The organism is Micromonospora andamanensis, from assembly GCF_016863495.1.
Taxonomy (GTDB): Bacteria; Actinomycetota; Actinomycetes; order Mycobacteriales; family Micromonosporaceae; genus Micromonospora; species Micromonospora andamanensis.
Window position 1 is genome coordinate 55,558 of the sequence record NZ_BOOZ01000018.1, and the last position, 57,671, is coordinate 113,228.

Annotated in this window: 49 protein-coding genes and 2 pseudogenes (2 of these 51 only partly in view); 8 read left to right on the forward strand and 43 right to left on the reverse strand. The window is 71.8% G+C overall.

Annotation, left to right across the window (positions count from 1 at the left end; translation table 11 throughout):
- From aroC to Van01_RS17160, 14 genes are all read right to left on the reverse strand, one after another.
- Window positions 1–964 carry the 5' portion of a chorismate synthase gene (gene aroC, locus Van01_RS17095; RefSeq protein WP_204008160.1) on the reverse strand. Its footprint begins 215 nt before the window's first position, so only the first 964 of its 1,179 coding nucleotides appear in the window; the start codon lies at window positions 962–964; the stop codon falls past the left edge of the window.
- Window positions 965–1,086: 122 nt separating this feature from the next.
- A complete protein-coding gene (locus Van01_RS17100) occupies window positions 1,087–2,007 on the reverse strand; it encodes a glycosyltransferase family 2 protein (RefSeq protein WP_204008162.1) in 921 nt (306 codons plus the stop codon).
- Window positions 2,004–2,579, reverse strand: a complete 576-nt coding sequence (locus tag Van01_RS17105) for a glycosyltransferase (protein ID WP_204008315.1) — start codon at window positions 2,577–2,579, stop codon at window positions 2,004–2,006. The genes Van01_RS17100 and Van01_RS17105 overlap by 4 nt, the downstream gene beginning before the upstream one ends.
- 119 nt (window positions 2,580–2,698) lie before the next feature.
- A complete protein-coding gene (locus tag Van01_RS17110) occupies window positions 2,699–3,181 on the reverse strand; it encodes a glycosyltransferase family protein (RefSeq protein ID WP_204008164.1) in 483 nt (160 codons plus the stop codon).
- Window positions 3,182–3,213: 32 nt separating this feature from the next.
- Window positions 3,214–4,464 (reverse strand): hypothetical protein, encoded by a 1,251-nt coding sequence (locus tag Van01_RS17115; RefSeq protein WP_204008166.1) that lies wholly within the window; start codon window positions 4,462–4,464, stop codon window positions 3,214–3,216.
- Window positions 4,461–5,363: a sulfotransferase domain-containing protein gene (locus Van01_RS17120; RefSeq protein ID WP_204008168.1), complete on the reverse strand. Its 903-nt coding sequence runs from the start codon at window positions 5,361–5,363 to the stop codon at window positions 4,461–4,463. The genes Van01_RS17115 and Van01_RS17120 overlap by 4 nt, the downstream gene beginning before the upstream one ends.
- A 7-nt stretch (window positions 5,364–5,370) precedes the next feature.
- Complete coding sequence (locus tag Van01_RS17125) at window positions 5,371–6,957, reverse strand: lipopolysaccharide biosynthesis protein (protein WP_204008170.1); 1,587 nt, start codon at window positions 6,955–6,957, stop codon at window positions 5,371–5,373.
- Complete coding sequence (locus Van01_RS17130; RefSeq protein ID WP_239099130.1) at window positions 6,954–8,189, reverse strand: O-antigen ligase family protein; 1,236 nt, start codon at window positions 8,187–8,189, stop codon at window positions 6,954–6,956. The genes Van01_RS17125 and Van01_RS17130 overlap by 4 nt, the downstream gene beginning before the upstream one ends.
- A 114-nt stretch (window positions 8,190–8,303) precedes the next feature.
- Complete coding sequence (locus tag Van01_RS17135) at window positions 8,304–9,911, reverse strand: lipopolysaccharide biosynthesis protein (RefSeq protein ID WP_204008174.1); 1,608 nt, start codon at window positions 9,909–9,911, stop codon at window positions 8,304–8,306.
- Window positions 9,904–10,446, reverse strand: a complete 543-nt coding sequence (locus Van01_RS17140; protein ID WP_204008176.1) for an acyltransferase — start codon at window positions 10,444–10,446, stop codon at window positions 9,904–9,906. Before Van01_RS17140 ends, Van01_RS17135 begins: the two co-directional genes overlap by 8 nt.
- Before the next feature lie 93 nt (window positions 10,447–10,539).
- Entirely contained in the window at window positions 10,540–12,540 is a 2,001-nt protein-coding gene (locus Van01_RS17145) for a hypothetical protein (RefSeq protein WP_373306268.1), read from the reverse strand.
- 179 nt (window positions 12,541–12,719) lie between these two features.
- Window positions 12,720–14,432, reverse strand: coding sequence for a glycosyl hydrolase (locus tag Van01_RS17150; protein WP_204008181.1), 1,713 nt, complete (start codon window positions 14,430–14,432; stop codon window positions 12,720–12,722).
- Window positions 14,433–14,724: 292 nt separating this feature from the next.
- Entirely contained in the window at window positions 14,725–14,919 is a 195-nt protein-coding gene (locus Van01_RS17155; RefSeq protein WP_204008318.1) for a DUF397 domain-containing protein, read from the reverse strand.
- A complete protein-coding gene (locus Van01_RS17160) occupies window positions 14,916–15,734 on the reverse strand; it encodes a helix-turn-helix domain-containing protein (protein WP_204008183.1) in 819 nt (272 codons plus the stop codon). Before Van01_RS17160 ends, Van01_RS17155 begins: the two co-directional genes overlap by 4 nt.
- Before the next feature lie 465 nt (window positions 15,735–16,199).
- Between Van01_RS17160 and Van01_RS17165 the strand changes: the two genes are divergently transcribed.
- Entirely contained in the window at window positions 16,200–16,538 is a 339-nt protein-coding gene (locus tag Van01_RS17165; protein ID WP_239099125.1) for a hypothetical protein, read from the forward strand.
- Window positions 16,539–16,846: 308 nt separating this feature from the next.
- On the opposite strand, the pseudogene Van01_RS33790 reads toward Van01_RS17165, so the two are convergent.
- Window positions 16,847–17,116 (reverse strand): annotated as a pseudogene (locus Van01_RS33790) (shikimate dehydrogenase); the annotation flags it as partial.
- Between the two features lie 153 nt (window positions 17,117–17,269).
- Window positions 17,270–17,782 (reverse strand): annotated as a pseudogene (locus Van01_RS33795) (shikimate dehydrogenase family protein); the annotation flags it as partial.
- A 117-nt stretch (window positions 17,783–17,899) separates the two neighbouring features.
- On the opposite strand from Van01_RS33795, the gene Van01_RS17175 reads away from it, so the two are divergent.
- Window positions 17,900–19,165 carry an endo-1,4-beta-xylanase gene (locus Van01_RS17175; protein WP_204008188.1) on the forward strand — a complete coding sequence of 422 codons (1,266 nt, stop codon included), beginning with the start codon at window positions 17,900–17,902 and terminating at the stop codon, window positions 19,163–19,165.
- A 29-nt stretch (window positions 19,166–19,194) separates the two neighbouring features.
- On the opposite strand, the gene mltG is transcribed toward Van01_RS17175, so the two are convergent.
- The 8 genes from mltG to Van01_RS17215 all read right to left on the reverse strand — a co-directional run bounded on the left by mltG (window position 19,195) and on the right by Van01_RS17215 (window position 29,517).
- Window positions 19,195–20,391 carry an endolytic transglycosylase MltG gene (gene mltG, locus Van01_RS17180; RefSeq protein ID WP_204008191.1) on the reverse strand — a complete coding sequence of 399 codons (1,197 nt, stop codon included), beginning with the start codon at window positions 20,389–20,391 and terminating at the stop codon, window positions 19,195–19,197.
- Window positions 20,388–20,849: a Holliday junction resolvase RuvX gene (gene ruvX / locus Van01_RS17185; protein WP_204008194.1), complete on the reverse strand. Its 462-nt coding sequence runs from the start codon at window positions 20,847–20,849 to the stop codon at window positions 20,388–20,390. Before ruvX ends, mltG begins: the two co-directional genes overlap by 4 nt.
- A gap of 73 nt (window positions 20,850–20,922) precedes the next feature.
- The gene (gene alaS / locus Van01_RS17190) at window positions 20,923–23,601 is read right to left on the reverse strand and encodes an alanine--tRNA ligase (RefSeq protein ID WP_204008196.1); all 2,679 of its coding nucleotides are present in this window, start codon (window positions 23,599–23,601) and stop codon (window positions 20,923–20,925) included.
- Window positions 23,598–23,903, reverse strand: a complete 306-nt coding sequence (locus tag Van01_RS17195; protein ID WP_204008198.1) for a hypothetical protein — start codon at window positions 23,901–23,903, stop codon at window positions 23,598–23,600. Before Van01_RS17195 ends, alaS begins: the two co-directional genes overlap by 4 nt.
- Window positions 23,904–23,929: 26 nt before the next feature.
- On the reverse strand, window positions 23,930–24,391 hold the full coding sequence (locus Van01_RS17200; RefSeq protein ID WP_099846515.1) for a DUF948 domain-containing protein: 462 nt from the start codon (window positions 24,389–24,391) through the stop codon (window positions 23,930–23,932).
- 138 nt (window positions 24,392–24,529) lie between these two features.
- On the reverse strand, window positions 24,530–25,189 hold the full coding sequence (locus Van01_RS17205) for a hypothetical protein (protein ID WP_204008323.1): 660 nt from the start codon (window positions 25,187–25,189) through the stop codon (window positions 24,530–24,532).
- 2,516 nt (window positions 25,190–27,705) lie between these two features.
- On the reverse strand, window positions 27,706–29,232 hold the full coding sequence (locus Van01_RS17210) for a replication-associated recombination protein A (protein WP_204008200.1): 1,527 nt from the start codon (window positions 29,230–29,232) through the stop codon (window positions 27,706–27,708).
- Between the two features lie 75 nt (window positions 29,233–29,307).
- Window positions 29,308–29,517 (reverse strand): hypothetical protein, encoded by a 210-nt coding sequence (locus tag Van01_RS17215; RefSeq protein WP_093404409.1) that lies wholly within the window; start codon window positions 29,515–29,517, stop codon window positions 29,308–29,310.
- A gap of 159 nt (window positions 29,518–29,676) precedes the next feature.
- Here Van01_RS17215 and Van01_RS17220 point away from each other — a divergent pair, with 159 nt between their 5' ends.
- Complete coding sequence (locus Van01_RS17220; protein ID WP_204008202.1) at window positions 29,677–30,411, forward strand: GNAT family N-acetyltransferase; 735 nt, start codon at window positions 29,677–29,679, stop codon at window positions 30,409–30,411.
- On the opposite strand, the gene Van01_RS17225 is transcribed toward Van01_RS17220, so the two are convergent.
- The 6 genes from Van01_RS17225 to Van01_RS17250 form a co-directional block, all read right to left on the reverse strand.
- Window positions 30,369–31,706: an MFS transporter gene (locus tag Van01_RS17225; RefSeq protein ID WP_204008205.1), complete on the reverse strand. Its 1,338-nt coding sequence runs from the start codon at window positions 31,704–31,706 to the stop codon at window positions 30,369–30,371. The genes Van01_RS17220 and Van01_RS17225 overlap by 43 nt on opposite strands.
- The gene (locus Van01_RS17230; RefSeq protein WP_204008207.1) at window positions 31,703–32,290 is read right to left on the reverse strand and encodes an ArsR/SmtB family transcription factor; all 588 of its coding nucleotides are present in this window, start codon (window positions 32,288–32,290) and stop codon (window positions 31,703–31,705) included. The genes Van01_RS17225 and Van01_RS17230 overlap by 4 nt, the downstream gene beginning before the upstream one ends.
- A gap of 86 nt (window positions 32,291–32,376) precedes the next feature.
- A complete protein-coding gene (locus Van01_RS17235; RefSeq protein ID WP_204008331.1) occupies window positions 32,377–33,189 on the reverse strand; it encodes an SDR family oxidoreductase in 813 nt (270 codons plus the stop codon).
- A gap of 116 nt (window positions 33,190–33,305) precedes the next feature.
- Complete coding sequence (gene aspS / locus Van01_RS17240) at window positions 33,306–35,114, reverse strand: aspartate--tRNA ligase (RefSeq protein ID WP_204008209.1); 1,809 nt, start codon at window positions 35,112–35,114, stop codon at window positions 33,306–33,308.
- A 125-nt stretch (window positions 35,115–35,239) separates the two neighbouring features.
- The gene (locus tag Van01_RS17245; protein WP_204008211.1) at window positions 35,240–35,911 is read right to left on the reverse strand and encodes a hypothetical protein; all 672 of its coding nucleotides are present in this window, start codon (window positions 35,909–35,911) and stop codon (window positions 35,240–35,242) included.
- A 103-nt stretch (window positions 35,912–36,014) separates the two neighbouring features.
- Window positions 36,015–37,067: a S1 family peptidase gene (locus Van01_RS17250; protein WP_204008213.1), complete on the reverse strand. Its 1,053-nt coding sequence runs from the start codon at window positions 37,065–37,067 to the stop codon at window positions 36,015–36,017.
- A 246-nt stretch (window positions 37,068–37,313) separates the two neighbouring features.
- Here Van01_RS17250 and Van01_RS17255 point away from each other — a divergent pair, with 246 nt between their 5' ends.
- Window positions 37,314–38,144, forward strand: coding sequence for an SGNH/GDSL hydrolase family protein (locus Van01_RS17255; protein WP_204008215.1), 831 nt, complete (start codon window positions 37,314–37,316; stop codon window positions 38,142–38,144).
- A 150-nt stretch (window positions 38,145–38,294) separates the two neighbouring features.
- Here the strand turns inward: Van01_RS17255 and hisS are convergent, their stop codons facing one another.
- Both hisS and Van01_RS17265 read right to left on the reverse strand, forming a co-directional pair.
- Window positions 38,295–39,623 (reverse strand): histidine--tRNA ligase, encoded by a 1,329-nt coding sequence (hisS, locus tag Van01_RS17260; RefSeq protein WP_204008217.1) that lies wholly within the window; start codon window positions 39,621–39,623, stop codon window positions 38,295–38,297.
- 89 nt (window positions 39,624–39,712) lie between these two features.
- Window positions 39,713–40,432 carry an MBL fold metallo-hydrolase gene (locus Van01_RS17265; protein ID WP_099846523.1) on the reverse strand — a complete coding sequence of 240 codons (720 nt, stop codon included), beginning with the start codon at window positions 40,430–40,432 and terminating at the stop codon, window positions 39,713–39,715.
- Between the two features lie 247 nt (window positions 40,433–40,679).
- Here Van01_RS17265 and Van01_RS17270 point away from each other — a divergent pair, with 247 nt between their 5' ends.
- Both Van01_RS17270 and Van01_RS17275 read left to right on the forward strand, forming a co-directional pair.
- The gene (locus tag Van01_RS17270) at window positions 40,680–41,597 is read left to right on the forward strand and encodes a peptidylprolyl isomerase (RefSeq protein ID WP_204008219.1); all 918 of its coding nucleotides are present in this window, start codon (window positions 40,680–40,682) and stop codon (window positions 41,595–41,597) included.
- A 65-nt stretch (window positions 41,598–41,662) separates the two neighbouring features.
- Window positions 41,663–42,496, forward strand: a complete 834-nt coding sequence (locus Van01_RS17275) for a peptidylprolyl isomerase (protein WP_204008221.1) — start codon at window positions 41,663–41,665, stop codon at window positions 42,494–42,496.
- 178 nt (window positions 42,497–42,674) lie between these two features.
- On the opposite strand, the gene Van01_RS17280 is transcribed toward Van01_RS17275, so the two are convergent.
- From Van01_RS17280 to ruvC, 8 genes are all read right to left on the reverse strand, one after another.
- The gene (locus Van01_RS17280) at window positions 42,675–45,113 is read right to left on the reverse strand and encodes a RelA/SpoT family protein (protein WP_204008333.1); all 2,439 of its coding nucleotides are present in this window, start codon (window positions 45,111–45,113) and stop codon (window positions 42,675–42,677) included.
- 196 nt (window positions 45,114–45,309) lie between these two features.
- Window positions 45,310–45,876: an adenine phosphoribosyltransferase gene (locus Van01_RS17285; RefSeq protein ID WP_204008223.1), complete on the reverse strand. Its 567-nt coding sequence runs from the start codon at window positions 45,874–45,876 to the stop codon at window positions 45,310–45,312.
- A gap of 106 nt (window positions 45,877–45,982) precedes the next feature.
- On the reverse strand, window positions 45,983–47,179 hold the full coding sequence (gene secF, locus Van01_RS17290; RefSeq protein ID WP_204008225.1) for a protein translocase subunit SecF: 1,197 nt from the start codon (window positions 47,177–47,179) through the stop codon (window positions 45,983–45,985).
- Between the two features lies 1 nt (window position 47,180).
- Window positions 47,181–49,076 (reverse strand): protein translocase subunit SecD, encoded by a 1,896-nt coding sequence (secD, locus tag Van01_RS17295; RefSeq protein WP_204008227.1) that lies wholly within the window; start codon window positions 49,074–49,076, stop codon window positions 47,181–47,183.
- 286 nt (window positions 49,077–49,362) lie between these two features.
- Window positions 49,363–49,701 carry a preprotein translocase subunit YajC gene (gene yajC / locus Van01_RS17300; RefSeq protein WP_199172167.1) on the reverse strand — a complete coding sequence of 113 codons (339 nt, stop codon included), beginning with the start codon at window positions 49,699–49,701 and terminating at the stop codon, window positions 49,363–49,365.
- A 138-nt stretch (window positions 49,702–49,839) separates the two neighbouring features.
- A complete protein-coding gene (gene ruvB / locus Van01_RS17305) occupies window positions 49,840–50,910 on the reverse strand; it encodes a Holliday junction branch migration DNA helicase RuvB (RefSeq protein WP_204008229.1) in 1,071 nt (356 codons plus the stop codon).
- Window positions 50,911–50,965: 55 nt separating this feature from the next.
- Window positions 50,966–51,568 (reverse strand): Holliday junction branch migration protein RuvA, encoded by a 603-nt coding sequence (gene ruvA, locus Van01_RS17310; RefSeq protein ID WP_204008231.1) that lies wholly within the window; start codon window positions 51,566–51,568, stop codon window positions 50,966–50,968.
- Window positions 51,565–52,092 carry a crossover junction endodeoxyribonuclease RuvC gene (ruvC, locus tag Van01_RS17315; RefSeq protein WP_204008233.1) on the reverse strand — a complete coding sequence of 176 codons (528 nt, stop codon included), beginning with the start codon at window positions 52,090–52,092 and terminating at the stop codon, window positions 51,565–51,567. The genes ruvA and ruvC overlap by 4 nt, the downstream gene beginning before the upstream one ends.
- A gap of 190 nt (window positions 52,093–52,282) precedes the next feature.
- Here ruvC and Van01_RS17320 point away from each other — a divergent pair, with 190 nt between their 5' ends.
- Together Van01_RS17320 and Van01_RS17325 are read left to right on the forward strand one after the other, a co-directional pair.
- Window positions 52,283–53,065 carry a 3-hydroxybutyrate dehydrogenase gene (locus tag Van01_RS17320; protein ID WP_204008235.1) on the forward strand — a complete coding sequence of 261 codons (783 nt, stop codon included), beginning with the start codon at window positions 52,283–52,285 and terminating at the stop codon, window positions 53,063–53,065.
- Between the two features lie 17 nt (window positions 53,066–53,082).
- Complete coding sequence (locus Van01_RS17325; protein WP_204008237.1) at window positions 53,083–54,999, forward strand: helix-turn-helix domain-containing protein; 1,917 nt, start codon at window positions 53,083–53,085, stop codon at window positions 54,997–54,999.
- A gap of 24 nt (window positions 55,000–55,023) precedes the next feature.
- Here Van01_RS17325 and Van01_RS17330 read toward each other — a convergent pair whose 3' ends face one another.
- The 3 genes from Van01_RS17330 to Van01_RS17340 form a co-directional block, all read right to left on the reverse strand.
- Entirely contained in the window at window positions 55,024–55,737 is a 714-nt protein-coding gene (locus Van01_RS17330) for a DedA family protein (protein WP_204008239.1), read from the reverse strand.
- 90 nt (window positions 55,738–55,827) lie between these two features.
- Complete coding sequence (locus Van01_RS17335; protein ID WP_204008241.1) at window positions 55,828–56,433, reverse strand: TetR/AcrR family transcriptional regulator; 606 nt, start codon at window positions 56,431–56,433, stop codon at window positions 55,828–55,830.
- A gap of 4 nt (window positions 56,434–56,437) precedes the next feature.
- Window positions 56,438–57,671, reverse strand: the 3' portion of a protein-coding gene (locus Van01_RS17340) for an MFS transporter (RefSeq protein ID WP_204008243.1). It continues 344 nt past the right edge of the window; the window shows 1,234 of its 1,578 coding nt (coding positions 345–1,578); the start codon falls outside the window, past its right edge; the stop codon is at window positions 56,438–56,440.

Below are 57,671 nucleotides of genomic sequence, written 5' to 3' on the forward strand. Positions count from 1 at the left end.
GGTTCAACGAGGAGATCGGCTTCATCGCCGCCTTCACCCGCAGCGGCTCGCCTGTGGTGATGCCGCCCTCCAGGCCACCGGCCCGGTCGGTGACCCGACGGACGCCGGTGGCGGTCGGCATGATCTCGTCGTGCGCCTCGGAGCCCCGGGACCGGGCCTGCTGCCAGCCGTCGCCGATCTCCACGCCCTTGATCGCCTGAATCGACATCAACGCGGTGGCCAGCCGGGCGTCGAGCTTGCGGTCCCACTGCACGTGGCTGCCCAGACCCGGCGGTACGCCGTACGCCAGCACCTCGACCACCCCACCGAGGGTGTCGGCGGCCTTCTTCGCGGCGTCGACCTCGGCGACCATCCGGGCGCTGGCCTCCGGGTCCAGGCAGCGCAGCGGGTCGGCGTCGATGCGCTCGGCGTCCTCCGGGCGGGGCCGCAGCCCCGGTTTGACGGCGACCGGGCCCAGCTCCACCACGTGCGAGACGATCTCGATGCCAAGGGCCTGCTTCACCAGCGCCTTGGCCACCGTGCCGACGGCGACCCGGGCGGCGGTCTCCCGCGCGCTGGCCCGCTCCAGGATCGGCCGGGCATCGGTGTGGCCGTACTTCTGCATGCCGGCCAGGTCGGCGTGGCCCGGCCGGGGACGGGTCAGCGGCGCGTTGCGGGCCTGCCGGGCCAACTCGTCGGGGTCGACCGGGTCGGCGGCCATCACGGTGCGCCACTTGGGCCACTCGGAGTTGCCGACCCGGACGGCGACCGGGCTGCCCAGCGTCACCCCGTGCCGCAGGCCGCCGATGATCTCGATCTCGTCCTGCTCGAAGGCCATCCGGGCCCCCCGGCCGTAGCCGAGCCGGCGGCGGGCCAACTCCCCGGCGATCTCGGTGGAGGTCACCTCGACACCGGCCGGCACCCCCTCCAGCAACGCGACGAGAGCGGGCCCGTGTGATTCCCCTGCGGTCAACCAGCGCAACACAGCCATGAGTCTGTCACGCCCGGTGTACGCCACCCCGCGCCGCCCGCCGCGTCCCGCCCTACGGACGCGCCGCCCGGCCCGGACCCGAGCGCACGCGCGGCCCGGGCCCGAGCGGGCGATGGTCAGATGCCCCGGCCGCGCCGGTGCAGGGTGCGCAGCACCGTGTCGGCGCGGACCACCCGCCCGGCAACCGCCAGGGCCAGGTACGCCCGGGGTTCGCGTGGGTTGCGCCGGATGGTCCGCCGGGCCCAGCGCACCGCGCCCCGGGAGTCACCCGACGCGGCGTGGGCGAAGGCGATCTGCCCGGTGACCCGGGCCTGCCCGGCCGGCTGGCTGGCGAACTCGGGATAGCGGTCCAGCAGCCACTGCAACGCCTCGGAGATGGTGTCCCACCGCTGGGCGAAGTACGACCGCTTGTGCCAGCGCACCAGCACGTACGGGGTGCGCAGGTTGACAAGTGGGGCGCTACGGGCGGCCCGGAGCAGGAACTCGTAGTCCTCGGCGTAGCTGCCCGGGATCTCCTCGTCGACGAGCCCGAACCCGTCGCGCAGCGCCGCCGCCCGGATCACGAATGTCGACGGGTGCAGCTCGGTCATCCGGTCACGCAGCAGCTCGGACAGGCTGATCGAGTCGCGGTCCAGCACCCGCTCGACGGTGTGCCCGTCGTAGCTGACCCGGATGCCGCAGCTGACGAATTCGGCACCGGGCACCGCGTTCAGGGCGTCGACCTGGGCGCTCAGCTTGCCGGGCAGCCACTCGTCGTCGTCGTCGCAGAAGGCGATCAGCTCACCGGTGGCGGCCAGGGTGCCCGTGTTGCGGGCGCCGGCAAGGCCCGGGGTGCGGACGTTGGTGACCACCCGCACCTGCCGGTCCGGGGTGGCCAGGTCGGTGAGCGTCGGGTCCGGTTCGGACTGGTCGTACACCACGACCACCTCGACCGGCGCCGGATAGTCCTGCGCGACGATGGCCCGTACCGCGGCCCGCAGCAGCTCCGGCCGGTTGCGGGTGGGCACGACGGCGCTCACGCTCGGGTACGGGGTCACGGCTTCCGCCTTCCGTTCGGGCCGGGTCCGCGCCACGGCCGCCACCACTGTCGGTGGTGCCGCTGCGCGGCGGCGGCCACCAGGTCCTCGACGATCACTCCCACCCGCCGCACCGCGGCACGCCGCCCGTCGGCCGCACCGGCGTCCACCGCCACGGTGAACCGGGCGCGGTCCGCCAGACCGGCGGTCAGGCTGTCCAGCAGCTCCTGCCGGGACTCGCAGAGCGCCACCAGGCCGGCCGCGCCGAGCCGGCGGGCGAACAACAGCTGATGGTCGTCGACGTGCTCACCACGGGTCGGGTCGCGGGGCACCACGATAGGCAGGTGCCCATGCCGGCGGGCCTCCAGGATGGTGGCCGGCCCACCGTGGCAGACGACCAGGTCGGCGCGGGCCATCGCGGCCTGCAGGTCGGCGTGGCCGAGGAACGGCACCGCGTCGGGCAGGTCGTCGGCGCGGGTGTGCCCGTGCTGCACGGTCAGCACGACCTCACCGCCGACCGTGCCGTGCCACTGGGTCAGCCAGCTCACCAACCTGTCGAACGGATGCTTGTCGGTGCCGACGGCCACCAGCACCCGCGGCCGGCCGTCGGGGCGCGGCTCGCGCGGCTCCGGTACGCGTACCGTCGGCTCCTCGGGGGCCGGGCGGGGCCGCACCGGCGTGGCCCGGTGCCCGTCGCCGGGCGCGTCGCCGCTCACAGCAGCGTCCCCACGACTGTGGCCTCCGGGTACTGGCGGCGCTGCTCCTCCCACTGCACGAGCATCGCCGACAGGAACGGGCGGCACAGCCGGGCGGTGAGCGTCGGCGTGTCGATCCGGTCGTAGACCTCGATGTAGACGGTCGGGATGCGGCGCAGCCGGGCGAGCACCACGAACGGCACCGCCACGCCCGCGCCGGTGGTGACCACCGCGGCGACCCGCCGCCCACGCAGCACCCGGGCGGCCAACCACGCGTTGCGTAGCAGGTTGCCCAGGTGGCGGGTGGTGGGATGGTACGCCGGGACGACGTCCTCCCCGGCGAGCAGCGACAGCGCCTCCGGCGTGTCGAAGGTGACCCAGCATCGTCGCCAGGTTTCGTACCAGGGCCGCAGCGCCAGCAACTGCGCCAGGTGCCCTCCGCTCGAACCGACGAGCAGCAGCACCGGCTGCTGGTCGGCTCCCTCGATGGTGTTGTCCACGCGACTCCCCACAAGTCCGCTTGACGTGTCGGTCAGCTGTGTCGTTTCTCGATGGTGTCCAACAGGGCGGGATGCAGCGCCGGGTTCCAGCCGGCACCGGCGTCCGCCAGCCGCCAGGTCCGCAGCCACATCTCCAGCAGGTAGGCATCGGCCACCAGCCGCTGCCGTGCCCGGTCCAGTCCCAGCGCGTCGCCGTGCCGGTCCAGCCACGCGTCGACCTGCCGCGCCGCCTCGGCGGCCGGTTCACCGCGCAGCACGAGCGCGCGTTGGAACGCGTCGTGGGCCAGGTCGAACCCGACGGGCACCTCCGGCCCGCTGTGCTCCCAGTCCCAGGCGATCAGGTCCCCGCCGTGCCGGCCGAGGTTCCACGGCACCCAGTCGCCGTGCCAGTGGCCGAACTCGACGGCGACGTCGCCGTGCCGGCGGGCCAGGCCCGCGACGGCCGCCGACGCACGCTCACCGACGGTGTCGGCGGCGCACCGCGCCTGCTCGGTCAACCGGGTCAGGAACGGTGAGCCGGCCAGCGGCCGGACCGACGCCTGTGGACCGCCCCGCCGGGCCACCGCGAGCAGCGCCGCGAGGTCGGGCGGTGTGTCGACGGGAACGCCACGGATCCGGGCCGGCAGCGGCTCGACCACCGCCACCGTCTGCCCGGCCCACGCGAACGTGGTGAGCAGCCGGGTGGTGCCGGGGTGTCCGGCCGTCCCGGCCAGCCCGGCCACCTCCCGCAGCGCCGCGGCTTCGGCGGCGACAAGCGCCCGGGTCGCCCCGTTCCAGCCGATCTTCGCATAGCCGCGCGGCTCACCTCGGCCGTTGAACAGTTGCAGCGTCGGCTTGTGGTTCGGGTCCGGTGGGCGTACCCCGCAGGCCGCGTGCACGGGGGCGCCGAGTTCGGCACCGACCCGCTCGGCGAGCAGCACCTCCGCCGGGTCCAGCCCGACCGGCACCGCCACGGTGAGCACCGGAAAGGGGGCCCGGTCCACCGCGCCGACCCGGGCCGCCACGCCGAGCACCGCCCGCACCGCCCGCAGTTTCGCCGGCCGCAGGGCGTTGTACGACAGCAGTGCCGCCGCGGCGACCCGGGGGCAGCCCAGCGGCAGCAGGAACCGCGCCCGGGCCACCGACGGCACCACCGCGTACCGGGCCACCACTGTGTGCCCGCCCGGCGGGTCGGCGTTCACGGTCACCGCGACCCGGGAGTCGGAGAAGACCGCCCGGGTGACCCAGCCCAGCCCGTCGTCGCGGCATCGAGGGTCGTCCGCGGTGGTCGCCGAGGCGGTCACGCGACCCGGTCCGGCCAGTCGAGCCGCAACCCCAGCCGCTGCCGCAACGCCTCGTTGTGCGGGCGGTAGTAGGCCGTCAGCTCGGCGCGCAGCGCCGGCTCCAGCGGTGCGGAGCGCCTGTCGTTGTAGACCTTGAAGTCGGACAGATCGAACGTGGGCAGACCGAGGAAGTCCAGGGTGCGCTGGTAGGTCGCCCGCGCGTCGGCGTACAGCTCCTCGCTGGGCAGGAAGAGGATCTGGCTGCGGTCGAAGCGCTCCAGCCACGGTTGCAGGTGCTCCAGGTACCGGCCCCGCGCCCGGTAGGTGTACCAGTCGTAGGGCTCGCTGAAGTAGTCCGGCTCGGCGATCAGCCGTTCCCGCTCCCCCGCCGTACGCTCCGCCTCGGCGGCCAGCGCGGCGGCGAAGTCGAGCGGCTCCACACCGTTGGTCCGCCGCTCCTTCCAGTGCGAGTAGGCCCGCTCCACCGGGTCGCGCAGCAGCACGATCAGCCGTACCGAGGGCATCAGCGCGGAGACCCGTTCGGCGGCCAGCGGATGGAACATGTACAGCGGGGCGGCCTCACCGACGCGGACCGGGCCGCCGTGGCGGTTCTCCAGCGCCTCCCGCTGCCGCAGGGTCGGGAAGTGCGAGCGGTACCACGCCTCGCCACGGCTCCAGTGCTCCTCGAAGTAGTGCGAGGACTTCGTGTTCCAGGCGGGGAAGAGCCGGGGCACCAGCGGATGCTGGATCAGGTAGTTCCACAGTGAGGTGGTGCCGCCGCGCTTGGTGCCGATGATGAGGAAGTCCGGCAACGGCCGGCGGTCGCTGGTGCATACCCCGTAGTCGACGAGGCTTTCCCGTACCCGGTTCGTCACCTGGGTCGGCACCAACTGCTTCACCCGGTCGCGAATGGACGACACGACGAACTCACCTGCCCTTCGATGTCCGTGGCGGGTCGCCGGCCGGCGACCCGCCACGGATCTGCACCATGGTCACCCGGATGCCGCGTCGCACCCGGGACAACGTCAACAAGCCGACGCAGACGACGGCGAGTGTCGCCACCGCGAGCACGAGTCCCGCGATGCCGCGTCCGGCCACCGACAGCCCGGCCACCGCCGCCAGCCCGACCCCCGCCACGGTGGCCGCAGCCGAGGCCAGCATCCGGGTGTCCACAAGGGGTTGGCGCACCACCAGCCGGGCGAAGGTGGCCGCGCCGACGTTCTCGGTCACGATGCCGGCGGCCCAGGCCACCGCCGCGCCTGTCGCCCCGTGGTCGGGGATCAACGCCAGTCCACCGCCGACGGTGACCAGCAGCCCGGCCAGTGCCGCGGCCAGGTGCAGCCCGCTGCGCCCGCCCATCAGCAGCAGGCTCTGCACGTTGCCGACCCCGGTGTTGACGAGCATCGCCACGGCGAGCACCGTCATCGCGGCGGCGCCGGTGGTGAACTCCGGGCCGAACAGCGCCAGGAAGGCCGGTGCGAAGACGGCGAGCAGCAGGTACACCGGCCAGGAGAGGACCAGCCCCCAGCTGGTCAGCTGCCGGTGCACCGCTGCGGCGGCGGCCCGCTCGCCCCGGCCGAGCAGCCGCGACAGTTGCGGTGCGACCGCCACCCGCAGCCCCTGCATGGCGAGTTGACCAGCGAGGACGTAACGGCCGACGGCACCGAAGACACCGGCGTCGGCCGGGCTGGCCAGGGCCGAGGTGAGCAGCACGCCGATCCACATGCTGCCCGCGTCGATCGCCGCCGACGCGGCGCGGGGCAGCGCGAACCGCCAGAACGTGGACCAGTCGCCGCGCTGCGGACGCAGTTGGGCGCCGGCGCCCACCCCGAGCGGCCCGGCGACCAGGATCAGGCAGACCAGCAGCGCCAGGGCGGCGGGCACCAGCCAGCCGGTCATCCCCGCCAGCAGCCCGCCACCGGCGAGCAGCGCCGCACCGACGAGCAGCGGCCGGGCGACCGGCAGCAGCAGGAACTGCACCGACACGTAGGCCCGCATCGGGCGTACGCAGCGCACGACGGCCAGCAGCAGGTTCATCGCGACCACCACGGGCACCGCCGCGAAGGTCACCACCAGCAGTGGCCCACCCGCCGGGCCCAGCAGCCGGCCGGCGAGCGGCCCGGCGATCACCGCCCCACCCACCGCCACCAGTACGGCGACAAGCAACGGTGGGATCAGGGCGACCGGCAGCACCCGAGCGGCGTCGCCGGTCGCGCCGGCCCGCCGCCGGGGCAGCGCCCAGATCAGGCCGGTCTCCGCACCGAGGGTGCAGATCGCGGCGGCGACCGTCACCACGCCGATCGCGGCGAAGAACGCGCCCGCTCCGGTGGTGCCGTAGCCGCGGGTGATGACCACCGCGAGCACGAAGCCGAACAGGCCGCTGGTCGCCGCGCCGAGCAGCCCGGCCACTCCGCTGCGGGTGCTGCGGCGGGTCTCGGCCCCGTCGTCGACCGCCGCCGCACCAGGCGTACGCCCCGGTCCCTCCCCCGTGGGAGGGCTGGTGATCGCCGTCATGCCGGCACCACCGTCGCCGGCCGTGCCGGACCGCCCGGCGGGCCCCGGCGTTCCCGTTCGGCGAGGGCCAACGCGAAGGCCACCGCGAAGAAGGCCACCGAGAGGTTCTGGTTGGCCATCCCGTAGAAGGGCACCTGCACCAGGCAGATCACCGGGACCACGGAGAGCCACTGCCCGGCGGCCGATCGGCCCCGGGCGCAGATCAGCGCGGCGGCGACGAACCAGGCCAGGAAGCACAGCAGCGCCGGTACGCCGTGGCTGAACAGCACCATCCACAGCTGCCCCTGGGTGCCGATCGGGGCGTCGGCGGAGACGGTGTCCACCTCCATCGGCGCGCCGTACCCCAGCCAGGGCGAATCACCCACCCGGCGCAGCACCTCGGTGTAGAGGGAGAGCCGGTCGGTGTTGGTGTCGCTGGATTCGACCCGGTTGCCGATCATCTCGGCGACCGGGATGAACAGGCTGGCGACACCGCCGAGCACCACCATCCCGGCGATCGACGCGGCCACCCGGGTGTTGCCGCGCAGCGCCGCGCGCACCCCGAGCACGCCCAGGCCGACGCCAAGGCTGAGGAACATCGCGCGGTTGAGCGTGAGGAACGCCGGGACCAGCGACACCGGCAGCGACGCCAGCACCGCCCAGCGCAGCAGGCCACGCCGCCGCAGCATGGTGTACGCGACCACGCACGGCAACGTCATCGCGTACGCGCTGCCGTAGTTGTTCGTGTACGCGTACGGTGCCGCCGGCCGGTAGATCGGGTTGAGCGACCGGGCGCTGTACTCCGCGGTGTTCAGGTGCACCATGTCGCTGATGAACGGCACCCCGGACACGCCGGACGGCAGCAGCGCCTCGACCGGGGTGGTCAGCTCGAAGCGTGGCATCAGCACGCCGAGCCACCCGAGGGCGACCAGCCCGAACCAGAACGCGCACAGCGGCACCAGCACGGCGGCCTGGTCGGGGCGTTCCCGGGCGACGGTGTAGACGTAGACCGCGACGACGAGCGCGGTGAGGTAGAACGCCAGCCGCAGCACGAAGGTCGGCAGTGAGGTGGGTGACGCCAGCCGGCTCGCGCTGGCCACCGCGATGGCCAGGAACAGCAACCAGATCCCGGTGGCGGGCGGCAGCGGCACCCGGCCGCGGGTGGCCAGCAAGGTGAACAGCAGCGCACCCAGCAGCGGCCAGCCGAGGTAGAAGCCACCGGCCACCCACCAGAGTGGGACGAGCCCGAACATCGCTGCCAGCGGCCACAGCGGCAGTCGGGGCGGCACGGCCGGCGCGGGCGGGGTGACAGCGCCGGCCGGTAGCGGCGGCTCGGTGGTCGCCGGGGCGCGGGTGACCGGCACGCGTCAGCTCCGCCCGCTGCGGCACAGCACGAACCCCAGCGGGTTGACCCCGGCCGCTCGCAGCCGCTCGGCGAGTCGGCGCAGGTCGGCCTGACGGGTGCGGTCGCGTTCGACCACCACCACGGCGGTGCCCTGCCGGGCCACCGCCACACCCCGCTCGTCGGCCTCGGCCGGCGGGGCGTTGTACAGCACGAGGCGCTGGTCGGCGCCCTGCCGCCAGGTGCCGAACCGCACCGTGCCGGCTCCCACCACCACCTGTTCGTCAGCGGTGGCCCGGCCGTTCTCGGTGCGGCCGACGGTCTTGGCGACGCGGGGCAGGGTGAGCGTGGCCTCCGGGTCGGTCGAGGGTCGTGCGCCGACCGGATGGGGGGAGGGACGTCGGGTGATGACCTCGGTGGGACCGTCGTCGGCGTCGACGTCGGTGGGGGCGGTGCGGGGTTTCGGTACGACCGGCCGGGTCGGGTCGATGCCCGCCGGCAGCCGTTCCCGGTCGGCGAGCACCGCGGCCCGCAGCCGGTCGGCCCGGCCGCTGTCGTCGGCGACGAACACCTCCCGGCCGGCGACGGCGAGGGCGACGGCGAGCCCTGCGGTGATCGCGGTGGCGTCCTCCCGGGCGGTCACCACTGCCACCCGGGCGGGCTGGCGCACCCGCTCGGCGACGGCCATCGCGACGTAGCGCACGTCGGCGTCGACCGCCCGGCCGCGCAGCCCGGTGCGGCGCACGGTGCCCAGCAGCGGCAGGCCGGTGCTGTCCCGGGCATCGGCCACGCTGCGGATACGCCTGTCCACCGACTCCCACAGGAAGGCGAGCACCAGCCCGATCACCGTTCCACCGAGCAGCCCACCGGCCAGCAGCAGCGTCGAACTGCCGGCCGTGGTGGCCAGCGCCTGCTCGGCGCTGCGGGTGACCCAGCCCGGGTTGACGTCGACCGCGGCGATCTCGGTGCGGGCGGAGCTGAGCTGGGTGAGCTGGTTGTTGATCCCGGCGAGTTCGGCGACCGCGGCGTCGGCGGCGGAGCTGTCCCGGGCGTTGTTGATCCTGCGTTGCACGGTGTTCCGCTGGGCGATGATCTTCTCGATGCTCTCGTCGTACGACCGCAGCATCTCCTCGCGTTGCTTCTCGTACATGCCGCGCCGGATGTCCAGGTAGCTCTGCGCCGCCAGGTTGGCGCCGGCCACCGCCCGGTCGGCGTCACCGGCCTGGTAGATGAAGCGCAGGATCTGGCCGCCCGCCGGCACCTCGACCTCCAGGGCGTCCCGGACCGTCCGCTGGTCCGAGTCGAACGCGTCGGCGAGCTTCGCCACGACCTCGGTGCCGGTGGCGATCCCGCTCTCCACGTTCATGTTCACCGCCCGGTCGGCGGCGGCGCCGCTGGGCGTGAAGGCGTCGGTGACCACCGGCCGAACCGCCACCACCGCGTTCGCCGTCACCGCGGCCGGTGCCAGCAGCACGTAGCCGAGCGCGGCGAGCAGTCCACAGAGGGCCGCCGCCGTGACCAACCGGATCCGGTGCAGTGGCACCCGCACCATGTCGGTGATCGTGACGCTGCGGGTCGGGGCGGTGGCGGCTTGGCCGTCGCCGGTCCACACGCTGGGTGCGGCATCAGTCATGGAACTTCTTCGCTATCTGTTGTGGATTGCCGATCACCACGACCCCCGGTGGCACATCGGCGCGGACCACTGTCGCGGCACCCACGACGCTGTCCCGGCCGATCCGCACACCCTTCATGACCAGGGCGTGCGCGCCGATCCACACGTTGTCCTCGACGGTTATCGGCGCTCGGGTGGCCGCTGTGGGCGGATCGTGACGGCGGTCGGGGGCCAGGTTGTGGAAGTCGTTGTCGAGCAGTTCGCAGTCCGACAGCAGGCACCGGTCACCGATGGTCACCGAGGTCCAGGTGCCGATCCAGGTCGCGTTGAGCAGGCAGTTCGCGCCGACGCGTACCTCACCGGGCCCGGCGAAGCGGACCAGCTTGTTCACCCGGGTGTGCTCGCCGATGCTGACCCGTACGCCGCGTCGCAGCCGGATCCGGCCCCGGATCTCCACCCCCTCGCCCAGGTGCAGGCGCGGGTAGCGCAGCCGGTACCAGCCACGCTTGACCGCGAAGACGGTACGCACGACGAGTCCCCGTCGGATGCCGGTCAAGGAGCCTCCCCACCTTCCTCGGGTCGACGACGGGAAACCCGACGCCGACCCGAGGTGAACAAAATACCGAGGATTCGTTACGAACGGTGAACGCTACTGCACTGAAAAGAACATCGACGCGGTCGACCAGGTAAGCTCCGGCGTCTGCTCCGCGATGAGCGTCGACGTGGCACCGTCGACGGCGGCGGTGGGCGCCAGAGTCGGGTCGAACGGCACGCTGCGCAGCGACCCGTTCGTCGCCCCGTAGACGATCTGCCCGTCCACCCAGGCCATCCCGCGCACCGCGGACCAGGTCACGCCCGTGGTCGGCAGGACGAACTCGGTGGCGCCCAGGTAGCCGCCGTCGATCTCGAAGTAGCGGTAGTACAGGTTGTTGGCGCCGCTGCGGGTGTAGTACAGCCGACCGTCGAGATAGAACGCGCCAGTCAACAGTGCCGGGTTGTACCAGTCGTTGTACCCGGACGCCTCCCAGGGCTCACCGATCGTCGTCCCGTTGAACAGTGAGATGTCGATGCGGCTGCCGGTCGGTGTCCCGGCCACCGCGTGGGACCAGAAGATCCGGTCGTCGACCCGCCAGGACGCGCCGGCGCCCGTGTAGTTCGGCTGGCTGACCACTGCGGCGTTTGCGGTGTCCAGGGCGCTGCCGTCGAAAGGCACCTTCGCCACCTCACCGGGGCCGACGTTCAGGTAGAGGTGGCCGCTGCTCTCCATTGGCGGATTCTTCGGGGTGATGGTCCGCCCGCCGTTCAGCGGAAACATGCCGAGCCGACCGTGGTACTCGTTGCCCATGCCGTCGGAGTTGTGCCCGAAGTAGAGCCCGTCGCTGCCCCGCCACAGCACCGGCACGGAGGAACCCCAGGAGCTGGCGCCGGAGGGCAACGCGGAGCCACCGCTGCGGCGCGGGTTCCAGTTCACCGGCATGCCGGTGGCCGGGGTGACCGCGCCGATGCCCAACCTGTCGATGGCGCCGTTGCCGGCCCGGTCGCTGGCGTTCGGGTTGTTCAGCCAGCGGAAGTGTCCGCCGAGGTAGATGATGTTGTCGGCCACCTCCACCGAGGTGATGGTGTCGTTACCCGTGAAGTTGACCCAGGTGGCGACCTGACCCGACCCCCGGTGGGCGGTCTCGAAGCGGACCAGCGCGTCGCAGTAGGCGCTCGGCCAGCCCGAACCGCCGTTGGTGCCCACGACGAACCAGGTGCCGTCACCACCGAAGCGCACGTCCTGCACGTAGTGCACGAACGTGGTCGGGTTCGCGCACGGCGCCACGAACCGCTCCGAACTCCAGTCGATGACGCTCGGCGTGCCTGTCACGTCGACAAGCGCGATCTGGTTGCGCGGCAACTCGTTGACATAGAGGAAGTTGCCGCCGACGACGAGGGTGCCGCCGTCCGGGGAGACGTCGATGGTCCAGGCGTACATGTTGGTGCCGTGCCGACCGACGCTGGTGTTGATGTTGAAGGTCGGATCGATGGCCCCGGTCGTCGCGTTCAACCTGCCGAGTCCGGCGTGCGCGGTGCCGTTGAGCCAGTTGAACGCTCCGGCCACGTAGAGCCAGTTGCCGTGCAGCACCAGGTCACGCACGGTGCCGCCGTCGGAACGACCGACCCAACTGTCGATGATCATGCCGGTGGACGGTTCAAGCGCCACCAGGTTCCGGCGGGACACGCCGTTGACATTCTTGAAGGCTCCGCCGACGATGAGCGTCCCGCCGGGGCCGGCGATGAGCGAGTTGACCGCGCCGTCGAGTACCGGCAGGAACGCCGTCGAGATCGTCCCGCTGGCCCGGTCGTACGCGAAGAGGTAGCTGCGGGCGGTCCAGGCTGAGCTGGCCGTCTGACGAATCTGGGTGAAGCTGCCCCCGACGAAGACCGTGTTTCCGATCTCGGCGAAGGCCCGAGCCTCGCCGTCGCGGGCGTGTGGGGTCTGACCGGCCGGGTTGGCCGAGACCAGGGTCGCCGGCTCGGGTACCGGCACCACGGCTGCGGACGCCGCAGTGGGCACGGCCAGTACGGCCGCGACGGTCACCAATGCGACCGCCGCGGCCCGGGTTCGATGCCGACGGGTGGAACGCCACGACAAGGAGAATCTGGGCACGCTGCGCCTCCAGAGTGGACGAGAATGCACGTAGCGTGCCCGCTCCACGCTGGAGGGCGGCATCCGCCGATTGGGCGGACGGTGGATCAGGAAACGGACAACCTCGCCGACAGTCGGATTCCCGACAGCGGTTGTGGCGGCCCGTTTCCCACGCCTCAGCTCACCTCAGTCACCTCAGCTCAGCGGCTCCCTCCGGTCGGCTGCCGCAGGTAACTGTCCCGTCCGGCGGCGGCGAATCCGGCCACTGCCGCCGCGTCCTGGTTCATCAGCATGTTGCAGGTGCTCGTCGTCTTCGTCATGCCCGCCGAGTTGAAGTAGATCGCCGCCTTGATCTTCGGGTGGGCCTTCAGCGCCGCCGGGAACTCCTCGAACCAGCGCCGTTTCGCGTTCGGGTCGGCGGCGTTCATGTTGGTGCCGAACTCGGCGAGCATCCGTGGCTTGCCCGCACCGATGCCGTTCTCGTCGAGCCACCTGTAGAAGGAACCGATCGTGGTGCTGGGACTCTTCCAGGCGGTGCTGCCGTTGCAGACGTGGAAGTTGTACGGGTCCCAGGCCACCCAGTCGACGTAGCTGTCGCCGGGGTAGAGCCCGGCGTACCTGTCGTAGTGCCCGGACCAGCCCATCATCGTCCACACCCAGACCGCGTTGTCCGCCTTGGCGTCGGCGAACCTGTCGTGCACGTACCGCCAGGCCCGGACGAAGTCCGCGTCGCTGCCCTTGGCCGGTTCGTCCTCCGGCTCGTGGTCGAAGCCGATGAAGACCGGCTGGCCGATCGCCCGGATCCGGGCGGCAACCGCGTCGATTGTCGAGTCGTACCTGCCGCTGTAGACGTCCTTCCAGGTCAGCACCGTGCCCGAGGAGAAGACCCGGCTCTCCCAGGCGAAGAACATGAGCCGCCCGTCGCGCATCTGCTGCTGCTGGAACTCGTCGGGGAAGGCGCCGTTGCTGCCGGTGTTGGAGAAGTCGTGGTAGCGGTGGACGATGTCGAACGTCCGTCCGACCTGCTTCTCCACGTCGGTCACCGCCTTGCCGTGATCCCATCCGGCGGCGGCGCTCGTCGGCGAGTACATCCCCCACCAGGCACCGCAGCCGGGGACCAGCTTCGCCGAGACCGTGCCGCACTTGCCGGAATCCGGCGGTGGCGGTGCGGTGGGGCTGGGCCGGGCGGGCGACGGACTCGCGCTCGGGGAGACGGTCGGTGAGGCCGGCGGACGACTGACGGTGGCCGTCGGCGTCGGCGTCGGCGCGACGCTGGGCGAGGCCGACGGCGGCCGGCTACCCACGCCGTCGTAGCTTATCGACAGGCGGGGACGCAGATCGGCGCTGCGGTTCTCGCCGGAGGCCCAGTAGATCCGGCTGCCCAGGCCGGCCTGGGACAGCGACAGGGTCCAGATTCCGTTGCCGGTGACCAGCCCCGAGACGTCCCACTCGTTGAATCCCTTGGTGACCCCGGTGACCGTGTCCAGTGCCGCGCCCAGTGGCGAGGGCGCCGGACGGGCCGCGCGGGCGTCGAGCCGGGACTCGTGCGCGCTCACCGTGGCGTCGAACTTCTGCCAGGCGTGCACCCGCAGTGTGGCCCGTACGTTCACCGCGTTCGCCGGCAACGTGGTCACCAGGAAGGTGAGCACCGCCTCGCGGGCACCGCGCGGGTTGCCGTCGCAGGGTGCCGCGCAGGTCGCGAGCGTCGTCTTGACGCTGTTGTCGCCGTCCTGCGGCACCGTCGTGGCGGTGGTGTCGGCCACCACCGCGATCGACAGATCGTCATCAGCCAACAGCGGCACCATTGTCGCGCCGAGCCCCAGCACCACAGTGGTGCCGATGACGCCGAGCATCACGGCCTTACGCCGGCCGCCACGATGCGGAATCAGGCGGTGCAGTCCGCGACTTGTCACGGATACTCCTCGTGTCTACGACGATAACGCTGAGCAGCGTATCCGCGTACACAACAGAGCGTGCGAATGACGGCAGGACCTAAGCGCGTCTTAAACCTCACCTAAGACACCCCTACGCCTCCCTCCCCCACCCCCCACCTCGCCCCACGCTGTTGATCATGATGTTAGCGGCAGTTCGAAGACCATCTACGCCGCCAACCTCATGATCAACGGGGTGGGTGGGTGCGGGGACGGACCTATGGATCGACGAAGGCCCCCGGCGCGGGCCAGGGGCCTTCGTGACGCGGACAGCTCAACCCGTGGGGCCGTGCTGCTTCGCCAGGTCGACGAAGGACCGCCATGTTCGCCTGTCGAACCGGAGGGTGCCACCGTCGCGGTCCTTGGTGTCGCGCACCAGCACCACGCCCGGAAGATTGTCGGCGATCTCCACGCACGACCCGCCGTTGGTGCCCGAGTAGGTCGACGTGCGCCAGTTGGCGCCGGTCACGTCCATGTCTGCGCCACTTCCTTGATCAGTTCGAGGGATTGCCTGCGCGGGAGCGCCTCACCCCGGACCGCCTCCCAGGTCCGCTGGAGGGTTGCAAGATCGTCGGTCTGGTTGACCACCTGCGCGCGCACCTGGTGGTCGAGGTGCGCCACCACCGAGCCGTCGCCGAGGGTCGCCAGGATGAAGCCGCCCTGCAAGCCAGGGTAGATCCCCGCCTCCTCGGGCACCACGAGTATCTGGACGTGCGGCAGCTCGGACATCTTGACCAGGTGTTCGAGCTGCTCCCGCATGATGTCGGGCTGCCGGTCGACCGGCCGGCGGAGCACCATCACGTCGATCACCGCCACCAGCGGCACCGGCACGTCGCGGGCGAGGATCGCCTGCCGGTCCAGGCGGGAGGCCACTCGCTGGTCGATCTCACCTGGCAGAAGCAGGCCGTTGTTCATCATGCCCCGTGCGTACGCCTCCGTCTGAAGGAGGCCGGGCACGAACGCGGGTTCGTACCAACGCAGGAGTGCGGCATCGCGCTCCAACTCGATCCATTCCCGCAGCCAGGAGGGCGTCTGCTCCAGCTTGGACAGCTCTCGCAGCATCCGGGTGAACCGGCCGTCCCCGGCCTCCGGATCGAGGGCGGAATCATGCGCGCGGTCGACAGCCAGCATGTACTCCTTTGTCGGCGGCCGTCCGCCGGTCTCGACCGAGCTGACGTGCGAGCCGGAGTAGCCGATGCCCCGGCCGAAATCGTCCTGACTCAACCCGACCTGGATGCGCAGCAGCCGCAGTTCCTCGCGTACGTAGTCGATAGCGGTGCTCATCAATTCCCCACTCCTGCCCGATCCTGCCCGCCGATTCGGCGTACCCGCCCGGTTGCCGCCGTGACATGCGCAAACGCCGTGCGCACGTATCAACGGCGGCATCGTCCTGACCAGACTGTCACACAGCGAAACCGTTCCTATCCAGACAGGGACGGGGCGGTTTCCGCACCGGGGCCGCCCGTGGACTTCCCCCGTTTCCGGGCGGCCCCATCCCCGTCGTTTGGAGGCCGATGTGCGTACCCGTGCTCCCTGGTATCAGTGCCCGACTGTGGTGTCGCCGGTGCATCCGCCGCCTGGGTGCGACTCGCGGTCGTCGGGTCGGCGTGAGCAGCAGTTGCCGCAGCGCCGTCGTGGCACGCACCTGCCGGAGTGGATGCGTGAGCCGACGCAGCCGTTGCCGATGCCGTGTCCGGGGCGTCCGGAATGGCTGACTCCGGGGCATCAGTGGCGGGCCAACGGGGGCAGGTGGTGACCGCTGGAGGCACGGGTGCGGTCACCAGCCGGCTGTTCGCTCCCGGCCGTGGTCCCCAACCGCTGCGTCCACGGGCCCGCGACACCGAGGTGCCGCACACCCCGTTGCGGCCGATGTGGTGCTGCCGGGCCGACGGCCAACCGTGGCCCTGCGGGCAGGCCCGGCTGTTGCTGCGGGTCGAGTACGACGGAAACCTGCCCGGTCTGTCGATCTACCTCGCCGGCCTGATGTACGAGGCGATGCGCGACCTCTATCGCCTCAATCCGCACGACGGCCCGGAACCGGCCACCCTGTTCACCCGTTTCCTCGCCTGGACCCGCCGCCCCGCATAGCGATCCCGCACAACCCCGGAGTACGACCGCCGACACCGTCACCGCGACCCGAAACGCGAGATCTTGGACAGTTCTCGTTCATCGCTAACGAGAAATGTCCAAGATTTCGGTGTGCCAACGACGTCAGCAGGGTGGGCGAACCGGAGAGGCAACCCGGCGAGTGGGCGGGAGTGGGCGTCGTGACGGCGGCAGGTGCCGCGCTGGCCGTGGGTGCGCAGGCGGCTGGGTGCGGGGGTCCGGGCCCACACCGCCTCGTTGGTGAGCCTCACCGGCCAGCGGGTCCGGATGGAACGCTGGTCGGCGCAGGGTCAGCTTCCCGCCCGCGCGGCGGTGAGGGCGGCGGCCATCGCTGAGCGGGGGGCGGGCACGCCGGTGAACTGCTCGAACTGGCCGATCGCCTGGGCCAGGAGCAGGTCGAGGCCGGAGACGATCCGGCAACCGGCGGCCTCGGCGGCGGCGGCCAGCGGGGTCGGCCACGGGTCGTAGATCGCGTCGAAGACCACGGTGCCCGCTCGCCACCGCACCCTGGCAGCCAGTTCGTCGGCAGCGCCCTTCGGCACGGTGGAGATCAGCACGTCGACGCCGGCCAGCGCGGGCGCCTCGGACCAGGCAGCCGCCGCCGGCCGCGACGGCTCGCCCCGCGGGCCCTCCGGCACCGCTGGCCGCGACAACTCACCCCCCGGCACCGGCGACCGCAACGGCTCAACCCCCGGCGCGTCCAGCCGCGACAGATCCGGCCACGGCGCGGCGGTCATGGTCACACCTAGCGCCGCCGCGACCGGTTCCAGTTCGGCGACCGCCGCCGGGCGACGGGCCAGCACTGTCACCCCGGCCGCGTGCAGCCGGGCCGCCGCCGCGAGGGCCGCCCGCGCGGTACCACCCGCGCCCAGCACCGTGATCGTGGCGCCGGGGCGTACGCCCGCACCGGTCAGCACCTCCACCATGCCCGTGACGTCTGTGTTGTCGGCGTACCAGGAACCGTCGGGGCGGCGTACCAACGTGTTGGCGGCACCCACGGCGGCGGCGACCGGCGCGACCTCGGCGGCCACCGTGAGCGCCGCCTCCTTGCCCGGCATGGTCACCGACAGCCCGGCCCACTCCGGGCCCAGGCCCGCGACCAGGGCCGGCAGCTCCGCTGCCGCGCACTCGATCCGGGTGTACGACCAGCCGGTCAACCCGGCGGCGGCGTACCCGGCATTGTGGATCACCGGGGAGAGCGAATGGGCTATCGGCTTACCCAGCACCGCCGCCCGGTGCGCCGCCTTCCCGTGCACCGACGCCCCGGGCGCTGCCGCCGCGCTCCCTGACTCAGCCACCATCGCTCCTCAGCAGTGGGCGCACCTGTCGCCTAACATCCAACAATGTCTGACAGCAGTCTGCGGCACCGCAAGGGCGAGATCACCCTCACCGTCCGAGGCACCGACCGGCAGCCGCTCGCCGACCAGGTGGTGACTGTCGCCCAGAACCGGCACGCCTTCGCCTTCGGCAACATCGGCTTCGACTTCGTCGACCTGGTCGGCGGTCCCGGACCGGCGGGAAGCAACGACGTCGAGAGCTTCGGCGGGACCGGCCACCCGGACCTCGACCGGCTCGGTGAGCTGTGGCTCGACGTGTTCAACACCGCGACCCTGCCGTTCTACTGGGGCCGATACGAGCCACGGCGTGGTGCCCCCGACACCGAACGTCTCACCGCCACCGCGCGGTGGTTTGCCGAGCGTGGTGTCACGGTCAAGGGCCACCCCCTGGTCTGGCACACCGTGCAGCCGTCCTGGCTGCTCGGCCTGGACGTTGACGAGGTCGAGCGGCTGCTGCGGGCCCGGATCCGGGACCTGGCCGGCGGGTTCGCCGGCCTCATCGACACCTGGGACGCGATAAACGAGGCGGTCATCATGCCCGTCTTCGACAACGGCGACAACGCGATCACCCCGTTGGCGCGGGCGCGCGGGCGCATCCACCTGGTGCGGTTGGCGTTCGAGGAGGCGCGGGCGGCCAACCCGGGGGCCACCCTGGTGCTCAACGACTTCGACCTCAGCTCGGCCTACGAATGCCTCATCGAGGGAGTTCTCGAAGCCGGCGTCCGGATCGACGCGATCGGCTTGCAGACCCACATGCACCAGGGCTACCGGGGTGAGGAGTACATGCGGCAGATGCTCGACCGGTTCGCCAGGTACGGACTGCCGCTGCACCTGACCGAGACCACGCTTGTCTCCGGCCACCTCATGCCGCCCGAGATCGAGGACCTCAACGACTACCAGATCCCGCACTGGCCGAGCACCCCGGAGGGTGAGGCCCGGCAGGCCGAGGAGATCGAGCGGCACTACCGGTTGCTGCTCGCCCACCCGGCGGTCCAGTCGGTCAACTACTGGGGGATCACCGACCACGGGGCGTGGCTCGGCGCGCCAGCCGGGCTGGTCCGCGCCGACGGCAGCCCCAAGCCGTCGTACGAAGCCCTGGCAGCACTCGTCAAGGGCGAGTGGTGGCTGCCGCCGACCCAGCGGCGCACCGACGCGGACGGCACCGTCACCGTCGAGGGCTTCCTCGGCGACTACACGGTGAGCGTCGGCGACCGCACCGCGCGCTTCACCATCGACGCCGCCGACACCACCACGACTGTCGACCTGCTTTGACCCCGACCAGGGGCCGGGGGCCGGACCGGTCAGATGATCCCGGCCTCCCGGGCCTTGGCCTCGTTCTTCAGGTGGTCCTCGTAGGTGTTGGCGAAGGCGGAGTTGCCTTCCTTGTCGATGGCCACGAAGAACAGCCAGTCTCCGGCCGGCGGATCCATCGCCCCCTCGAGGGCTTCCTTGCCCGGATTGTTGATCGGGGTGGGGATCATGCCGCGCAGCTTGCGGTTGTACGGGTTCTTCGGATTGTTCAGATCGCTCTGGGTCATCTGGCCGGACGTCTTCGTCTTCTGCCCGGTCAACTCCAGGTAGTAGTTGACAGTGACGTCCATCTCCAGGCAGCCGCAGTCGAAGGTGCCCGAGTAGGCCCGGTTGTAGGCGACCCGCGCGACCTTGCCGAGATCCTTCTTGGTGCCGGCCTCGGCCTGAGCCAGCGACGCCACGATCAGCGCCTCGTACGGGCTGATCCCGCCGCGTTCCTTCTGCACCCGGTCGGCGAACTCCATCTCACCGGTGACGGTGAGGAAGTGATCGACCATCTGCTTGAGGATCGTCTCAGCGGTGGCGTCCGGCGGGATCTCGTAGGTGTCGGGGAACAGGAAACCCTCGATCGACTTCTTGGGCTTCTTGCCGTCCTCCCGCTTGAACCACCAGTCCGGTACGCCGAGCGCCTCCGGGTCCTTCGCGGCGGTCTCGAAATCCTTGACCGGAATCTTGGTGTGGTCGCTGAGCAGCTTGAAGATGCTCTTCGCGGTACGCCCCTCCGGGATGGTGAGCCCGTTGACGACCCGGTTCTGCGGATCGAGCATCGCGGCGAGAGCCGACTCGCCGCTCATCTGCTTGCGCAGCTTGTAGGTGCCGGGCTGGATGTTGCGGCTGCGGGAGTTCGCGTCGGCAGCCTCGATGAACGCTTTGGTGCTCTTGACCACACCGGCGTCGTGGAGCGCCACGGCCATGTCGGCGAGGAACGCGCCCTGCGGGATCTGGACCGTCACGTCCTCGGTGCCCCCGCCGTCATAGTCCGGGGTGACGAAGTAGCTCTGGATCCGGTCGAAGCCGTAGAGGGCACCCCCGCCGATGCCGCCGAGCAGCACCACGGCGAGCAGCAGGGCCAGGACGGTCTTGCCCCGCCCGCCACCGGACCGGCCGCCCTTGCGGCGTCCCCGGCGGTGTTTGCCCTTCTCCCCCCGCTCCTGCTCGTCGAACCCGAGGTCCAGATCGTCCATCATTGCGTCCGCCTCCGCTGCGCATCCAGCCAGCTCTGCAGAATTTCCACAGCGGCGGCCTGGTCGACCACCGCCCGTTGTCTCTTCCCCCGGACACCGCGCTCGGCAAGCCTACGACTCGCCACGACCGTGGACATCCTCTCGTCGGTGAGCGTCACCGGGACAGGACTTATCACATCAGCCAGTTGTCGAGCGTACGCCTTCACGTGTTGGGCTGCGGGGCCATGTTTTCCGGCGAGATTGACCGGAAGGCCCACCACCACCTCGACGGCCTCGTGTTCGGCGACCAGCGCGGCGAGTTCGGCAAGGTCCGACGGCACCGCCTCTGACCTGGGATTCTGCTCCCGCGCGAGGGTGACAAGCGGGGTGGCGAGGACCCCGTGCGGATCGGACCGGGAGACCCCGATCCGGACCTGCCCGACGTCCACTCCCAGGCGTACCCCCCGGGGCGAGTCGTTCACGCCGCGTCACCTCCCCGGACAAACGCGTCAGGGCGGACCGTGTCGGTCCGCCCTGATCCGCTGCGCTGAGGACTCACGCGTCGGCGAGCGCCTGCTCGACTGTGAGCAACAGCCGCGGCACCTCCGACTCGGGCAGCCCGCCGCCCTGCGCCAGTTCGGGACTACCGCCGCCACGACCGGAGAACGCGGCCTTGACCAGATCGTTCGCGGCGATGCCCCGACTGCGGGCGGCCGGGTTCACCGCCACCACCAGCGACGCCTTGCCGTTGGCGCGGGCGGCCACCGCCACCACTCCCGGCCGGGACGCGTCGATCCGGCCCCGGATCTCCTGGGCGAGGGTGCGTACGTCGTTGCCGGCCGCTCCCTCGGGCGCCTCGGTGCCCACGTAGGCGACCCCGTGCACGTCCTTGGCCTGGGCGGCGAGCGCCGCCGCGCCACCGAGGACCAGCTGCGCGCGCAGCTTCTCCAGCTCCTTCTCCGCGTCACGAAGCTGGGTGACCGTCTGCTCGACCCGGTCGGCGACCTGCTCGGCGGGGACCCGGTACAACTCGGCGAGCCGGGCCACCAGCAGGTGCTCGCGGGCCAGGAAGTTGAACGCGTCCATCCCGACGAGCGCCTCGACCCGGCGCACGCCGGAACCGATTGACGACTCGGAGAGGATCTTCACCAGGCCGAGCTGGCCGGAGCGGGCCACGTGGGTGCCACCGCACAGCTCGCGGGCGTAGTCACCGACCTCGACCACCCGGACGTGCTCGCCGTACTTCTCACCGAAGAGCGCCATGGCACCGATGCGCCGCGCCTCCTCCAGCGAGGTGATGAAGGCGTGCACCTCCAGGTCGGCCAACAGCACCTCGTTGACCTGCTGCTCGACGTCGCGCAGCACGCTCGGTGCCACCCCGGTCGCGGTGTTGAAGTCGAAGCGCAGCCGACCCGGGGCGTTGAGCGAGCCGGCCTGGGTGGCGGACTCGCCGAGGAAGTTACGCATGGTCTGGTGCACCAGGTGGGTGGCGGTGTGTGACCGGGAGATGGCCCGCCGCCGACTGGTGTCGATCTCGGCGTAGCCGGTCTCCCCCGCCCGCACCTCGCCCCGCAGCACCCGGGCGCGGTGCACGATCAGGCCCGGCACCGGCTGCTGCACGTCGAGGACCTCGACCTGGCCGCCGCCCACCGTGATCATGCCGAGGTCGGGCTGTTGACCACCGCCCTCGGCGTAGAACGGGGTGGTGTCGAGCACCAGCTCGATGGTGTCACCCTCGACGGCCGCCGCGCGCGGACCGTCGGTGCCGAGCACCGCCCGGACCGTCGACTCGCGGGCCACCTCCGTGTACCCGGTGAAGGTCACCGGACCACCGGCGTCGAGCACCGACCGGTACGCCGACAGGTCGGTGTGCCCGGTCTTGCGCGCCTGCGCGTCGGCCTTGGCGCGGGCCCGCTGGTCGGCCATCAGCCGGCGGAAGCCCTCCTGGTCGACGTTGAGGCCCTGCTCGGCCGCGATCTCCAGGGTCAGGTCGATCGGGAAGCCGTAGGTGTCGTGCAGCTGGAACGCCTTGTCGCCGGAGAGTGCCGGCCGCCCCGCCGACTTCGTCTCGGAGATCGCGGTGTCCAGGATCGTCGTACCGGCGCGCAACGTGGCCAGGAACGCGTCCTCCTCCGCGTACGCGTACGCGGCGATCCGGTCGAAGTCCGCCGCCAGTTCCGGGTACGACGGGGCCATGCAGTCCCGGGCCACCGGCAGCAGCTCCGGCAGGGCCCGCTCCTGCCAGCCGAGCAGCCGCACCGAGCGGATCGCCCGACGCATGATCCGTCGCAGCACGTACCCGCGACCCTCGTTGGACGGGGTCACCCCGTCGCCGATGAGCATCAGCGCGGTACGCACGTGGTCGGCGATCACCCGCAGCCGCACGTCGTCCGGGTGGGACTGGTTGGCGGCGTGACCCGAGTGCGCGCCGTACCGCTTGCCGGTCAGCTCGGCGGCCCGGTCCAGGATCGGGCGGACCTCGTCGATCTCGTAGAGGTTGTCGACCCCCTGGAGGAGCGAGGCCATCCGCTCCAGGCCCATGCCGGTGTCGATGTTCTTCGCCGGCAGGTCACCCAGGATCGGGAAGTTCTCCTTGTCGGTGCCCGGGCCCCGCTCGAACTGCATGAAGACGAGGTTCCAGAACTCCAGGTACCGGTCCTCGTCGACCTCCGGGCCGCCCTCCGCGCCGTAGGCCGGGCCCCGGTCGTAGTACAGCTCGGAGCACGGGCCACACGGGCCGGGGATGCCCATGGACCAGAAGTTGTCCTTCTTGCCCCGACGCACGATGCGCTCGTCGGGCACCCCGGTCCGGCGCCAGATCTCGTACGCCTCGTCGTCGTCGAGGTAGACGGTCGCCCAGATCCGCTCCGGGTCCAGCCCGAAGCCACCGGCCTCCACCGACTTCGTGGCCAGGTCCCAGGCGAGCGGGATCGCGCCGTCCTTGAAGTAGTCGCCGAACGAGAAGTTTCCGTTCATCTGGAAGAACGTGCCGTGTCGGCTGGTCTTACCGACCTCGTCGATGTCCGGCGTACGGATGCACTTCTGCACACTCACCGCACGCTGGTACGGCGGCGTCTGCTGACCCAGGAAGTAAGGGACGAACTGCACCATGCCGGCGTTGACGAACAGCAGGTTCGGGTCGCTGATGGCGGGCAGCGGAGCGGACGGCACCACGGTGTGACCGTTCGCCTCGAAGTGGGCGAGATACCGCCGCTTGATCTCCGCCGTCTTCATCGCTTGTGTTCCTCCGGAAAGATCTCTCGGTCGCCGATCCGCGGGTCCTCCCGCAGCTCGGCGAACTGGTCGTCGAACGCCTCGCCCTGGGCGAACGCCTCGTGGATCTCGTGCTCCCGCTCGGCCATCCCGGCGCGTACGTCCGCCACGAAGCTACGCAGTTCCTCGACAAGTCCGCCAGCGGATTGCGACAGGTTGTCGGCGATGCCGGCCGGGGTGTACGCGTGCGCCGCGCGGGTCGCCTTACGCACCACCACGACACCGACGGCCAGCCCGATGCCCAGCCAGAAAAGGCGCCTCATGCTCGTACCTCCCGGTGCCGTTTGGTTCAGCGGTTCCCGCGCCGGGCGGCGCGTCGCTGAGCCTTGATGGTGTCCCGCACCTCGCGTTCGGTCTCCGCGTGCCGGCGGGTGGCGGCGGCCTTGCGCACGCCGTACCCGAACGCGGCCACCTTGACCAGCGGGTTGGCCGCAGCCGCGGAGACCACGGTGACCAGGTTGGCGACGTTGGCGCTGATGTTCTGCGCGTGGCTGGTCATGGTGTCGACCTTTGCCAGTTGGAGGTTCACGCCGTCGAGGGAGGTCTGCACCTGCTCCAGGGTCACGTTGACGTTGCGAACCGTGGTGTTGACGTCACCGAGCAGGGGCCCCGTCCGGTCGTTGAGGTCGTTGATCATGCGGGTGGTGGCGTCCACGGTGTGCCGCAACCGCAGGATGGGCAGCGTCAGGATCAGCACCAGCATCGCGAACGCGATAGCCGCGATCAACGCCGCGACCTCCAAAAAGCCCACGCCAGTCCTCCTCAAACAGTGCTTTCGGGGCGCCGGGCCCTGAGCAGCACGACCGTCTCGCCCACGTCAACGTCGAGTGCCCGGCCGACGACCGGTCACCACCAGCACCTGACCCTACCGTCCGTGATGACGATCGGCTCAGGACGGTGGCGACGGCGTCAGGTCGCCCAACGGGTCATCGGTAAGTGTCGGGAAGGGATCCTCACCGGTGAGTGACGGATCGGTGCTCGGCTGTGGCCGCGTCCGCTCGTCGTCGATCGCGTTGCGGACCTTCACCGACACCAACGATCCGGGGCACTCCTGCGCCGTGGTGGCCGGATCGGGGGCGGGCACCACAGCGGGTTCGCCGTCCACGGGTGGCGGCACGCAGGTCCGCTCCCGTACCCAGAGGTCGAGGGTCAGCTCGTCCCGCCGCCAGCAGGTGTAGCTGCCCTTCTCCTCCTGCTCCGGGCAGTAGTTGGGCGTCCACCGCTGCCAACCGTCACCGCTCAGCGCGGCCTCGTACGCCTGGGCGGTCTCGTCCGGCGAGCGGTCGGAGGTGACAGTGCGTTCCCGCAACCGGCAGTCGAGCAGGCACCACTGGCTGCCGCTGACGTCGTCGACCGGTTGGACAGCGGCCCAGGACGGCACCTCCAGTTCGTCAAGCGAGGCGAAGACCGGGTCCCGGTTCATGCTCTGCACGCCGAAGAACGCCGGAAGGACACCGAGCAGGAGCACGCTGGCCAGCACCAGAACGGCCGTGCGCAGGCGCGCCGAGCCCGGCGCCTGCCGACGCGGCTCGCCACCGTCGTCGGTCAGGTCGTTCTCGGGCCGGTCAACCTCGGCGGAATCCGGCAGGTCGGGACGTCGGGACGTCGGTTCCACCCCGGGGCGCGGCCCGGCCGGGTCGACAGGCGCCACGGCAGCCGCGGCGCGAGCCACAGCCGGAGCCTCGCCGGCTCGCGTCGGCGGTACCGGCGGCACCCCTGAGGGTTCGGGACGTGCCGGGTGCCGAGGCGGCGGAGCCGCCCGGCCGGTCATCCTGTCCTCCGGACGCACCGGGGCACCGGCCCGGGCCGTGACCGGCGAACCCGCTGGTCCGATGCCGGCGGCCCGACCGGGGTCGGCAGCGCCGGGTGGGCCGGCCTCGGGCCGGTGTGGACCAGCGTCGGGCCGGACCGCGCCACGGGCCGGACCCGGCGGCGGCCCACCCGGGCGACCTGCCGCACCGTCCGGCCGCACCGCACCACGCGGCGGCACCGCAGGCGCACCGTCCGGCCGCGCCGCACCGCGCGGGGGCACCGCAGGCGCACCGTCCGGCCGCACCGCAGCACGCGGCGGGCCCACGGGCGCACCGTCCGGCCGCGCCGCACCACGCGGCGGCAGCACAGGCGCGCCGTCGGGACGCGCCGCACCGCGCGGCGGGCCCACGGGCGGACCCTCCGGCCGCGCCGCGCCACGCGGCGGCAGGGCAGGCGCACCGTCGGGACGCGCCGCGCCACGCGGCGGGCCCGCAGGCGCACCGTCGGGTCGGGTGGTCGGGCCGGTGGCACCGATCCGGGGCAGGGCAGCGGCTCGACCGGCCGGCTCGGGTCCATCCGGACCCGGGGTGGGGCCGCTCATCGGAGTGGGTCGGCCACGCCCGGCGGGTGGCCCGTCGGGGCGGCGGGCGGGGCCGGTGCCCGGACGTTCCGGTACCGGCTCGGCACCGCGTCCGTCGGTCGGTGCGTTGCCCGCCGGCGGTCGCCCGGGCGGGCTGCCGGAGTCCCCGCCACGACGGTCGCCCACCGTCGGCGTGCCACCGGAGGGGGTACCGACCACGCGACCGGGCGGTGCGCCCGCCGGTGTCGCGGGTCGCTTGCTGATCGTGGGCAACGCCGGGTCGGTGTGGTGCGGCCGTCCGGCCTGCCGGAGCCAGTCGGCCGGTCGCTGCGGCCGTGCGGCCCGGCCGTCGCCGGACGGACCGGCGGGAGGCGGCTCGGTACCGGCCACCGCGTGCCGGCCGGGCGGCTCCTCGTCCGCCGTGCGCCGGCCCCGGGCCGGTGTGTCGTCCGCCTCGGCCGCGCGGCGTCCCCGCGGTGGCTCGACCGGCCCGTCCTGAGGCCGACGACCGAAGGGTGGCTCCGGCGGCTCAGGTGCCGCCCGACGACCCGACGCCGGGTCGGCCGGCCCGTCCGCGCCGGGTGCGGTCCGGCGGTCCCGGTCGGTGACGGCCGGGCCGCCGGGCTTGCCGTGCCCGGCTGCGGGTCCACCGGCCGGAGGGCCGGAGGGCACGCCGGGAATCGGTGGCGCGTTGCCGGACTGCGGCACCACCGGCGGCTGCTCCGGTGGCTCGGCGGCTCGCCGCCGGCCGGCCCGCAGGCCACCGCCGGCCGGAGCGCCGACCGGCCGACCTGCGGCGGGCGTCATGGCCGGCGACCCCGCGCCGGTGGCCGGGCCGGGTCGCTCGGGACCCTGCGGTCCGGCCGGGTCCGGTGCGACACGTCGGGCGCCTCGCGGTGGCGTCGGGTCCGGCACACCGGGTGGCGGTGTGGTGATCGGAGCGTCGAGCCCACGGGGTCGGCCGGGCGCGGCGAAACGCGCGGCTCGGGCATCGGGAACGCGACCGGGATCGGTGCGGTCCGACGGGAGCGGGCCGGTGACCGGCTCCGCCGGTGCGGGGGCGTGGCTGGGTCCGGTCTCCGAGGGCAGCCGGCGGGGGCCGGCGGGGGCGGCGTTCGGCCGGGCGCCGGGCAGTCGACGCGGCCCGGGTGGGCCCGCCACGGGACCGGTGGGCGCGCCCGGCGCCGGTCCGGGTGGCCGGCCCGGACCGTTCGGTGCGCCGGGCACCGGGCCGCCGTCCGGAGTCGGCAGGGCACCGCCCGGGCCACTCGGCACCGGCTCGCCGGGGTGTGGTGGCCGGGAGGTCGGCCCGGGGGCACCGGGCTGTCGTGGCCAACCGGCCGGAGGGGTGTTCGGCGCACCGGGCTCGGGCCGGGCGGCGGCCGGCGGTGGCGGGGCGAACGGCGGAGGCGCCGGCGGCCGTTCCCGCCCCATGGGCGGCGGGCCGGCGGGCGGCCGGGCAGCCGGGGCGCCCGGCCAGGGACCGTCGACCGGCCGCGCTCGTGGCGGTTCGGCCGGGCCACGGGCGGGCGGCGGTGCGGCGGGCGGCTCGCCAGCGACGCCGTCGGGGCCCAGCTCAGCGCGCTGCTGCTTGGCCGAACGCAGGTCGTCGATCCAGCCGAAGTCCTCGCCGCCACCCGGTTCCTCCGGGACGGGCTCGGATTTGCCCCGACCCCAGCGGCGGCCCTTGCCGCGCCGCGCCTCCGGGCCCTCGTCCGGTCGGTCCGACGAATTCACTGTTGACCCCTCCCGTCGGCGCTCGCGCCGACCTCTTCAGCCACCTGGGCGTCCGTGGCCGTACGCCGGTCGCCGTCGTCCCCCCCGGACGACATCTGGGTGTCCAGGCGACCGTTCTTCGCCGGCTCGCCCGGGCGGGCGGCTGTGGACAGCCCGCGGACGATCCGGCGCAGTAGCGGCAGCCGGCCGGCCACCGATCGCTCCGCGCCGTGCTGGCTAGGCCGGTAGTAGTCGGTGCCGACCAGGTCGTCGGGCACGTACTGCTGGGCGACCACGCCCCGCGTGTCGTCGTGCGGATAGCGGTAGCCGATGCCGTGGCCGAGACCCCGGGCACCTGAGTAGTGGGCGTCGCGCAGACCCCGGGGCACCGGCCCACCCCGACCGGCCCGCACGTCGGCGATCGCCGCCCCGATGGCGGTGGTCGCCGAGTTGGACTTGGGCGCGGTGGCCAGGTGGATCACGGCCTGGGCGAGGTTGAGCTGCGCCTCGGGCAGGCCGACGTACTCCACCGCGTGCGCCGCGGCGGTCGCCACACCGAGCGCACCCGGGTCGGCCATGCCGACGTCCTCGCTGGCGAAGATGACAAGCCGCCGTGCGATGAACCTGGCGTCCTCCCCGGCGACAAGCATCCGGGCCAGCCAGTGCAGCGCCGCGTCCACGTCGGACCCGCGCATGCTCTTGATGAAGGCACTCGTCACGTCGTAGTGGGCGTCGCCGGCCCGGTCGTATCGGACGGCCGCGGTGTCCACCGCCCGTTCGGCGGTGGCCAGGTCGATGAGGTCGTTACCGAGGGCGGTCGTCGAGCCGGCCGCCGCCTCCAGCGCCGTGAGCGCCTTGCGGACGTCACCGCCGGCCAACCGGACCAGGTGTTCCTCGGCCTCGGGCGCGAGAGTGAGCGCCCCGGCCAGCCCACGCTCGTCGACAAGCGCACGGCGCAGCAGCCCGCGTACCGCCTCGTCGTCGAGGGGCCGGAGGGTGAGCAGCACGCACCGGGAGAGCAGTGGGGAGATGACCGAGAAGTACGGGTTCTCGGTGGTGGCCGCCAGCAGGGTGACCGTCCGGTCCTCCACCGCGGCGAGCAGCGAGTCCTGCTGGGTCTTGCTGAACCTGTGCACCTCGTCGATGAAGAGCACCGTCGGCGGGCCGCCCGAGCGTCGCTGTCGCCGGGCGGTGTCGATCACGGCACGGACGTCCTTCACCCCGGCGGTCAACGCCGACATGGCGACGAAACGGCGGTCGGTCGCGGCGGCGACCAGGTGGGCGATCGTGGTCTTGCCGCTGCCCGGCGGCCCCCAGAGAATCACCGACATCGGCGCGCTGCCGGCGACCAGCTGCCGCAGCGGCGCGCCCGGGGTGAGCAGGTGTTCCTGACCGACCAGCTCGTCCAGATCGGCCGGGCGCATCCGGACCGGCAGCGGCGCGTCCGGCCCGGCCGGGGTGAAGCCGCCGACACCAGCGGAACCCGCAGGCGCACCGGGTGCTGCGGCGGGTTCACCGAGGGTGAAGAGGGCGTCGGACTCCATCACGAGAACAGTACCGGGCTCAGCCGACAACGCCGGAATCGCGCCGCCGGCCGAGCCCGGGGTGATCGTTTCCGGTCAGCCGCGTCCGGGGCGGCGGCCCCGGTACCAGCGACCACCGCCGCCGCCCGGCCCCCGGCCGACCCCGGCCAGGTAGAGCGAGAGCAGCAGCAGACCGATCAGGACCAGGGTGTTCCAGTTGAACAGGTCGGGCGCGCCGAGTTTGGTGTCCAGCAGGTCCAGCAACAGGGCGAAGCCGAAGACGACGGCCGCGGCGATGGCGAGCATGACGTTCCTCCGGTGGGGGTTTCCAGTAGGTCGGCGCGGGATGTACCCGATCGGTCGACTCGCCAATCTCCACCCTGGATCACGGTCATCACCGCCGCCGCAGCGGGGCCACGGCCGGCTCGGGGCAGGCGGCCCGGCACGACGATCTACGCTGGCGACATGATCGTCGCCGACGAGATCCTCGACGGACGGGATGCTGTGCTGGCCGCGGCGGGCCGCCATCCGTTCGTCCGGCATTCGCTGCCGTGTCACGAACCGGCGCGAGGATGGCGACGTGCCGGGACCGTGTGCTGGCTGCTTCCGGTCGAGCAGGGGCCGATCGGTGGGGTCATCGGCGCTTCGGAGACGGCAATCGACCTGCTCGGTGCTGTGGCCGCAGCGGGGGAAGTCGGTGCTGGGCGGTGGGTTCATCTGCCCCGCACGGACCCCACCCCGATCGGGCCGGCCGTGGCCGGGTACGAGGACTGGGATTTTCTCTGGACGACAAGTGCACCGCCGGCACAGCCGGGCGAGGAGCAGGTGGTCCGGCTGACCGAGGCGGACCACCCGGCCCTGACGGCGCTTATCGACGAGGCGTTCCCGACCAGCACCGCCCGCCCCGGCAATCCGCAGGTACGCGGCTGGTACGGCATCCGCGACGGTGACCGGCTGGTCGCCTGCGGCGCCGACCGCACCCGGGGTGAGATCGGTTTCCTCGCCGGGTTGACGGTGGCGCCGCGGCACCGGGGGCGCGGTCTGGGGGCGGCGATCACCGCCGGGATGACGCGCACCATGCTGGACCGCTACGACCTGGTGGCGCTGGGCGTCTATCCGAGCAACGTGGCAGCGATACGGCTCTACCGGCGGCTCGGCTACACCGGCACGTTCCCGCTCACCTCGGTGCGTTTCGCCTGACCCTCGGTCGGCCCGCCGTCGGACCGTTGCGCCGGGTCGTCGGGCCGCTTCGGCTGGCTGGCGGTCCGGCCTGCCCGCCAGGCGGGCAGGTACAGCGGCGCGGCGACCGCCAGTGCGACCGCACCGACGAGCATCGCCGTGCTCACCCCGGCCCGGTCACCGACGAAGCCGAGCAGCACGCCGCCGAGCGCACCGGCCGGCATGGCCACCATCGAGTTCACCGAGATCACGCTGGTCCGGTACGGGCCGTCGACCTGCCGGTGCAGCAGTCCCATGTGCAGCGGGTTCGACGCGCCGTGCACCGCGTGACAGACGACGAAGGCGATCAGCACACCGACCGGGCCGGCGAGCAGCGCCATCCCGACCACCGTGACACCCTGCACGATCCGCAGCAGCGCGGCACCGGGCGCGGCACCGAGCCAGCGGATGAGCAGCGGGGTGAGTGCCGCGCCGGCCGCGGAGGCCAGCCAGGCCACGGTGCTCGCCGGTCCGAGCAGGGCGGCGGCCCGGTCGGCGTCCCCGATCACCTCGGCCAGCCGGATCGGCAGCAGGCTCTCGAAGGTCACCATTCCGAAGCCCCAGAACAGCTCGACCGCGACCAGGGCCAGCAGCACGCGGGAGCGACGCAGCAGACCGAACGCCTCGCCGACCATGCGCGGAGCCGCCCGGACCGAGGCCCGCACGGCACCGGGCCCGCTCGCCGGTCGCCGTTCCACGAGCAGGATCAGCAGCGCCACCAACGAGATCCCCTGGAGCACGACGGCGGCCAGCACCGGCGTGGTCAGGGCGCTGACCGGACCCAGCGGGCCGAGAGCGACCAGGCCGCCGCTGAGCAGGGCGCCGGCCGCGATGCTCAGGCCGAGCACGGCACCGCCCTGACCGAGCCCCTTCTCGTACGCGGCATCCGGGTCGACGGCCAGGGTGCTGTCCACGTACCAGGACTCCAGGGGGCCGCTGTCCAGGGCGCGGAACACGCCCTGCAACGCCCAGACGGCGGCCAGCAGCGCGAACGAGTCCGCCAGCACCAGCAGGCCCATCGAGACGAGGCTGACCGAGCTGGCCACCACCAGTACCGGCTTGCGGCCCAGCGCGTCGGCGAACCCGCCGGTCGGCAACTCCAGGGCCAGCACCACCACCCCCTGGGCGGCGGCGGCCAGACCGATCTGGGTCAGGGTCAGGCCGCGCTCCTGCATCAGCAGGATCACCACCGGGATGAGCAGGCCGGTCGGTAGCCAGCGCAGACCGTGCAGGACCAGGAACCGACGCCGGATCTGGCGTATGGACAGGGTGCTCATTGGGCGTCCCGCACCAGGGGGAAGCCGGCGACGAAGAGGATGACCTGCTCGGCGTCGGGCCCGGCCGGTGCGTCACGGTACCGCTTGACCACCGCCGACAACTCGTCGTTGAGGGCACGCAGCTGGTCGGCCGAGAGGGTGAGCAGTGCGTCGCTGAAGTCGGCGGCCCGACGCCACTCGCGCGGCCGGTCGTGCTGCACACCGACCCAGCGCTGGGCGAACTCGGCCACGAACTGGAAGTGCCGGCTCTGCACCCAGTCCGACGCGGCCCGGGCCTGCGGGTCGTTCTCGAAGTCGGTGGGCTGCCACGAGCTGATGTCGTGGGCGGCACGCCAGTAACGCCGCCGGCCGACGCCCTCCGCCGGCTCCTCGACGACCAACCCGACCTCGGCCAGTTGGCGCAGGTGGTAGCTGGTCGCGCCGGTGTTGGTGTCGAGTTCGGCGGCCAGGTCGGTCGCGGTCGCCGGTCCGCCGACGCGAAGGGCGCCGAGCAGCTGGACACGCAGCGGGTGGGCCAGTGCCCGGATCTGCCGTGCGTCGACGTGCCCGACGCTCGGTGTGGCGGTGGTCGACGCATCCTTCATGAATGCACAGTAGTTGTGCACGCCACCTATGCACAAGTGTTGTGCATAGGTGGTGTGCGCAGCCGCACCGGCTGTGAACGACTTCATCAGAAGGTGAGCAACTCCGAGACGCCGCGCAGTCGGGTGCGGAGCAGGCCGGCGGCGCGGGAGGAGTCGAGGCGTACCTCGGTGGGGCGCACCACGCCGGCAGCGGCGCCGGTGGTGGTCTTCAGCCCGGCCGGGTCGATGCCCTCCCGGCGGGCCACCAGCAGGCCCAGCTCGGCCCGGCTGACCGCGTCCGGGCCCGCCACGTTGAGCGGGCCGGCGACCTCGGCGCCCACCAGTTCCAGCACGGCGGCGGCGAGGTCGCCGACGCCGATCGGGCAGCGCAGCTCATCGGTGAACAGAGCAGCCCGACCGGCCAGCGCGTCGCGGCAGAGCTGGATCTGCTTGCTCCCCTCGCCCAGGATCAGCGAGGTACGCACCAGCACGGCGCCCGGGTCGACGGTCCGCACCGCCGTTTCCGCCGCCGCCTTCGCCGCCCCGTACGGGAAGATCGGCGTGGGCGGGTCGTCGTCGGCGTACGCCTCGGGTCGCCCGGCGTGCAGCGCGTCGCTGGAGATGTGCACCAACCGGGCACCCACCCGCGCGGCGGCGTACGCCACGTGCCCGGCCCCGTCGGCGGTGACCGCCCAGTCCCCGTACCGGTAGGGCGTGGCGACCACCGCGTCCGGGCGCACCTCCGCGACCAGGTCGACCACCGCGGCCCGATCGGTCACATCCAACCGACGCACCTCGACGCCCGGCACCCCAACCTCACCGGAGTGGCACGTCCCCACCACCCCCCACCCGGCGGCAATCCCCCGCCGACAAACCTCCCGCCCCAAAAACCCACTCCCACCCACTACCAACACCCGCACCACCGCCACCGCCCGCTCCCCCACCTGTTGATCAAGAAGTTTGCGTCGCCGAAACGCTCAGATCATGACGCAAACTTCTTGATCAACGTGGGCAGGGCGGGGCGCTGCGGGGTGGGTCAGGTGGGGTCGGCTACGGGGGCGGCGGGGCCGGCCGTGCCCTGGTGAGTCGGCGGCTGCTGGGGCTTGGGTTTGGCGTCGATGCCGGCTTCGGTGCGCTGCTGGGCGGTGATCGGGGTGGGGGCACCGGTCAACGGGTCGAAGCCGCCCCGGGTCTTCGGGAAGGCGATCACCTCGCGGATCGAGTCGGCGCCGGCGAGCAGCATGCAGACCCGGTCCCAGCCGAACGCGATGCCGCCGTGCGGCGGCGGGCCGTAGCTGAACGCCTCCAGCAGGAAGCCGAACTTGTCCTGCGCCTCCTCGGGGGTGATGCCGAGCAGGTCGAACACCCGCTGCTGCACGTCGCGGCGGTGGATACGGATCGAGCCGCCGCCGATCTCGTTGCCGTTGCAGACGATGTCGTACGCGTACGCGAGCGCCCGGTCCGGCGCCTCCTCGAACCTGTCCACCCACTCGGAGTTCGGCGAGGTGAACGGGTGGTGCACGGCGGTCCAGCCACCGTCGTCCGTCTTCTCGAACATCGGCGCGTCCACCACCCAGCAGAACGCCCAGGCACTCTCGTCGATCAGGCCGGCCCGCCGCGCGATCTCGATCCGGGCGGCGCCGAGCAGTTCCTGCGCCTCGCGGGTCTCGCCGCTGGCGGCGAAGAAGATCGCGTCGCCGGGCTTCGCGCCTACCGCGTCGGCCAACCCGGCCAGGTGCTCGGCAGACAGGTTCTTCGCCACCGGCCCGCGTGCCTCACCGGTTTCGGCGTCCAGCACCACGTACGCCAGCCCCCTGGCGCCACGGGCCTTGGCCCAGTCCTGCCAGCCGTCCAGTTCCTTACGGCTCTGGCTGGCCCCGCCCGGCATGACCACCGCGCCGACGTAGCCGCCCGCGTCGATGGCCCCGGCGAAGACCCGGAACTGGGTGCCGCGCAGGTAGTCGGTCAGCTCGGTCAGCTCGACGCCGTACCGCAGGTCGGGCTTGTCCGAGCCGTACCGCGCCATGGCGTCGTGCCAGGTGATGCGCGGGATGGATCGGGGAATCTCGTGGTCCGCCAGCTCCGACCAGAGCTTGGCGACGATCGCCTCACCGAGGTCGATCACGTCGTCCTCGGTGACGAAGGACATCTCGATGTCGAGCTGGGTGAACTCCGGCTGCCGGTCGGCCCGGAAGTCCTCGTCGCGGTAGCAGCGGGCGATCTGGTAGTAGCGCTCCATGCCGCCGACCATCAGCAGCTGCTTGAACAGCTGCGGCGACTGCGGCAGCGCGTACCAGCTGCCCGGTTGCAGGCGCACCGGGACCAGGAAGTCGCGGGCGCCCTCCGGCGTGGACCGGGTCAGCGTCGGCGTCTCGATCTCCAGGAACTCGCGCTCGTGCAACACGGTGCGGGCGAGTTGGTTGGCCCGCGACCGCAGTCGCATGGCCCGGGCCGGGCCACCGCGCCGCAGGTCGAGGTAGCGGTATTTGAGCCGGACGTCGTCGCCGGCCACCACCTGGTCGTCCACCGGCAGGGGCAGCGGCGCGGCCTCGGAGAGCACCTTCAGCTCGGCCGCCGTCACCTCGATCTCACCGGTGGGCAGCTCCGGGTTCTCGTTGCCCTCGGGTCGCCTGGTGACCTCGCCGACGACCTTGACGCAGTACTCGTTGCGCAGCGCGTGCGCGTCCTCCTCGCGGAAGACCACCTGCACCACGCCCGAGCCGTCGCGCAGGTCGACGAAGATGACACCGCCGTGGTCGCGCCGGCGGGCCACCCACCCGGCGAGCGTCACCGTGGTGCCGGCGTCCGTCGCGCGCAGGCTGCCGGCGTCATGGGTACGGATCACGACGTACGTCTCCCTCGTCTGCTCAACCTCTGTGCTCCCGCATTCTGCCCGCCCCCGTTCCTCGGGTGTGCGGAAGGGCCCCTTGTTAACGCCTGCGGTAGCGGAACGGCCCGGCCGAGCGTTCGTCAGCGGGTGCGGCTCACGGCGGTGACCCTCGGGTCCGCGGCGTAGCGGCGGGCGACGTCGTCGGCGTCGCCAGCGGTGGCACCGGGATCGAAGAGCACCTCCAGGCACGGGGTGTGCGAATCGTCGAAGCCGAAGCCGGCAATGAGGTGTTGGGGATCGAAGCGGTGGCTCTCGCGCATCATCTCGTCGACCGTCACGTCCGGCCGCACGCACACCGTCACCTCAGGCTGCGCACCACTCCAGGCCAGGGCAGGAGCGGACGCGCCGATGGTGAGCAGCAGAGCCGCCGCCACGCCGAGCACGGTGGCCCGGCCGAGCGCCGGCCGACTCGCCGGCGAGGCCCCGAGCGCGGTCCGACTCGCTGGCAGGGCCACCGCGCCGAGGGCGGCCAGGGCGTACGCCCACAGCGCCCGCTTGTCCGCCGTGTCGTACAGGGCCAACGCGACGATGCCGGCGCCGATGGTGTGGGTGACCGAGGCGACCACCCGGAACTCCGGCTCACCGACAACTGCCGCAGGTATCGCGGCAAGCGCGCCGAGCACCAGGAGCAGCCCGACAAACCAGTACGCGTTCCATTCCCGACGGGCGTCCACGATGAGCAGCACCCAGGCCGACACCTGCCCGCCCACGACAACCAGCGGGCGTAGCTGCGCCAGGAATCGTACGACCATCAGGTGACCGTACGTTATGGAATTGAATCGGGACAGCGCGGCGGGCCGCCGGAGGAAACCCGGCGGCCCGCTGACGGAGGAGGTTCTCCTGGTACGGGAAGGATCAGTACACGCTGACGCCGTAGCGGCTCAGCACCGGCCCGACCGGCTGGAAGAAGGTGGTGCCGCCGGTGGAGCAGTTGCCGCTACCGCCCGAGGTCAGGCCGAGCGCGGTGCCGCCGCTGAACAGCGAGCCGCCGCTGTCACCGGGCTGGGCGCAGATGTTGGTCCGGATCAGACCGCGAACCTGGCCCTCGGCGTAGTTGACAGTGGCGTTGAGCGCGGTCACCGAGCCGCTGCGCAGGCCGGTGGTGCTGCCGGAGCGCTGCGCCGACTGCCCGACGTACGCGTTGCCGGAGCCGGTGATGTCCCGGAAGCTGCCGTTGTAGAGGGAGACGTTGCCCGGCTGCACGGTGCTCTGGTTGCTGTACCGGACGATGCCGTAGTCGCTGCCCGGGAAGACGCTGCCGGTACGGGAGCCGAGCAGCGAGGTCTGGCCCGAGTTGCTGTACCAGTTCGCGGCGATGTTGGTGCAGTGCCCGGCGGTGATGAAGTAGTAGGTGCTACCGGCCCGGACGTTGAAGCCGAGCGAGCAGCGCCCGCCGCCCTGGGCGTAGATGGCCTGGCCACCGGAGATGCGGGTGCTCAGCACGCCGGCCTCGGCCTCGATGCGCACCGCGCCGTTGGTCCGCGCGGCGGCGGCCTTGACCCGCTCCAGCTTGGCGCCGGTGACAGTGCTGTCCACCGAGACGACGACCTGGTTGGTGGCCGGGTCGACCCACCAGGCGGTACCGGGGATCGCGGCGGAGCGGTCCAGCTCGGCGGTGGCGCGGTTCAGCTCCTTGGCACCGCGCTTGACCACCTTGGGGGTGGCGCCGGCAGCGGCCACCTGGCGGGCGGCGACGGCGTCGGTGACGGCTACGACCATCTTGCCGGTGGCGTCGGCGTAGGCACCGGCGGCGCGGTCACCGAGGCGGTCGGCGAGGGCGGCAGCGGCGTCGGGCGAGACGGATGCGGGTGCCGCCTGGGCGGGCGCGCCGGCCAACAGGCCGCCGACCAGGGTTCCGGCCGCGGCGACGGTGACGACGCGGCGCAGCATTGACCTCGTGGGTCGCATGTAACAGCCTCCCGGTTGGGGGTTTGGGGCCCTGTCATGCCGACAGGAGCGGGGGCAACTCGGCCACCTGGGGAAATGGCCAAGCGATGGAAAGTATTCACATATTTAAGATCGTAAGCAAGACCCCTGTTTGCCCGAATTCACCCATCGGCCACAGGTAACCTCTCCGCAACATTGTGGACACAGAAAGTCATCTATACGCTCCGGTAACCGCCGCTGTCCGGCACCCGTGAACCGGAGGCCACCATGACCCTCGTCCGACGTACGCTGGCCACCCTCGCCGGCGTCACCGCCCTCGTCCTGCTCGTCGCCAGCCCCGCGACTGCCGACCCCGGCCCACCGCCCACCTCGATGGCGAGCCTCGGCGACTCCATCACCCGCGGCTTCAACGCCTGCGGGTGGTACGTCGACTGCACCAGCCGCTCGTTCAGCACCGGCAGCGACTCCACAGTCAACAGCCACTACCTGCGCATCCGTCGGGTCGAGCCGGCGATCAACGGACGCAACCACAACGCCGCCCGCACCGGCGCGAAATCAGCAGACCTGTACGGCCAGGCCGGCACCGCGATCAGTCAGGGCGTCGACTACGTGACGATCCTGATCGGCGCGAACGACGCCTGCACCAGCTCGGAGTCGACGATGACCTCTCCGGCCACCTTCCGGGCGAACATCGACTCCGCGTTGAACCGGCTGAAGACCGGCCTGCCGAACGCCAGGGTCTTCGTGATCAGCATCCCGGACGTGCACCGGCTGTGGACGGTCGGCAAGGGCAGTGGCAGCGCCCGTACCGCCTGGTCACTCTTTGGCATCTGCCAGTCCATCCTGGCCAACCCGACCTCCACCGCCCAGGCCGACGTGGACCGGCGCAACCGGGTCCGGCAGCGGGTGATCGACTTCAACGGCCAGCTCGCGGCGGCCTGCGCCGCGTACGGCGCGAACTGCCGATACGACGGCAACGCCGTCTTCGGCTACCCCTTCACCCTCGCCCAGCTCTCCACCTGGGACTACTTCCACCCCAACACCACAGGCCAGCAGACCCTAGCCACCATCTCCTACCCCGCCGGCTACCCCTGGTAGCCCTCACCCCACCCCTCCCCTCACCCCTCACCCCTCGCGATCTTGCACTTCTTGTCGCGTCAAAGCAGGGTAAAACACCCGTAACGGCGACCAGAAGTGCAAGATCGCGGGGCAAGGGAGGCGGGGCGCGAGGACGGGGAAGGGCTGGGGTCAGGTCACGAGGGGTTTGAGGTCTTGGCGGGGTGGGGTCCACTCGCCGGGGGCGGCGGTGCGTTGCTCACCGGAGCGGATGTCCTTGACCTCGTCGGGGGCGCCGTCGGCGCCGGGAAACCAGACGTACGGGATGCCGCGCCGCTCGGCGTACCGGATCTGCTTGCCGAACTTGGCCGCGCTCGGCGACACCTCGGTGGGGATGCCCCGGGAGCGCAGCGCCCCGGCGATGGAGTCGCTGGCCGCCCGCAGGTCCTCGTTGGTCACCGCGACCAGCACGCAGGTCGGCACCTCCCGGGACACCGACAGGGCACCCGCGCCGAAGAGCAGCCCCAGCAACCGGGTCACACCGATAGAGATACCCACCCCGGGAAAGCGGGCGGTGCCGGCGCTGGCCAGGTTGTCGTACCGGCCGCCGGAGCAGATCGAGCCGAACCGCTCGTACCCGATAAGCTGCGTCTCGTAGACGGTGCCGGTGTAGTAGTCCAGACCCCGGGCGATGCGCAGGTCCGCCACGCAGAGACCCGGCGAGTGTGCGGCGGCGGTCTCCACCACCCGGACCAACTCCTCGACCCCCTCGTCGAGCAACGGATCACTGACCCCGAGCGCGCGCACCGCGTCCGCGAAGGAGGCGTCCGGCGCGGAGATCTCGGCTAGTGACAGCACCGCCTTGGCCTGTGCCTCGCTCGCCCCGGCGGTGGTCGCCAGCAGCTCCGTCACACCGGCCGGGCCGATCTTGTCGAGCTTGTCGACGGCGCGCAGCGCCGCCTCCGGGTCGGTAAGCCCGATACCCCGGTAGAAGCCCTCGCAGATCTTGCGGTTGTTCACCTGGATGCGGATCGGCGGGATCGGCAGCGAGCGCAACGCGTCGCCGACGACGAGTGGCATCTCCGCCTCGTGGTGCGTCGCGAGGGTGTCCCGGCCGACGATGTCGATGTCGGCCTGGAGGAACTCCCGGTAGCGACCCTCCTGGGGGCGCTCACCCCGCCACACCTTCTGGATCTGGTAGCGGCGGAACGGGAAGTCCAACTTGCCGGCGTTCTCCAGCACGTACCTGGCGAACGGCACGGTCAGGTCGAAGTGCAGGCCGAGCGCGTCGTCGCCGGCCGCGCCGTCGGGGTCGGCGTGCAGCCGCCGGATCACGTAGACCTCCTTGGAGGTCTCCCCCTTGCGCAGCAGCTGGTCCAACGGCTCGACCGCCCGGGTCTCCAGCGGCGCGAAGCCGTACACCTCAAAGGTCGACCGGATCCGGTCCAGGACGTACTGCTCGATCATCCGCTGGGCGGGCGTCCACTCCGGGAAGCCGGAGATGGGCGTGGGCTTGCTCATGACGTACTCCCTCGGCAGCCGCGCGCCGCGCGGCAGGGTCTGCTGGCGATGCCGCGCGGTCCGCGCGGTGAGGTTCCGGTGCGCGGCCGTTACAGGCCGCGGGTGGGTGCCGCCGGTCGCGCGCCGCCCAACTCCGCCACCTCGACGAGGTACGGGTTGGTGGCGCGCTCGCGACCGATCGTGGTCGCGGGGCCGTGGCCGGGCAGGACGACAGTGTCGTCGGCCAGCGGAAGGATCTTGTCCCGCAGGCTGGCGAGCATCGTCGGCATGCTGCCGCCCGGCAGGTCGGTGCGGCCGATCGACCCGGCGAAGAGCACGTCACCGGAGAGGCAGACCTGCTCCGCCTCCCAGGGCGAGCCCGCGCCGGGCAGCCGGAAAAGCACCGACCCGCCGGTATGGCCTGGCGCGTGGTCGACGGTGATCTCCAGCCCGGCGAGGGCGAGCGTCGTACCGTCGGCCAGCTCGGCCACATCCTCGGGCTCGGCGTACGGCAGCCGCCCGCCGAAGAGCTGCGTGAGGTCCATCGACAGGGCTTTCGTCGGATCCGCCAGCAGCTCCCGGTCGTCGGGGTGCACGTACGCGGTGATCCCGCGCGCCCCGCAGACCGGTGCCACGGAGAAGGTGTGGTCCAGGTGGCCGTGGGTGAGCAGCACCGCGGCCGGGTGCAGACGATGCTCGGCGAGCAGCGCGTCGAGCTGGTCGATCACCCCGATGCCGGGGTCGACCACCACGCACTGTTCCCCCGGCCCGGTGGCGACCACGTAGCAGTTGGTGCCGAAGGCGTCCGCGGGAAAGCCGGCCACGAGCACGTCCGTTCCCCTTTCCGTCGAGTCGTCCTCTCCGGCAGCCTACCGGCGTCGCCGTCCGGCCGGCCGGACCCGCCGGACCCACGAGCGGGGCCACTGACGGATCCCGATGAAGATGGGCACCGACCTCGTACACCACTTTCCCAGCCGGTACCCGTACACTCTGGCGGGCGTGTGGCGTGGCGCACCTGCCGCCCGACAGGTAGACGACCACCGGGTGACGACCAGGGTAGAGGAAAGGGGAGCACGGGTGGCTTCCAGCAGGGACCGGCAGCGCAAACTGGCGCGGGCCAAGCTCGACCGGCAACTGGCCCGCCGGGCCGCCGCCGCCAGGCGTCGCCGACGGATCCAGGCCGGCGTCGGTACCGCCCTGATCCTCGTACTTGTCGTCGCCGGCTCGGCGTGGGCCCTCGGTGCGTTCGACAGTGAGCCGACCGAGAACACCGCGGCCGACGAGGTCTGCCTCTGGACCCCGCAGAACACCGAGGGCAACGCCAACCTCAAGGACGTCGGCGAGCCCCCGACCACCGGGCTGCCGGTCACCGGCACCCGGCCGATGTCGATAGTCACCAACCAGGGCGCGCCGATCTCCGTGGAGCTGGATCTCGCGAGCGCCCCGTGCGCCGCGGCGAGCATCGCCCACCTGGCCAGCCAGTCGTTCTACGACAACACCAAGTGTCACGAGATCACCGCCGACGGCGCGGTGCGTTGCGGCGACCCCAGCGGCACCGGTCTGGGCGGCCCGACCTACTCGTTCTACAGCGAGAACGTGCCGAACGCGCCGGAGGCGTCGCCGGAGCCGAGCCCGTCCCCGGACGAGCCACCGACGTACCCCAAGGGCACTGTCGCGATGATCTCGAACCCGCCCGGGGCCAACGGCAGCCAGTTCCTGATCTTCTTCAAGGATTTCACCACCGCCGAGCCGGCGTTCCCGATCATCGGCCGGGTCACCGAGGGCCTCGACGTCGTCGAGAAGATCGGTGCCCTGCCGACGGTGGACAATGGCGCCGGGGAGAAGGTCAAGCCGGAGAACGACGACGTGGTCATTCAGAGCCTGACCGTCGGCGAGCCCGTGCTGGACCCGGCGGCACCCGCCGATCCGCCCCCCACGGGCAGCCCGAGTCCGGAAGCGTCCGGCGCGCCCGAGGCCAGCGCCAGCGCCGGCTGACCACCGGGCGACCGGGGGCCCACCCACCGCAGCGGCATCCATACACAGTCCAGGAGGATCGAGGCGTGACGTCCACCAGAGAGCGGCAGCGCGCGGCGGCCCGCGCCCGGCTCGAGAAGGAGATGGCCGAGCGGGCCGCTCGGGCCCGTAAGCGCCGCCAGACGCAGGCGGTCGTCGGAGCCGGAGTGGTCCTGCTGCTGGTGGTCGCCGGCACGGCCTGGCTGGCCAGCAACATGCTCGGCGACGACAGCGGCACCGACAACACGGCCCAGGAGGCGAACTCCGTGCAGTGCGACTGGGTCGAGCTGCCCGACGGCGAGCGCACCCCGCAGGTCAAGGACGTCGGGCTGCCGGACACCCAGCAGAGCAAGGTCGGTGTCCAGACCATGACGATCACCACGAACCTCGGGCCGATCACCGCCCGGATCGACAGGTCCACGGTGCCGTGCACGGCGGGCAGCTTCACCCACCTGGCCGAGCAGAACTTCTTCGACAACACCAAGTGCCACCGGTTGGTGACCGAGGGCATCAAGGTGCTCCAGTGCGGCGACCCGAGCGCCACCGGCGAGGGCTGGCGGGACACCGACGGCACCGGCGGCCCGAGCTACCGCATGGCGGAGGAGAACCTGCCGGCCGACAAGCGGCCGCCGTACCCGGCAGGCGTCATCGCGATGGCCAACTCCGGCCAGCCGTCCAGCAGCGGCAGCCAGTTCTTCATCGTGTACGGCGACTCGCCGCTGGACCCGAACTACACAGTCCTCGGCACCATCACCGGCGGCATGGACATCGTGAACGACGTCGCGGCGGCCGGTGACGACGGCGCGTTCGCCCAGCAGGCCGGCGGCGGTCACCCGAAGAAGGAGGTCGTCATCACCGACCTCACCATGACCGACGCCTGACCCGAACCAACCTCCGAAGCGCCCGCCGGCACTCCCGGCGGGCGCTTCGCTTTCCGCACCCGCGATCTTGCACTTTGTGTCGCCGCTATGAGGCTTTTGTCCCGGTATGTGGAGACGAAAAGTGCAAGATCGCGGGTGCCAGGGGGCGCGAGGCAGCGCGGGCGCGGGGGGGGTGGGGTTAGGCGCCGGAGGTTACGCGGTAGGCGTCAAAGACGCCGTCGACCTTGCGTACGGCGGCGAGCAGGTGGCCGAGGTGTTTGGGGTCGGCCATCTCGAAGCTGAACCGGCTCACCGCAACCCGGTCGCGGGTGGTGGTGACGGTGGCGGAGAGGATGTTGACCCGCTCTTCGGAGAGCACCCGGGTGACGTCCGCCAGCAGCTTGTGCCGGTCGAGCGCCTCCACCTGGATCGCCACCAGGAACGTCGAGGCGGAGGTGAGTTTCCAGTTCACCTCGACCACCCGCTCGCCCTGGGCGCGCAGGTCCTCGGCGTTGGCGCAGTCGTCGCGGTGCACGCTCACCCCGCCGGAACGGGTCACGAACCCGAACACCGAATCCGGCGGTACGGGGGTGCAGCACCGGGCCAGCTTGATCCAGACGTCGCTGACGCCGCGTACGACAACACCCGGATCGTGGCTGGAGGAGCGGCTGCGCGGCGGGCGGGTGGCCACGGCGGTCTCGGCGATGTCCTCGGCCGCGCCCTCCTCCCCGCCGTAGGAGGCCATCAGCTTCTGCACCACCGACTGGGCGGAGACCTGACTGTCGCCGACCGCCGCGTACAGCGACGCCACGTCGGGCAGGTGCAGGTCCCGGGCGATGGCCATCAGGTTGTCGGAGGTGAGCATCCGCTGCAACGGCATGCCCTGCTTGCGCATCGCCTTGACGATCGCGTCCTTGCCCTCCTCGATCGCCTCCTCGCGACGCTCCTTGTTGAAGTACTGCCGGATCTTCGTCCGCGCCCGGGGGCTCTTCACGAAGCCCAGCCAGTCCTGCGTCGGGCCGGCGGTGTCGGACTTCGAGGTGAAGATCTCGATCACGTCGCCGTTGGACAGCGTCGACTCCAACGGCACCAGCTTGCCGTTGACCCGCGCCCCGATGCACTTGTGCCCCACCTCGGTGTGCACCGCGTACGCGAAGTCCACAGGCGTCGACCCCGTCGGCAACGGGATCACGTCACCCTTCGGGGTGAAGACGTACACCTCCTGGCTGGACAGGTCGAAGCGCAGCGCGTCCAGGAACTCGCTCGGGTCGGCGGCCTCCCGCTGCCAGTCCAGCAACTGCCGCAGCCAGGTCATCTCGTCGATGTGCGCGGGCGGGCCGACGATCTGGGTGCCCTTGTGCTCCTTGTACTTCCAGTGCGCCGCGATACCGAACTCCGCCGTACGGTGCATCGCGTACGTGCGGATCTGCATCTCCACAGGCTTGCCGGTCGGCCCGATCACCGTGGTGTGCAGCGACTGGTACATGTTGAACTTGGGCATGGCGATGTAGTCCTTGAACCGCCCCGGCACCGGCTGCCAGTTCGCGTGGATCACACCGAGCGCCGCGTAGCAGTCCCGCACCGTGTCGACCAGGATCCGGACACCCACCAGGTCGTAGATGTCGTTGAAGTCGCGCCCCCGCACGATCATCTTCTGGTAGATGGAGTACAGATGCTTCGGTCGACCAGTCGTCTCCGCCTTGATCTTGGCGGCCTTCAGATCGGTCTGCACCTTCTGCGTCACCTGCCGCAGCAGCGCCTCCCGCTGCGGCTGGTGCTCCCCGATCAGCCTGTTGATCTCCTCGAACCGCTTCGGGAACAACGTCCCGAACGCCAGATCCTCCAGCTCCCACTTGATGGTGTTCATACCGAGCCGGTGGGCCAGCGGGGCGAGGATCTCCAGCGTCTCCTTCGCCTTCTGCTCCTGCTTCGGTCGCGGCAGGAAGGTGAGCGTCCGCATGTTGTGCAGCCGGTCGGCCAACTTGATCACCAGAACACGCGGGTCCTTCGCCATGGCGACGACCATCTTGCGGATCGTCTCGGCCTTCGCCGCGTCGCCGAGCTTGACCTTGTCGAGCTTGGTGACCCCGTCGACGAGCAGGGCGACCTCACCACCGAAGTCCGTGCGCATCTGGTCGAGGGAGTATTCCGTGTCCTCGATGGTGTCGTGCAGCAGCGCGGCGACCAGGGTGGTGGTGTCCATGCCCAGGTTCGCCAGGATGGTCGCCACCGCGAGCGGGTGGGTGATGTAGGGGTCTCCGGACTTGCGGTACTGGCCGGAGTGCCAGCGCGCCGCCGTGTCGAAGGCCCGCTGCAACAGCCGCGCGTCGGCCTTGGGGTGATTCTCCCGGTGTGACGCGATCAGCGGCTCCAGCACCTCGCTGACCTGCGACGACTGCCATGGGGCGTTGAACCGGGCCAGCCGGGCCCGGACCCGCCGCCCGGTGGGCGTGTGGGACAGGGCGAAACCACTGGCAGCCGAGGAGTCGCCGGCACCGTCACCGGCACCGACGGCCGGACGAGCCGGGTCACCTGTCGGCGGCGCCACGCCGGCCCCGCCGCCCGACGCCGGTGCGGCGCCGTTGCGGTCGGTCAGCGAGCCCTCCGCGTCACCTGTCGGGTGCACCGTGCCCTCCACCGGAGGGACGACCTCGTGGGACACCGGCCTCCTCACCGCTCGCCGGGACGACACCGACCGTGCGACGGCCGGTCTGGTCTAGCGCCGCACAGACGGGTGACCGCCCGGTCAGCAATGGGCAATGCTACCCCCACCCGGGGTGCCGTGCCGCTCCGCCGGACGGACCGTGCCGGCTCCGTCCCGGGTCGCCGTCGTCTCAAACGGTCAACAGGGCATGCACGGGACGCGGAGCCAGGCGGTCCCGCCCGCCGAGGAACGACAGCTCCAGCAGCACCGTGAATCCCGCGACCGTGCCGCCGGCTCGCTCCACCAGATCCAGCGTCGCCTCCGCCGTGCCGCCCGTGGCGAGCACGTCGTCGACCACCAGGACCCGATGGCCCGCGGTGAAGGCGTCCTGGTGCACCTCAAGCGTGGCTTCGCCGTACTCCAGTTCGTAGGAGGCGGCGTAGGCCGGCCGGGGCAGCTTGCCGGCCTTACGCACCGGCACCACTCCGACTCCCGTCGCGTACGCGATCGCGGCGGCGACCACGAACCCCCGGGCCTCGATACCGACGACTGTGTCGAAGGAGTCCCGCCCGTGGTGAGCGACGATCCCGTCGATCACTTGCCGGAAGGCGTCCCCGTCGGCGAACAACGGCATCAGGTCCTTGAACATGACGCCGGGCTTCGGGAAGTCGGGCACGTCGAGCACCCGGCTGGCCACCAGTCGGGCCGCCTCCGGCCCGCTGTCTCCGCGTACCCCGGCGCTGTGGGTCTCCGTCACGGCAGTTCCGCTTCCCTTCCACACGACGGCGGCGTCCCGCACGCTGCTCGCACAGCATGCAGGACGCCGCCGGTACCTGTTTCTACCGGGTCGGTCCCGGGCGTCCTCAGCGGCGCTTTCCGCCGCCGGGACGGTTGCCGCCACCGGGACGGCCACCCCGGGCGCCACCGGAACGCTTGCCGGTCGGTCGGGCACCCACCTTCGGTGCTGCGGCACCGGCGAGGGCACCGGTCTCCGCGGTGACCGGCTCCGGCTCCTGCTCCGGCTCGGCCGTCGCCGCCGGGCTGGCCTTGGCTGGGGTCTCGCCCCGGCTGACCGTGCCCCGCCGGGCCAGCACCCGCTTGTTGTGCGCCTTGATCCGCGGGTCGCGGTTCTTCAGCACCACCAGCAGCGGGGTGGCCAGCATGATCGAGGTGACGAAGGCCATCGCCATACCGACGAACAGCACCAGACCGAGGTCCTTCAGGGTGCCCGCGCCGAGCAGGCCGGCACCGATGAACAGGATGCCGCCGACCGGCAGCAGCGCGACCACCGAGGTGTTGATCGACCGCATGAGGCTCTGGTTGACCGCCAGGTTGGCCGCGTCGCCGTACGTCTGGTTGTTGTTCGCGGTGATCCCTCTGGTGTTCTCCTGAACCTTGTCGAAGACCACCACCACGTCATAGAGGGCGAAGCCCAGGATGGTGAGGAATCCGATGATCGTCGAGGGCGTCACCTCGAATCCGACGACCGAGTAGATGCCGGCGGTGAGGATCAGGTTCATCACCAGCGAGAAGATGGCCGCCGCGGCCATCTTCCACTCGAAGCGCAGGACCAGGTAGACGGTCACCAGCGCCAGGAAGATGACCAGACCGAGCAGTGCCCGGTTGGTGACCTGGCTGCCCCACGCCTCGCTGACCCGGTTGCTGGCGATCTCGGCCGGGTCGATGTTGAACACCTGCCCAAGCTGCATCCGGACCGCGTCGGCCTGCTCGGCGCCCAGCTCGGTGGTACGCAGTTCGTAGAACTCGTCGCCGCCTCCGCCGACCTGCTGGGTGGTGACCACCCGGGCGCCCTCGCCCGCGGTGGTCAGCACCTCGCCGGCGCGCTGCTCCACCTGCTCCAGGGTGCCGACACTCGTCGGGACCTGGAACGAGTTGCCGCCGGCGAACTCGATGCCGAGGCTGAAGCCCCGGAAGATGACGCTACCGAGCGCGATCATCACAAGCACAGCGGCGACGGTGAACCACACCTTGCGCCGGCCGACGATGTTGAGGCCGGCCTCACCTCGGTAAAGGCGGGCTGCCAGACCAGTCTCAGCCATCTCAGGCCTCCTTGACGCGCTGGTTGCGGGGCTGCTGGGCCGGCTCCGAGCGGGCCGGCAGTGCCCGGCCCAGGCCGCTGACCCGCGGGGACAGGAACGCCTGCGTTCGGGCGAACATCGTCATGATCGGATGCCGGAACAGGAAGACCACGAGCAGGTCCAGCACCGTGGCCAGGCCGAGGGCGAAGGCGAAGCCCTTCACCGTGCCGACCGAGACGATGTAGAGCACCGCCGCCGACATGATCGTGATCGCGTTGGCCGAGATGATCGTCCGGCGGGCCCGGACCCAGGCACGGGGTACCGCGCTACGCGGGCTGCGGCCCTCCCGGATCTCGTCCTTCAGTCGTTCGAAGTAGATGACGAAGGAGTCCGCCGCCACACCGAGCGAGACGACGATGCCGGCGATGCCGGCGAGGGTGAGCGTGAAGCCGATCTGCCGGCCGAGGAACACCAGGGCGCCGAAGAGCAGCAGCGCCGACAGGATCAGGCTCAGGAAGATGACCGAGCCGAGCAGGCGGTAGTAGAAGAACGAGTAGATGATGACCAGCAGCATGCCGATGCCGGCCGCGAGCAGACCGGCCCGCAGGTGGCTGGCGCCGAGGGTCGCGGTGACGTTCTGCTGCTCCTGCGCCTCGAAGGTGACCGGCAGGGCACCGTAGCTGAGGTAACCGGCCAGCTCGCTGGCCTCGGCGTTGCTGAAGTTGCCGGTGATCTGGGAGTTGCCGGTGAGCACGCCCTGGATCTGCGGCGAGGAGATGATCTTGTTGTCCAGCACCACGGCGACCCGGCACTTGCCCTCGTCGCCTAGCGCGGAGGCGTCGCACGCCTGGCCCTCGTTGTTGAACGCCTCGCGGGTCAGCGCCGTCCACTTGTCCTGGCCCGAGCTGGTGAAGTTCAGGCTGACCACCCACTGGCTGGTCTGGTCGCGCACCGCGTTGGCGTCGGAGACGTCGGTGCCGAGCACCTTCGCCACGTCCAGCAGGTTCTTGGCGTAGCCGCCCTCGCAGGCGACGACCTGCTGCTCCGGGTCGGACACGGACGCCGGGGGCCGGTCGTCGAGCTGGACGCAGCCGATCGTCGGCACGTTGAACTGCATCTGCGCCGGTAGCACCGCCACCTCGCGGCCGCTCAACTCAGCGAACGGCTTGAGCTTGTCGGCAAGCGACGGGTCGGCGCTCAGGTCGGCCGGCGCCTGCAACCCGCTCGCGGCGGCCCACGCCTCGGCGCCGACCTTCTGCTCGACGGCGCGGCGCTGCTCCTCGATGGTCTGCGTCACCTCTTCGTCAGGCGCGGCCGACGGGGTGGGCGACGGGGTCGCCGACGGCGTCGGGGTCGGTGCGCCACCGCCCTGGCCACCGTTCGGCGACGGCGACGAGGTGGCCTCGGCGTCGGGCGTGGGGCTCGCGGAACCGGACGGCGTCGCCTCGGGGCTCGCGGAGCCGGACGGAGTCGCCGAAGGGCTCTCGCTCGGCGCGGGCGACGGGATCGACCCGCTGCCGTCGACGATCTTCAGCACCTTGCGGAAGCGCAGCTCGGCGGGGTTGCCGACCTCGTTGAGCTCGCGGTTCTCACCGGGCAGGGAGACGACGATGTTGCGGTCACCCTCGGTGACCACCTCGGCCTCGGCCACACCGTACGCGTTGACCCGACTCTCGATGATCTGGCGGGCGCGCTCCAGGTTGCCGGCGGTCGGGGCCCGGCCGTCCAGGGTGTTCGTGGCCTCGAGCGTCAGCCGGGTACCGCCGACCAGGTCAAGACCGAGGCGGGGTTCGAGCCGATCTTTCCAGCTACCGCTGGCGCCGCCCGAGAAGAACACCAAAAGATAGAGGACGACGAAGATGGCCCCGAGCACGGCCAACTGCCGTCCTGGGCGCATCTGTCCCTGAGGTGGTGCCACGGCTGTCCTGTCTCCCTGTGGTCACGCCGCCGCGGACGCGGCGGCGGGTCGGCCGGAATCCCGGGCCGACGGTCTGCCTTCCGACGACGCCCGGGCTGGCGCCGCCGCCTCGGGTGGTCGACGCGGGGGCGTGGACCGGGTACGAGCCGGCGCGCCGGCACCCCGACGTCGGCCTTCTATCCAATTGTCTCAATGCGCGATTCGAGGAAGACACCCACCCGGGGACGCGTGCGGATGCCTCCCGTTCGAGCTGCCGACGGACCGGCGACCCGGACGGGACTCGACGTCAGTCCTTGACGGCGTCGGTTTCCTCGGCGGCCGACTCGACCGGACGCTCCGCCGGGGTGACCACCCGGGCGATCGCCGGCCGGGCGAAGCGGGTCTGCACTCCGGGAGCGACCTCCAGCAGGACGCTGTCGTCCTCGACACCGGTGACCGTGCCGTACAGCCCGCCGATGGTGACCACCTCGTCGCCTGCGGAGAGGTTGGCCTGCATCGACTCGGCCTCGCGGCGACGCTTCTGCTGCGGACGGATCATCATGAAGTACATGACGCCGAAGAGCAGAGCGATCATGAGGATCGGCGTGAAGCCGCCCGCTCCGCCGCCTTCTGCTGCGTAGTACACGGTTGTCGACCTTCCCATTGGCCGCCGGACCGGCGCGTCGGCGCCGGAACGGAGGCGGATTTTCACGTCCTGTACAGACCGCGGCGAGTCTAGTCGCTCTGTCTGGGAACGCCGAATGCGGCACAGATCACGAACGGATCACGGCTCGCCGATGTCCACCGAGAACAGATCGGGCACGGGAGGAGCTTCTGCCGCAAATGTACCATTCGGCGGCGTACGACCCAGATGGTGCCAGGCGGCCTCGGTCGCCACCCGCCCCCGGGGCGTACGCGCCAGCAGACCGGCCCGCACCAGGAACGGCTCACAGACCTCCTCGACCGTGTCCGGCTGCTCCCCGACCGCCACGGCCAGGGTCGACAGGCCGACCGGGCCGCCCTTGAACGAATCCACGAGTGCGGTGAGCACCGCCCGGTCGAGCCGGTCCAGCCCGAGGGCGTCCACGTCGTACACGGTGAGCGCGGCCCGGGCGGTCTCGATGGTGACCACCCCGTCGGCGCGCACCTCGGCGAAGTCCCGCACCCGACGCAGCAGCCGGTTGGCGATCCGGGGCGTGCCCCGGGAGCGACAGGCGATCTCCGCCGCGCCGTCCTCGGTGATCGGCACCCCGAGGATGCGCGCCGAGCGGTGCAGCAGCGTCTCCAGGTCGGCCGGCGCATAGAAGTCCAGGTGCGCCACGAAACCGAACCGGTCCCGCATCGGACCGGTGAGCAGACCCGACCGGGTGGTCGCGCCGACAAGCGTGAACGGCTCCACGTCGAGCGGGATGGCGGTGGCCCCCGGCCCCTTGCCGACCACCACGTCGACCCGGAAGTCCTCCATCGCGCTGTAGAGCAGCTCCTCCGCCGGCTTGGCGATCCGGTGGATCTCGTCGATGAAGAGCACGTCCCCCTCGGCCAGACTGGTCAGGATCGCCGCCAGGTCACCGGAGCGTTCGATCGCCGGCCCGCTCGTCACCCGGATCCCGGCGCCCAGCTCGGCGGCGACGATGTTGGCCAGGGTCGTCTTACCTAAGCCAGGCGGCCCGGAGAGAAGAATGTGGTCGGGTGGGGAGCCGCGTCGCATCGCGCCCTGGAGCAGCAGGTCGAGCTGGTCCCGGACGCGGTGCTGGGCGATGAACTCGTCCAGCCGCTTCGGCCGGACACTGACCTCCGCGTCCCGTTCCGCGTCGTTGACGTACGCCGACACCAGGCCACCGTCCGGGCCGGTCACGGAGCCTTCTTCATTCGCGACTGCGGGGCTCGCAAACCCGGCTCACTCCTCGCGCTCATCGGGTACGACCCAGCAGCCGGATCGCCTGCTTCAACAGCACCGGCACCGGCGGGGTGGGACCGTCGACGGTCTCCGCGACGGCGGCCACGGCCTGGTCGGCCTGGCTGGCCGTCCAACCGAGCCCGACCAGCGCCTGACGGACCTGCTCGGGCCAGCCGCCGCCGGTCACCCCGGCCGCGCCGTCGACACCGACCGGCACCGGCCCGATCCGGTCGCGCAGCTCCAGCACCAGCCGTTCGGCGCCCTTCTTGCCGATGCCGGGGACCCGGGTCAGCGCCGCCGTGTCGGCGTTGGCGATGGCCTTGCGCACCGCGTCCGGGGTGTGCACGGCGAGCACCGCCTGCGCCAGGCGTGGGCCGACCCCGCTGGCGGTCTGCAACAGCTCGAACAGCGCCTTGGCGTCGTCGTCGGCGAAGCCGTAGAGGGTGAGCGAGTCCTCGCGGACGACAAGGCTGGTGGCCAGCCGGGTCGGCTGGCCGACCCGCAGGTCGGCGAGGGTGCCGGGGGCGCACTGCACGGCCAGGCCGACCCCGCCGACCTCGATCACCGCGTGGTCCGGGCCGGTGGCCGTCACCACGCCACGCACACTGGCGATCATCTCGCTCCTCCTCGTCTGACCCGGTCCGCCGCGGCGGCCAGTTTCGACCGGGTGCCGCCGCGCCAGACGTGGCAGATGGCCAGCGCGAGGGCGTCCGCGGCGTCCGCCGGCTGGGGCGGCTCGGGCAGCCGCAGCAGCCGGGTGACCATCGCGGTCATCTGGGCCTTGTCCGCCTGGCCGGAACCGGTCACCGCCGCCTTCACCTCGCTCGGGGTGTACGTCTGCACCGGCAACCCGGCGCGCGCTCCGGCCAGCACGGCGATCCCGCTGGCCTGGGCGGTGCCCATCACCGTACGCACGTTGTGCTGGCTGAACACCCGCTCCACGGCCACGCTGTCCGGCCGGTGCTCGGCGACCAGGTCGGTCAACGAGCGGTCCAGGTGCAGCAGGCGGGTGGGCAACTCGTCGGCCGGATCGGTGTAGACGACGTAGTAGGCGATCAGCGTGCACGGCCGGCCGGGCACCCCCTCGACCACGCCGACCCCGCACCGGGTCAGCCCCGGGTCGACACCGAGCACCCGCACGCCGCCTCCCTCCAGCCGCCGGGCAGTACGTGTGTTCGACACCCTACCGATGCCGTCGCCACGCCGCGCCACGGGACACGCCAGTCGTGGCGAGCGGGACAGCAGTGTAGAGCCCGGCCACAGCGTGCGGTGGGAGTATGTGCCGCGACCCCATGTGCGCCCGGCCACACAGCTCGTAACTTCATGCGCCATGACGGCAGAACCCGTGGCGGTCCCCCACGTCGTGAACGTCGACCTGGCCGGTCGTACCGCCCTCGTGACGGGCGGGGGCGGCGGCATCGGTCGGGCCTGCGCCCTGCGGCTGGCCGCGGCGGGCGCGACGGTGGTGGTCGTCGACCGCAACGTCGAGGCGGCCAAGCTGGTGGCCGCCGAGGCCGGCGGCCGGGCCGAGGGGGTGGACCTCGCCGACCCGACGGCCGTGGACGCGCTCGACGCCGACGTCGACATCGTGGTCAACAACGCCGGCCTGCAACACGTGGCGCCGCTCCAGGACTTTCCCGTCGAACGGTTCGAGTACATCCAGCGGGTGATGGTGGAGGCGCCGTTCCTGCTGATCCGGCGGGCACTGCCGCACATGTACGCCCGTGGCTGGGGCCGGATCGTGAACATCTCCTCGGTGCACGGGTTGCGCGCCTCGCCGTACAAGGCAGCCTACGTCTCGGCGAAACACGCGCTGGAAGGGCTGTCGAAGGTGGTGGCGTTGGAGGGGGCGGCGCACGGGGTGACCGCCAACTGCATCAACCCGGCGTACGTGCGGACCGCGCTCGTGGAGAGCCAGATCGCCGACCAGTCGGCCGCCCACGGCATCCCCGAGTCCGAGGTGATCGAGAAGATCATGCTGGCCCGCGCGGCGGTCAAACGGCTCATCGAACCCGAGGAGGTGGCGGAGCTGCTGGCGTACCTCTGCTCTCCCCCGGCCGGGTTCCTCACCGGCGCCTCGATCGCGCTCGACGGGGGCTGGACGGCGAATTAGCGCCGGCCACCCGCAGAATGTCGGTCATGTCGTCGCCTGTGGAGTTCCTGGAACTGCTCGCCCGGGAGGCCGCCGCTGTCGAGTTCGAGGGACCGCTCATCGCCGCCCGCTCGGCCGGGCTGCCCGCCGAGCGCCTCGCCGAGCTGGAGCAGGCCAAGACGGTGGCGCTGCGGGTCCGGGCGCTGCTGGAACGCCGCCGCCGCCGGGAGAGCGAGCTGTCCGGCCTGTACGACACGGTCAGCGACCTGGCCGGGCTGCGCGACCTGGACGAGGTGCTGCGGGCGATCGTGCACCGGGCCCGGCACCTGCTCGGCGCGGACGTCGCCTACATGACGCTCAACGACGCCGAGCGCGGCGACACCTACATGCGGGTGACCGACGGCTCGGTCTCCGCCCAGTTCCAGCGGCTGCGGCTGCCGATGGGCGCCGGACTCGGCGGCCTGGTGGCGCAGTCCGGCGCCCCGTACGTCACCGCGAACTATCCGCAGGACGAACGGTTCCACCACACCCGGGAGATCGACGCCGGGGTGGGTGAGGAAGGGCTGGTGGCGATCCTCGGGGTGCCGCTGCGGCTCGGCTCGACGAGCATCGGGGTGCTCTACGCGGCCAACCGCACGGCCCGGCCGTTCGCCCGCGAGGAGGTGGCGCTGCTGCTCTCACTGGCGGCCCACGCCGCGGTGGCGATCGACACCGCGCGGCTGCTGGCCGAGACCCGCGCGGCGCTCGAGGAACTCTCCTCGGCGAACACCACGATCCGCGCGCACAGCAGTTCGGTGGAGCGGGCCGCGGCGGCCCACGACCGGATGACCGCGCTGGTGTTGCGCGGCGGTGGGGTGGAGGACGTGGCCGCGGCGGTCACCGACGTGCTCGGTGGCGCGCTGCTGGCGCTCGACGCCGAGGGTCGACGCCTGGCCCAGGTCGGCGAGATCGACGAGCCGGACCGCGCGGAGATCGTCGAGGCGGTCGCGGCGTCGCGGACCGAGGGACGCAGCGTACGTCGGGGCGTGTTGTGGTACGCCGCCGTGGTGGCCGGCGCGGAGAACCTGGGCGTGCTGGTGCTGCGTCCCGAGGGCGAACCGGCCGACGCCGACCAGCGGATCCTGGAACGGGCGGCGCTGGTGACCGCCCTGCTGCTGCTGTTCCGGCGTACCGTCGCCGAGGCGGAGGGGCGGGTCCGGGGCGAGTTGCTCGACGACCTGATCGCCCGGCCGCTGCGCGACCCGGACGCGTTGCGTGGTCGGGCCCGCCGGCTGGGCGTCGAGCTGGACGCGCCACACGTGCTGGTGGCCGTCGGCGACGACGCCATCGCGGCGACCGGCTCCGCCCGGCAGCGGGTGCTCTCCTGGGCCACCACGTACGCCTCGACCCGGGGCGGCCTGGCCGCGGCGCGCGACGGCCGGGTGGCGCTGATGCTGCCCGGGCAGGACGCCGGTGGCAGCGCCCGGGCGGTGGCCCGGGACCTGTCCCGGATCACCGGTCGGCCGGTGACCGCCGGGGCGAGCGGCCCGTCCACCGGCCCCGATTCGCTTGCCGCCGCGTTCCGGGAGGCGGACCGTTGCCTGACCGCGCTCGGCGCGCTGGGCCGGTCGGGGCAGGGGGCGAGCAGCGCCGAGCTGGGTTTCGTCGGGCTGTTGCTGGGTGCCGTCGACGACGGCGGCGACGCCGACGTCAGCCGTTTCCTCACCGCCACCATCGGCCCGGTGATCGACTACGACGCCCGGCGGGGTACCGCGTTGGTGCGGACCCTGGAGGCGTACTTCGGGGTGGGCGGCAGCCTCGCCCGGGCCGCCGAGCAGTTGCACGTGCACGTCAACACGGTGACGCAGCGGCTGGAGCGGGTCGGGCAGTTGCTCGGCGTCGACTGGCAGCGGCCCGACCGGGCCCTGGAGGTGCAGCTGGCGCTGCGGCTGCACCGGCTGCGTACGCCCGGCTGAGGATGCTCGGTGGCCGGGTCGGGCTCAGTGCTCGCCGAGGTGCTGCCGGGTCTCGCGGATAGCCTCCTCGGCCGCCGCCCGCTCCTGCGGGGTGGTGCCGCGCCTGGCGGCCAGCCACGCGCGGAGCAGTTCGAACGCGATCGGCAGGACCGAGATCGCCACGATGCCGATGAGGATGTACTCGATGTTCGCCTTGACGAACGGGATCTGGCCCAGGAAGTAGCCGAGCACCGTCACCCCGGTGCCCCAGAGGATGCCACCGACCACGTTGTAGACGACGAAGGTGCGGTAGTTCATCCGGCTCACCCCGGCCACGATCGGGGTGAACGTCCGCACGATCGGCACGAACCGCGCCAGCACGATGGAGCGGGCACCGTACTTCTCGAAGAAGTCGTGGGCCTTGAGCAGGTTCTCCTGTTTGAACAGCCGGGAGTTCGGGCGGCGGAAGAGGGCCGGTCCGACCTTACGGCCGAAGAGGTAGCCGACCTGGTCGCCGGCGATCGCGGCGACGGTGATCAACAGGCACACCAACCAGAGCGGGTAGCGCAGATACTGCCCGTCGGCGACCAGCAGCCCGGTGGTGAACAGCAGCGAGTCGCCCGGCAGGAAGAAGCCGATGAGCAGCCCGGACTCGGCAAAGACGATCACCAGGATGCCGATCAGCCCGAACGTCGAGATCAGCCACTCAGGTTCGAGCCAGTCGGGCCCGAGGGCCAGCGAGGCGATGGGCGTCGGCACGAGGAAACCTCCGAAAGCTACTGTGGCGTCACCCGCACGCTCCGGGGACGCCCGTAGTCTAGGCCGCGCCCGTCCCCGCGACGGGCGACATCAGGCACCGCCGGCCCGGATGCCGGCGAGTACGCCATCCACGATCTTCTCGGCGAGAGTGGTCTCGTCGAGGTCGGGGTGCCAGCGCATCATCCGTTGGATGAGCATCGGACCGGTGAGCATCGCCATCGTCACGTCGATGTCGAGGTCGGCCCGAAGCTCACCATCGCGCACCCCGCGTTGCAGTACCTCCCGCATCACGGCCCGGCGTGGCTCGATGATGTTCTGGTAGAGCGCGTGGTGTTCGGGGCTGCGGTTCACCTCGGGCACGAGGCAGGGCATGATGCGTTCCGCCCGGGGGTCGATGGTGTGCCCGACCGCGCCGACAAGTGTGATCAGGTCCTCGCGGACGGATCGCCCGGCCGGCTGCGGCACGTTGCCCTTCAGGGTGCGCAACGCGTCGCGGAGCAACGCGTCCTTGCCCGACCAGCGGCGGTAGATGGTGGCCTTGCCCACCCCGGCCCGTGCGGCGATCGCCTCGATCGAGATCGCCTCGATGGTGCTGCCCTCCGCGAGCAGGTCCAGGGCGGCCTCGATGATCGCCTCGTCCGCCCGGACGCTTCGTGGTCGTCCGGGTGGTCGTGCCGCGTCCGCCGTGCCTGTCATCTGCTCATTGTCGCTGGCCCGGTGCGGCACCGGCCAACTCGGGTTCGCCGATCGGTGACGAGCCGCCGGCCGTGGACCGCCCGGGCATCCAGCGCAGGGCCACCAGAATGCCGGCCGCGGCGACCAGCGCGGCGAGCGTCGCCGAGAGGTGCATGGCCGAGACAAAGGAGTCGTTGGCCGCCGCGACGAGTTGCGGGCCCGCCGGCTCGAGCTGACCGGCCGCGGCGTACGCGCCCGCGATGGATTCACCGGCTGCCGCACCGGCGGCCGGCGGCAGCTCCGCCAGGGCCGGCTCGATGCCGCTGCGGTAGCCCGCCGCCAGCACCGAGCCGATCACCGCGACGCCGAGCGCGGCGGCGACCTGCCGGATGGTGTTGCTGACCGCGGAGCCGACGCCGGCCTTCTCCCGGGGCAGCGCCGACATGATCGATTCGGTGGCCGGCGGCATGATGTTCGCCATCCCGACGCCCTGTAGGAAGAAGGCGACGAGCACCACCCAGATGGGCGTGGCGGCGTCGACGAAGGCGAACGCGGCCAACGCCACCGAGGTCAGCACCAGCCCCACCACCGACACCGAGCGGGCGCCGTACCTGCGGACCATCGTGGCGCTGCGCGGGGCGAAGGCGAGTTGGGCGACGGCGAACGGCAGGAAGAGCAGCCCGGTTTCGAGAGGGCTGTAGCCGCGCACCAGTTGCAGATAGAACGAGCTGAAGAACATCACACCCATGGCGGCGAAGAAGACCAGCCCGATCATCGCCACCGGGGCGGCGAAGCGGGGCACCCGGAACAGTCGGACGTCCAGCGACGGGTGGCTGCTGCGCCGCTCATGCAGCACGAACCCGGCCAGCACCGCGACGCCGCCGACGATCGAGACCCAGACCAGGGGGCGGCCGAAGCCGTGCTCGCCGCCGTCGATGATGCCGTAGGTGAGGGCGACCAGGCCGACCACCGAGAGCAGCACACCGAACACGTCGACGCGGCCCGGATCGGGGTCGCGCGACTCGGGCACCAGCAGCGCGACCAGGAGCACGCCGAGCGCCACCACCGGCACGTTGATCAGGAAGACCGAGCCCCACCAGTAGTGCTCCAGCAGCACGCCACCGAGGACCGGCCCGATCGCCACCGCCAGACCTACCGCGCCGGCCCAGATCCCGATGGCCCGCCCTCGCTCCCGAGGGTCGAAGACGTTGGAGATGATCGACAGGGTGGCCGGCATGATGGCCGCGCCGCCGACCCCC

Excerpts from the sequence above, each read along its gene's own strand:
- Van01_RS17125 (WP_204008170.1), bottom strand. The coding sequence starts at position 6,957 with ATGACGGCGATCACCAGCCCTCCCACGGGGGAGGGACCGGGGCGTACG.
- Van01_RS17130 (WP_239099130.1), bottom strand. The coding sequence starts at position 8,189 with ATGTTCGGGCTCGTCCCACTCTGGTGGGTGGCCGGTGGCTTCTACCTC.
- Van01_RS17135 (WP_204008174.1), bottom strand. The coding sequence starts at position 9,911 with ATGACTGATGCCGCACCCAGCGTGTGGACCGGCGACGGCCAAGCCGCC.
- Van01_RS17160 (WP_204008183.1), bottom strand. The coding sequence starts at position 15,734 with ATGAGCACCGCTATCGACTACGTACGCGAGGAACTGCGGCTGCTGCGC.
- Van01_RS17175 (WP_204008188.1), top strand. The coding sequence starts at position 17,900 with ATGTCTGACAGCAGTCTGCGGCACCGCAAGGGCGAGATCACCCTCACC.
- mltG (WP_204008191.1), bottom strand. The coding sequence starts at position 20,391 with ATGATGGACGATCTGGACCTCGGGTTCGACGAGCAGGAGCGGGGGGAG.
- alaS (WP_204008196.1), bottom strand. The coding sequence starts at position 23,601 with ATGAAGACGGCGGAGATCAAGCGGCGGTATCTCGCCCACTTCGAGGCG.
- Van01_RS17195 (WP_204008198.1), bottom strand. The coding sequence starts at position 23,903 with ATGAGGCGCCTTTTCTGGCTGGGCATCGGGCTGGCCGTCGGTGTCGTG.
- Van01_RS17210 (WP_204008200.1), bottom strand. The coding sequence starts at position 29,232 with ATGGAGTCCGACGCCCTCTTCACCCTCGGTGAACCCGCCGCAGCACCC.
- Van01_RS17215 (WP_093404409.1), bottom strand. The coding sequence starts at position 29,517 with ATGCTCGCCATCGCCGCGGCCGTCGTCTTCGGCTTCGCCCTGTTGCTG.
- Van01_RS17220 (WP_204008202.1), top strand. The coding sequence starts at position 29,677 with ATGATCGTCGCCGACGAGATCCTCGACGGACGGGATGCTGTGCTGGCC.
- Van01_RS17225 (WP_204008205.1), bottom strand. The coding sequence starts at position 31,706 with ATGAGCACCCTGTCCATACGCCAGATCCGGCGTCGGTTCCTGGTCCTG.
- Van01_RS17230 (WP_204008207.1), bottom strand. The coding sequence starts at position 32,290 with ATGAAGGATGCGTCGACCACCGCCACACCGAGCGTCGGGCACGTCGAC.
- Van01_RS17245 (WP_204008211.1), bottom strand. The coding sequence starts at position 35,911 with ATGGTCGTACGATTCCTGGCGCAGCTACGCCCGCTGGTTGTCGTGGGC.
- Van01_RS17250 (WP_204008213.1), bottom strand. The coding sequence starts at position 37,067 with ATGCGACCCACGAGGTCAATGCTGCGCCGCGTCGTCACCGTCGCCGCG.
- Van01_RS17255 (WP_204008215.1), top strand. The coding sequence starts at position 37,314 with ATGACCCTCGTCCGACGTACGCTGGCCACCCTCGCCGGCGTCACCGCC.
- hisS (WP_204008217.1), bottom strand. The coding sequence starts at position 39,623 with ATGAGCAAGCCCACGCCCATCTCCGGCTTCCCGGAGTGGACGCCCGCC.
- secF (WP_204008225.1), bottom strand. The coding sequence starts at position 47,179 with ATGGCTGAGACTGGTCTGGCAGCCCGCCTTTACCGAGGTGAGGCCGGC.
- ruvA (WP_204008231.1), bottom strand. The coding sequence starts at position 51,568 with ATGATCGCCAGTGTGCGTGGCGTGGTGACGGCCACCGGCCCGGACCAC.
- Van01_RS17320 (WP_204008235.1), top strand. The coding sequence starts at position 52,283 with ATGACGGCAGAACCCGTGGCGGTCCCCCACGTCGTGAACGTCGACCTG.
- Van01_RS17325 (WP_204008237.1), top strand. The coding sequence starts at position 53,083 with ATGTCGGTCATGTCGTCGCCTGTGGAGTTCCTGGAACTGCTCGCCCGG.
- Van01_RS17335 (WP_204008241.1), bottom strand. The coding sequence starts at position 56,433 with ATGACAGGCACGGCGGACGCGGCACGACCACCCGGACGACCACGAAGC.